Below are 49,642 nucleotides of genomic sequence, written 5' to 3'. Positions count from 1 at the left end.
TGAATATATAGAATCCTGGTACAACAGAAAAAGGCTTCATAGCAGTATCGGTTATATGACTCCTCAACAGCTTGAAGATGCTTTAAGAAAAACTGCATAAAAATTTGAGTTTTTGTGTCTACTATATTGACATAAATCCACCTTCTTTAATATCTGCAACATTGAACCTTAACATAAGATGTATTTAAATTCATTTTCTCGTCACGTTTATAAAGTAAAGTCTACTATTGAACCTTAACATAAGATGTATTTAAATTCATTTGCATTGACAAGTTTAATTTCTTTATACCACCATTGAACCTTAACATAAGATGTATTTAAATTTCTTAAATATCTTCTTACGTTTCTTTCTGAATTGGATTGAACCTTAACATAAGATGTATTTAAATGGTGGTAAATAAGTTTGATATAACTCAATCTATAAAATTGAACCTTAACATAAGATGTATTTAAATCTGACACAACAGTTTAATGATGGAATCGTTGATATTTATTGAACCTTAACATAAGATGTATTTAAATTGTTAAACTCCTTTGTTGTTCACTACTATTATTCCATTGAACCTTAACATAAGATGTATTTAAATCATTGGATTGCATGGAAATAATAGAAGCTCTAGTAGATTGAACCTTAACATAAGATGTATTTAAATTTTTGAGAGATGCTAAAATGCCTGCAACTTTAATATTGAACCTTAACATAAGATGTATTTAAATCCCTTTTGAATCTCCTTACTGTTGTTAATTATATACATTGAACCTTAACATAAGATGTATTTAAATACAATTATTTTTATATTTTTATTTGTATTATGCTTAATTGAACCTTAACATAAGATGTATTTAAATTTCCTGCCAATCGTCCACATTCATTGACTCTAATTCCATTGAACCTTAACATAAGATGTATTTAAATTGTTAAATAATAATACTAAAATAAGTTCGTAACAATATTGAACCTTAACATAAGATGTATTTAAATGCAATATTGTATACTTCTTTTAATTCTTCAATGTATTGAACCTTAACATAAGATGTATTTAAATGGAAATTCCTTCTTTATCAATCTTGATGAAGCACATTGAACCTTAACATAAGATGTATTTAAATCGAATTATATGACTTTGATGACGACACCGAAATTAAATTGAACCTTAACATAAGATGTATTTAAATATTAATTGCTTATCTTGATTATATTATACCGTATATATTGAACCTTAACATAAGATGTATTTAAATTCTAAACATTTCTTACATATACTCTTACCCTTATAAATTGAACCTTAACATAAGATGTATTTAAATGGTTCTGCAAACTGCACTCTAGTAAGCCATACAGCAAATTGAACCTTAACATAAGATGTATTTAAATATTATTCCATTTGATTCTGCTTGGTTATCCTGTTTTATTGAACCTTAACATAAGATGTATTTAAATGAAGAAACTTTCTGCATTTATCCCAGTGGCTAAAGATTGAACCTTAACATAAGATGTATTTAAATAATATCTTGGGCTGGGAATATTGAAAAGATAGAAAATTGAACCTTAACATAAGATGTATTTAAATACTTTCTCTGCTACTGTTTCTTTAGGTATTGAACCATTGAACCTTAACATAAGATGTATTTAAATTCAAACCCTGCACCTGGTGTTCTATTAACTGCACCTATTGAACATTAACATAAGATGTATTTAAATTCTAATTTTATAGTTAACGAATTATCTACACTAGATTGAACATTAACATAAGATGTATTTAAATCTTTTATTACTGATTATTGTAGTTTCCGTAGTAACATTGAACATTAACATAAGATGTATTTAAATTTATTTAGTAGTGGCGGATTTTCCGACGTCGGTTTATTGAACATTAACATAAGATGTATTTAAATTACTTAATTATTGTCCTTACATTTACTCCCCATCATTGAACATTAACATAAGATGTATTTAAATGGAGCAGATGCTACAGAAAAATTATCTTCTATGGTTATTGAATATTAACATAAGATGTATTTAAATATTTGTTTTACAATATCAAGCATTTTATTACCTCCATTGAATATTAACATAAGATGTATTTAAATACGATAGCAGCTTCAAGCTCTGTTGCTAATGCTTCAATTGAATATTAACATAAGATGTATTTAAATAGAACAAGTTACAGTAAAAATTGAGTTAGTTCAAAGATTGAATATTAACATAAGATGTATTTAAATACCTCTTTACCTTTAACACCTTTCAATTTTGTTTTTATTGAATATTAACATAAGATGTATTTAAATAATACATTTTTATGCCTTCTTTTTTCTCTGTTGTGCATTGAATATTAACATAAGATGTATTTAAATAAATGAGTTATAATCCTCGTTGCACATCTTTCAAATTGAATATTAACATAAGATGTATTTAAATTTATTGTTTATGAATTCAACTCCTAAATTTTTAAGCATTGAATATTAACATAAGATGTATTTAAATTATTATACAACCTCCATATTATTTATATCAAAATTATTGAATATTAACATAAGATGTATTTAAATTTCCTCCTTTTACTGTTCTTTCCTCCAGCCTTCCATATTGAATATTAACATAAGATGTATTTAAATTGGTCCATTTAAGTCAAATCCAGCAGTTGTTATGATATTGAATATTAACATAAGATGTATTTAAATATAGTACAAGCGGAAGATTTATCTCTTGTAATATAATTGAACATTAACATAAGATGTATTTAAATCTGACACAATCCCATGTTTTAGTGCCTATCAGCTCTATGGGGAAGAGAGAATTATGATAGCACTTTTTATTTACAGTATGCCATTAATAGCTATTGTTTTTTCGTTGTTTTAAAATGATTAGAAATGTTATACGTAATGAAGATAAGTATATTACTACTACTTATGGTACTTTATCTTTAGCCTATATTGTTTTTGGATAACATTAATATATTATTAAATATCTACTAAACTAACTAATAGAATATATAAGCTTAGTTACCTGAAAATCTATTTTTATATAATAAAATTTGTAAAAGGGAGATAAAATTTTATCAAATAAAAATATTTAAACAATTTAAAGGTACTGAGGAAGAGATGGTTGCATTATCAGCAACTTGTATAGGATCACATTCTCTAGGTTATGTATATAACAGTGGAGCAAACTCATATGCAAAAGTGAATTTTACATTTTCTTGGTCTGGAGTACCATTTGTGTCAGGAACAGATGTTGTAGCAATGACCTGGGAACAAAATTATTATCTAGATCCAAATAAACCATCAAAATTAGTTAATAAATATAATGTAACAAGTGATGGTGGCTCATACGTAACAAGAACTTATTCTACAACTTATGATTCTGTACCAAACTATGCAGTTAAGTTTGAGTTTCCTGTAAGACCAATTGCATCACAATACATTAAATCTGGATCAGGAACAGTATACCTTTATAGACCCAATACAGTAAAAATATTTTAATAAATCAGGGCTAGGCACTATTTTGTGCTTTGCTCTTTTTTATTGTTGAATTTATTATTTTGTATTGAAAATCATAATAAGATTACATATTATATAGCTTTTCAACTTTTTTGTTTAGATAATGCTGGCTTACTCTTACTAATTAAGCTTTTAAGTTCGCTCAGAGTTATATTTGCACGAGCATATCTGTAATCTACCATAATAAAAACAGTTACTTTTAAACTTTTTAAGTTGATAATTAATAGAATTATATGTGAAAAAAATCATCCATTTAAATAAGTAAGTGTATTATAATGGAATAAATTGAAGCGAATTACATTGACAATATGCCTGTTTTCTGGTAAAATCCTTAGGTGTCTGCAAAATTTTATTTATAATGGGAATGGAATATTAAAATGGATATTTTACAGAATATAGTTTCATCAATCAACAATATACTTTGGTCATACGTACTTATCGCATTGCTTATTGCTCTTGGACTTTATTTTACTATAAGGTCTGGGTTTGTTCAATTTAGATTCTTTGGTGAAATGTTTAGACTTCTTGGAGAGGGAGCAAATAAATCTATCTCTTCTAATGGAAAAGAGCATAAAGGAGTTTCTTCTTTTCAAGCTTTTTGTATTAGCACGGCTTCAAGAGTAGGAACCGGTAATCTTGCAGGTGTAGCTATAGCTATATCTACAGGAGGACCTGGAGCTGTATTCTGGATGTGGCTAATAGCTCTAATAGGCGGTGCATCAAGCTTTGTTGAAAGTACCTTAGCTCAAATATATAAGGTTAAAGACGAGCATGGATACAGAGGTGGTCCTGCATATTATATGGAGAAGGCTTTAAATAAGAGGTGGCTTGGAATTTTATTCTCCATTTTGATAACTATATCTTTTGGATTAATATTTAATTCTGTACAAGCTAACACAATTTCTTTTGCTTTTGAAGAGGCTTTTGGAGTAAGTAGACTTGCTGTTGGAATAGTTATAACACTTTTTACCGCTATAATAATCTTTGGAGGAGTTAAAAGAATTGCAAAGGTTGCTGAGATGCTTGTTCCAGTTATGGCTATAGGTTATATACTAGTTGCTTTATTTGTTGTGTTTAAGAATATTAATCATGTGCCTGCAGTATTTTCACTTATTATGGAAAATGCGTTTGGGATAAAAGAGGTAGCAGGTGGAAGCATTGGAGCTACTGTTATGCTTGGAATTAAGAGAGGACTATTTTCAAATGAAGCTGGAATGGGAAGTGCTCCAAATGCAGCAGCGACAGCAGATGTAACTCATCCTGTAAAGCAAGGATTAATTCAGACATTAGGAGTATTTACTGATACTATTCTAATATGCAGTTGTACAGCATTCATAGTGCTTTTATCAGGAGCTTATACAAATTCAAAATTAGAAGGTATACAGCTTACTCAAAATGCATTAAGTTCTCAAGTTGGATCTTGGGGTAATACATTTATAGCTATATGTATTTTACTTTTTGCTTTTAGTTCTATTGTTGGAAATTATTATTATGGAGAAACTAATATAGAGTTTATAAAGGCTAACAAGTTGTGGTTGTTAGCATATAGAGTCGCAGTAGTTGGAATGGTGATATTTGGATCAATAGCTAAGATTCAAATTGTATGGGATATGGCTGATTTGTTTATGGGAATAATGGCTATTATAAACTTAATAGCAATTTCTAGACTTAGCCATATAGCTTTTGCAGTCCTTAAGGATTACGCAGCACAAAAGAAAGAAGGGAAAGATCCAGTATTTAATGCAGATAGCATAGAAAAACTTGAAAATGCTGAATGCTGGAAAAATAAGAAAAAAATAGCATAACCAAAAATAAAGGGAAGGTTTTGAGCCTTCCTTTTATTTTTGTATAATTGAACTTATAGGCCTTCCATCTTTATCTAATAGAGGTGTAAGACCACCAGCATATCCATCCCAAGCAAATAGGTAATTAACGCCTGTTTCAGTATCTACCATGATTTTACATCCAGATAAACTTCCTTCTTTATGAATCACTTCAAATCTCTTTTTGGACACTATAAACACCCCAATACATAAATATTTTATTATATGTGTTAATTGTATTATATTTTAGTATAGTATTTTATATTTAATATTACAAGTATGTTTCTTATTAGTATTATTAGTTTAGTCTTAAAGAATTAATATACTTTCCAGTACTATCATGATAAGCATATATACCAAATTTTGAGACTTGCTCTGAAAATCTTCATAAAAAGGATCTTCGTTGGTTTGATAATAAATTCACCAATCCATCAATTAGCATATGTCAACCTATAGTATATGCTTAAAGGAACTTATTTAGAACTTTTTTATGGAATAAAATTACAAATGGGTATTTACTAATTTATGGAAATGGATTATAATGGAATAAAATGGAATAAAGCTACAATATAATATAATCCATTACATTATATTATGATTTAATAAGGGAGGAAGAGCTAATGTCAAAAAATAATAGTGGTAACAACATTGTAGATTCTTTTTCTGTACAAGTAATTGATGATGGATATGCAGATACAAAATCTAGGTCAGAAGACTCAGGGATGTTTATAACTCCGTCTTATGTTACTGCATGGAGACCATCATATAATAAAGATAACGATTTAAAGGAAGATCCGAAGAATCCTCTTAATAGAATAGAAGTAGAAGTAAATGGAACTAGATATCTAGTTGGAGAGGCTGCTATAAGGCAAGATAGGAATATTCAATGGAATGGAGCATCGGACAAGCACAATGATAACTCTTTTGATATTTTGTTAAAAACTCATTTAAGTTTGATGGCAAAAAAGCCAATAAGCAGAGTAAAGTTGGTTATGGGACTTCCTGTAAAGGCAACCTTGGATAAAGAAAGAATAGACAAGATGAGAGCTAAGGTTATAAGACAGCACAACCTGGGCATAAGGCTTCAAGGACAAAAAGAGTTCGAGAATAAAATCATAAAGGTAGAAGATTTAATTATAAAAGCACAACCTCATGGAACTTTATGTGATTTAATATTAGATGGAAACGGAAACATCAGCAATAAGGATTTAGCAAGAAAGGTTAATGCTATATCAGATATAGGCGGAAAAACTCATAATCTTTATCTGGTAGATGCTCTAGAACCTCTTTCAGATTTTTGTGACACAAAAAATAGTGGTATGTATACAGCTTATATGTGGATTAAGGATTACATAGAACAGGAATTACATATGACTGTATCTGATGGACAAATCCAGTTTATAGTGGCAAGCGGACAGATAAAGGGATATGACTTAACACCAGTTATCCAGAAGGCTTATAGAAGCCTTGCAAGAAAGATTATATTAGAAATTGAGACTGTTTGGGAAAATGCTTTTCCTTTCATTGACAATATAATATTCACAGGTGGAGGAGCTGCAGTTCTTAAGCCTTTTCTTGAAGAGGAATTTAAAAATGCTATGTTTTTAAGTAGAACTCAAAATCCATCAGGTCTGTTTAAACAGGGTATTAGAAAGTGGAAAAGAAGAGCTGTATAGAAAGGAGAGCTAATTATGCAAATTTCACTTTATATAGGACAACGAAAGAAAAAAGATAGAATAGTTAATGAAGAACTTTTAAAATACGTTGAAGGAGATAGAAGCGATAGAATAAAGGATTTAATATTAAAGGGACTTATATTTGAAGGTAAAACTGACATTGAAGAAAAGCTTTTAGATATGAGATATATGTATAGTAATAATTTTGTTACAGTGACTAAGGATGAGAGTCCTGCAATTCAGACTGCTGCTACTACCTGTAATTATATTAGAAACACGGATAAGAAAGTGGAGGATATAAAACCGGATTTTAGTGATATAAAAGTTGAAAAGAAAGCAATTATTGATGATGAATTAGAAGACAGAATATGATAACCAATGAAAAGAGGAGAAGTTGAGGCACTAAAGCGCCAGTGGATAAGTTTATAGAGTTTAGATGGTTTAGGAATGTTAAGAGTTCTGAGCCATCTAATTTTTTTGTTTTCACTAAGGGCTAGTCAATATAAACTTTAAAAATTTTTATTTATAGGGTAGTTATTTTTAAGGTTGTGCATATCTACTAAGTGAAAGGGGTTGATGAATATGATAAATTCAACAAATGTAAAAAGTACATTGGCAATTAAGTATCTTGCAGGGCAAGACAAAAATGGAAAGGATGTGTTTAAAACTCAAAGGTTTCAAAATGTTAAACCTAGTGCAAGCGATTCAGATGTATTTGATGTCGCTACAGCATTAGGAAATCTCTTAGAAAATCCTGACGTTGAAGTGATAAGAGAAAATGATAACTTAATAGTTAACGAATAATAAAGGAGGTATTTAGATGAGTAAAACATTAGTTATGAATTTTTTAACTGATCAAGGGAAAAAATCATCTATAAGATTTAAAGAGATTAAAGATAATGTAGATGATTCAGTAGTTAGTGGTGTTATGGATACTATTATTGAAAAGAACATATTTATAACTTCTAGTGGAGAATTAAAGGTAAAAGATTCAGCTCAGATAATAGATACAACTATTGAAGAGTTAAATATTTAAATGATTAGAGACAATATGCAGCTTTAAACCAAGCTGTGTATTGTCTCTTCACTTTTATCTTATTAATAGAAGATTATAGATTTTTAACATGAAGTAATAAGGCAAATGCTTTGACTTGATATTCCTTGTTCTTTTCCTGTAAATCCAAGGCCTTCTTCTGTAGTAGCTTTGATATTAATTTGATTTTCATCAATGTTTAAAGTAGAAGATATGTTTCTTATCATAGCAGGAATATAAGGTGCCATCTTAGGTTTTTGGGCAATTATTGTAGCATCGATATTTACTATAGAGTAGCTATTTTGCTTCAATAAATCCCTTACATATGACAGAAGTTCAAGGCTTGATATTCCTTTATATTTAGGATCTGTATCTGGGAAATGCTTACCAATATCTCCGAGAGCAGCGGCTCCAAGTAAGCTGTCCATTATGGCATGAAGAAGTACATCAGCATCAGAATGGCCAAGCAAACCAAGATGATGAGGAATTTCAATACCGCCTATAATAAGTTTTCTTCCTTCAACTAATTTATGTACATCATATCCCATTCCAATTCTCATAGTGAAAACCTCCATAACAAGTGTAATACAACGCTACTTCTATTATATTGTAAAGAAAAATAAAATATCAATGCATAATATAAAAACTGCAACTACGATAATTGCAGTTTTTATAAAAAATATTTGTCAACGTTTACAACCAATGTTTATATTTAGGTGAGTTATTGTACTTGTACGTTCGTCTAAAGATTTTATCAAATATATGTTTAGCTTTTTCAGCAATTATTTTAATAAAGGATTTTCTTTGTTTTGGATGATGAGATTCACTATTTTTATACTTATTCTTGTGCTTAGATCTTTTGGATGCAGATTTAAAATCAACATAGATAATATTATCTTCCACAACTTTGCACTCCTTTATTTAATAACTTCTATATATTAATTATACCACAAATAGCAGTAAGTTACTGAAAATTCAGAAAATTTTTTATAAAGTTATGTGCATTAATTTATACTAAGTTAATGCACATAGGACAAAAAACAAGAAATGGGCTTTGCAAAAAGATGTATAGTATAGTGTATGAAAAAAGTTATAATACTGTTCCTTAAATATAAAAAAATAAAAAATATATATATATAATTTTGCATATGTTTACAGAAGATTAGAGTATTATGCACAAGTTGTACACAAATATGTGGATAAAGTGTACAAGTTAATAAGAATTGTGATAAATTTTTAATAAATTTGCACAAATTAAATTTGAATATATTAAAATATACTGAATATCAACATAAAATAAACAAGTTATACACAGGATATATGTGGACAATGTGGATAAATATCAAAGCTAAAAGATAATAATAATCAATACAGAAGTATATTTATATTAATTACATATTATAATTATAAATGGTAAAAATGCTTATGAAAATAAAAAATATATTAACAGGGCATTAACAGTAAACTAACAAGTTATACACAGGCAATTGTGCATAATGTGCATAACTTGTCTTATTAAATTAATGTTTATAAAAAGGTTTAAGAAAAATTCATATGAGTTAAGCTTTAAATTAAAGAATTTATAAGTTATAAGAAATATAGTAATTGAAATATATCATAAAATAGCAGGATATTTAGATGTTATGTAGAATTTATTTATTTAAAGGAAAATTTTACTTATGGCCATTTTATAAATAAGGGGTGTGAGAAAAGTGAGTTTTGTGAATGACATAGATAGTGATAATAAATGTCATAGAGACATATTACATATTATTAGTGTTAATATTTCTATTTTAGGCATTATTTCTATATTTCTAATTAATATAGGTTTTAGAAATTATCTTCTTTTTCACATCATTATAGAGATATTTATTTCTTTGATTAGCTTTGATATTTTTATCGTAGCGTTAAATACTTATAAAAATTCTAAAAATAATTTTCTTATGACCCTTGGAGCAGCTTATGCTTTTGTAGGGTTATTGTACATAATTCATACTCTATTTTATAAGGGCATGGGGATATTTGATAGTAGTCTACCTTTAATGGACATAGCTACTCAACTTTGTCTCAGTGCAAAATATATAGAGGCTATATCACTGCTTATAGCGTGCGTATTATTTCACAAATCTCATAAGATATTAGTACCGAAGGTTATTTTAGAAATATATGCTATAATTGTTTCTATTATACTTATTACTATTAGATTTGGAGTATTCCCCAAATGTTTAATAGATGGTGTAGGATTTACTAGTTTTAAAATTATAAGTGAATATGTAATTTGCTTAGTATTAATCTTTTCTATATTTTTTTTATTTAAGGCTAAAAGATGTATGAACTCATTAGTATTTACATATATGAATCTTTCTATATTAGTTGCAATAATATCTGAAATTATGTTCACATTGTATAACAATCATTATGTGGTTGCTAACATGATAGAGCATATTTTCAAAGCAATATCTTTTTATTTTATACATAATGCCATTATAGAAATTGGTTTAAAAAATCCATATAAGTTGTTATTTGATCAATTAGAAGAGGCAAGCTATAATTTGGAAAAAAAGAATTTTGAGTTGAATAAAATTATAAAACAGCTTGAGGCTGAAAATAAGCATCGCCAATATATAGAACGAGTAATTATGAATAATGAGCAATGCTACAATCTTTTGATTGAAAGTAGTAAGGAAGCTATCTTTGTTCATGTAGATGGAAGGATAATATTTGCTAATGGTGGCCTTGTAAATTTAATAAGAGCCTCAGATTTAAAGGATATTATAGGAAGAAAAGTAGTTGATTTAATTCCTGAGAATTTAAGATATGAAGTTAGTAATATGATTAAAAAACAATATAATAAATTAAGAGGTGAATTTTGTTACGAAACCAAGCTTAAAAAGTATACAGGAGAGGTTATAGATGTAGATGTAAGAAGCACGTGTTTTAACTATAATGGAGTAATATCCGCTTTGACAATAGTTAGGGATATATCAGAGAAAAAGCAAATTGAAAAGCTAAAGGTTGATTTTGAAAAAAACAGAAAAAAGTTAAATGAGTCCTTAGAATTTAACAAGAGGATAACAGAATTCTTTTCAAACATATCTCATGAACTTAAGACTCCTTTAAATGTAATTTTTGGGTCAGTACAAGTACTAGAGCTATATAATAAAAAAGGTATGTTAATGCCTAGTATGTACAACAAGTATTTAAAAATAATAAAACAAAATTGCTATAGGCTTCTTAGATTGGTCAATAACATAATAGATATATCAAAGATAGATTCAGGTTTTTTAAAACTTAATTTAAGCAATTACAATATTGTAAATGTTGTTGAAGATATCACGTTGTCTGTAGCAGATTATATAGAAAGCAGAGGGGTAAGTCTAATTTTTGATACAGATATAGAGGAAAAAGTAATTGCTTGTGATCCGGATAAAATAGAGAGAATTATGCTTAATTTGCTTTCTAATGCAATAAAATTTACTAATCCCGGAGATGAAATAACTGTCAATATGATGGATAAAGGTGAACATATACTTATATCAGTAAAGGATACCGGGGTAGGAATTCCAGGGGATAAGCTTCAAGATATATTTGAAAGATTTAAACAAGTAGATAAGACTATATGGAGAAATAGGGAAGGAAGCGGCATAGGATTATCTCTAGTTAAATCCTTAGTAGAGCTTCATGGAGGAAATATAAGTATAAAAAGCAAGCAAGGAGAAGGAACTGAATTTATTATAGATTTGCCATCTAAAACTGTAGATTATGAGGAGGTAAATAATATAAATATGTCATATGAAAGTAAGGTAGAGCGCATAGATATAGAATTTTCTGATATTTATATGTAATATTACATGATATATAAAATTGAAAATGTTTTCAAGAGAAAATCTAAAAAAATGTTAAAATTTCTCTTGAATTATTATTTAGTCTTTATTATAATTATACAAAAGCTATGAAGGGTAATAGTAAATAAGATTTCACTTTAAGAGAGTGGATGGTTGGTGTGAATCCATAGTGAAACTTATTGAATCCGACCTTGAGCTGCATAGGGGTAACAACCTATGCCGGAGTTATCCGTTATTATAAAGAGGCTATTATTAATAATAGCAAAATAAGGTGGTACCACGTGGATTATTATGTCTTCGTCCTTGGATTTTCAAGGATGGAGACTTTTTTATTTGTAAAGAAAAGAGGGGGACTTTTAATATATGGAAGGTAAATTATTAATGACACCTGGTCCAACAAATGTACCAGAGAGAGTTTTAAGAAAAATGAGTGAACCTGTTATTCATCATAGAACTAAAGAATATGGAAAATTATTTGGAGATATGAGTGAAAGACTAAAGTATGTGCTTCAGACAAAAAATCCTGTTTTGACTTTTCCATCAGCAGGAACAGGAGGATTAGAAGCCGCAATAGTCAATATGTTTTCAAAAGGGGACAAAGTTCTTATAGTTTCTATAGGTGTATTTGGAGATAGATTTATAAAAATAGCAAAGACTTATGGATTAAAGGTAGATGCAATTGAAGTCCCATGGGGTAGAGGAGTTGAAGTGGAAGAGATTAAAGAAAGACTTGAAGATGATCATAAGGCTTTAATATTAACTCATAATGAAACTTCTACTGCAGCCACAAATCCTATAAAAGAGATTGGAGAATTTATGAAGGATAAAAATCAGCTTTTTATAGTTGATGGAGTTAGCTCCGTTGGGGGCATAGAAGTAAAGATGGACGAGTGGAATATAGATGTTTTGGTAACTGCATCTCAAAAGGCATTAATGTCTCCGCCGGGACTTGCATTTATAGGGGTAAGCGATAAGGCATGGGAAGCTGCTAAAAGCTCTGACATTCCAAAGTTTTATTGGGACTTTTTCAGTGCTAGAGAGCATTTAGAAAGGCCTACTCCGGAAAATCCATATACTCCAGCGGTTTCACTTATCTCAGGAGTAAATGAGGCTCTTAAGATGATACAAGAAGAAGGGCTATACAATGTATATGAAAGACATGAGCATTTAGCTCGTAAACTTAGATGCGAATTAGAAAAAATGGGACTTAATATATATACAGATGAAAGATTCTTGTCTAATACGGTTACTGCCATAACCTTTGATGAGGAAGGAATAGCTTCTAAAATTAAAAATAGAATGGAAGAGGAGTTTGGTATTGTAATCGCAGGAGGACAAGGAAAAATGAAAGGTAAAATGATAAGAATTGGGCACATGGGATATATAAACCAAGAGATGATTGATAGAACCATAAATGCTCTTAAAAAATGTCTATAATTTATTTGCTAAAAATTGGGGGGATTTATTATGACAAAAGGAAAAGTTTTAGTAGCAGAAAGAATTGATGATGCAGGAATAGAACTTCTAAGAAAGGAGTTAGAAGTAGATCTTTGCTTTGATATACCTAGAGATGAACTTTTAGAAAAAATTCATGATTATGATGGATTAATCATAAGAAGTGACAATAAGGTTGATAAGGAATTATTAGAAAAAGCAACTAAGCTTAAAATCGTAGGTAGAGCTGGAAATGGAATTGATAATATAGATGTGGCAGAGGCAACTAGAAGAGGAGTTATAGTGGCAAATACTCCAGACAGTAATTCTATATCTGCTTGTGAACTTGCTATAACTCACATATTAGCAGGAGCAAAGAATTTTACCTATGCAGATTCTTATTTAAAATCAGGCAATTGGGATAGAGATATCTTCATGGGAAATGAATTATATAACAAGACCCTTGGTATAATCGGTCTTGGAAGAATTGGGGCATTAGTAGCTACAAGGATGAAGAGCTTTGGAATGAAGATTATAGCTTATGACCCATATATATCTGAGGAGAGATTTGAAAGATATGATGTAGAGAGAAAAGAAACTTTGGAAGAGCTTTTAAAGGAATCTGACATAATAACAATTCATACTCCAAGGACAAAAGAAACTATAGGCATTATAGGAAGGAAAGAAATAAGTTTGATGAAAGATGGAGTTAGACTTGTAAACGCAGCAAGAGGAAAGCTTATGGATGAAGAAGCTCTATATGAAGGATTAAAAAGTGGGAAAATAGCTAGTTTAGGGTTAGATGTTCATGAAAAAGAGCCAAGATATGAATCTCCTCTTTATGAATTTAAAAATGTTACTGTAACTCCACATATAGGAGCTACAACTGTAGAAGCTCAGCAGGACGTGGGTGTTACTATAGCAGAGCAGGTTATTAAAGGAATAAAAGGAGAGATTGTACCTAATGCCGTTAATCTTCCTGGAATTGCAACAGATGAGCTTAAAAAAATGAAACCTTATATTGAACTTATGGAAAAGCTAGGTAAATTATATTATCAATTAAATAGCTATCCTGTTAAAAATGTAAATATAGTATATTGGGGAGATATAGTTAAATTTGATACAGAAATGCTAGAAATTGCTTTCTTAAAAGGACTTTTGGAACAAGTAAACAATGATAGAGTAAATTATATTAATGCTAAAATGACAGCAGAGCAAAGCGGCATAAGTATAAGAAGGCAAAAGATGAAAGAGCATTATAATAATTATTCAAGCTTAATCACAATAAAGATAACCAATAACGCAGGAGAAAAGTTTACCCTATCAGGTACAGTATCTAATAAGCAGGAAGGTAAGCTTGTTGAAATAGAGGGCTATGAGGTAGATGTGAAGCCAAGTGAATATATGTTATTTGTAAAAAACAAAGATGTACCTGGAGTTATAGGTCAAGTAGGAACAATCGTTGGGCAGGAAAATATAAATGTTGCAACTATGCAGGTTGGAAGAAAAGTAAAGGGAGAAATGGCTATTATGATTCTTAACGTAGATAGTGAGATTTCAAAGGAATCTCTTGATAAGTTTAAGCAGCTAGAAAATGTAATTGAAGCAAAGACTATTATATTATAAAGCGCAAGTGGAGCACTTGGATCAGTTTAGGCGCTTTGCTTAGTTTAGAATTAGAGAAGGGATAAACGGTAGTTTAGGAAATGAAGGTGATTTTATGAAGATAGGGTATGCAGCTTCAGCAGGAGAGAAGAATATTTATGATACCATAGACTATGCATATAATAATAAATTTAGTGCTGTGGAGCTTAATATAAATATGCCTATATTTTTCCCAGAGAGATTTGATACTAATGAAAGAAAGAAAGTAAAAGAATATGCCAAGGAAAAAGGAATAGAGCTTACGTTCCATGCCCCAGAGGATATTTCTCTTCTTCAACTTCAAAAGGGTATGAGAGAAGCTGGAATAGCAAGGCTTAAAGAGGTAATGGATTTTGCATATGATTTAGGAGCTAGCAGGCTTACCATGCATATTGGCGGAGCGGTTTGCTTTACTTTAACAGATAGAAAAGTGTATATGGATGAGCTTTTTTATGATGATTTTAAAAAGGTTTTAGATGATAGCTTAAAAGAACTTATAGATTATTCTAAAGGGAAAGTGAAGCTTTGCATTGAAAACTCAGGACGTTTTCCTCAAAAGCTAGTCCAAGAAGCTTTAGATGAAATGATATCTAAAGAGAAAGACTTATTTTTAACCTGGGATATAGGACATTCCTATGAGAACAAGTATAATGAAGTTGAATTTTTCTTAAGACACTTAGATAGAATAAGAACTTGTCATCTTCATGATAATAATGGTTCAAGTGATCATCAAGTTATAGGGCAGGGAAATGTGGATTTTAAGTGGCATTTTGAAAAGATGAAGAATAGCGATATCATATATATTATAGAAGTAAGACCAAGGGAAAAAGCTGTAGAGTCCGTTGCACAATTAAATTTATAGAAATTTAACATTCCGTATGGGATTTGTATTTTAAAAGGTACTGAACAGGAAAAAAGCTTTTCTAAATGCAAATCTCATGCGGATTTTTGCTTTCCAGAGAAATGTAAAAATAAGTGGATAAAAGCAGGAATTATTTAAAGTTTTTTCATAGAAGAAATACTATATTAGTGGTAAAATGAAATAGATGTAAATTTTACTTATTATATAAAAAAATATTACTAATAATCGATAATAAAGATACAAATAAATTATTGATTTTTTATAGGGGGGGTTAAAGTGAGGCGAGTATTAAATATAGCAAAAACAGTGATGATTGCTGCTTTATTCTTATCTATGCCTATAACAGCTTTTGCCGCAGGTGAAGAGGTTGTTAATATGCCTACAAAACAAGAAGTAAGCATAACAAAACCTTGGACAGCAAAGTTTAATTTGGAATTGGATGTAAATACAATAAATGATAAAAATATACTGGTTAAGGACAGTAAAGGAAATAATATAAAGGTAACTGTAGTACCAGGGAAAGATCCAAAAACAATAACCATATATCCACCAACAGGAGGGTATATACCAGGTGAAAGCTATTCTCTTGAATTAAGCAAGGCTATAAAAAATAAGAATGGAAAAAATTTATCCAAAGTAACTAAAATGAGCTTTAAGACTTCTAATCAATATGAAGATTCAACAAATTACTCATCTTTACCAAGTATTAAAGGTATTGAAATTTTAAATCAACCAATATTACAAAATAAAGGTACAAGCTTTAGAATTACTCCAAATTCTTCAGAGGATGTACAATATAGGGTTTATTTATTTAAATACCCAGATGAGACCTATGATAATCCTAATACTTATTCTAATACCTCATATATAGAGCTTACTAATGGGTATACAAATGTTTTTGGAACATCAACTCCGTATATTTTTACGAAACAAGATGGATTTAATACAGGAAAGTATAAACTTTTAGTATATATAAAGGGTAAAGGAAGAGTTGGACAAAATAAAGACACTAACACTGATTTTGATAACTATTATTCTACATATTTTAGAGTTATAGATAAGGATATAACTAAGGACAGTTCTTCTAATGCTACTATATCATACATAAAATACGATAAAACTTTAGAGCAAGCAGCTCTTGAAGAGTATTCAGAGGGAGCACCAGTTTATAGTGAAAAAACTGGATGGATGAGACCCAGCAAAGAAATTATAAAATACTACATGAATCCATATAACTTTTTAGATGAATATTACAAGGATGCTTTTTTAAAGCTAAGTTACATGGAGATTCCTGCGAGTGACTTAAATAACGTATTAAAGGGAAAAGGTGTTTTAGAAGGAAAGGGAGCAGTATTTTTACAAGCAGCAAAGGAGAATAATATAAATCCAATTTATTTAATTGGACATGCATTATTAGAAACAGGCAATGGAACATCAAGTTTAGCTACTGGAGTAACTGTAACTTCAGTAGATGGAGTTAAGCTGCCAAAACCTCAAAAAGTGTATAATATGTTTGGAATAAAGGCTATAGATAGCGACCCTGTAAAGTATGGTTCTGAATATGCATATAAACAGGGATGGTTTACTGTGGACAAGGCAATATTAGGTGGAGCCAAGTATATAAGCAATGACTATATAAGCAATCCTAAATACAATCAAGATACTATTTATAAAATGAGATGGAATTACATTTTAAGATGGCACCAATATGCTACAGATATAGGCTGGGTGAGAAAACAAATTGCAAGAATAAACTTTTCTAAAATTATAGAACAATGCAAAAACGTAAAGCCTATATTTGAAATACCACAATTTAAATAAAAACTTCAGGGTCAGAACACAATTTGGTGTTTTGACCCTGAAACTTTTATTTAAGATGCTTAATATAGATGCTTAATATTTATGATTTAGAAGGTCCGTTCCATCGTAGTTTATTTGACAATCTACTTTTCTTTCATTAGCATACTTTACGAAAGTAGATAAGTCGATGTTTTTTTTATTTTTTCCAGAAATATAAATAGTAATAGTACCGTTATTGTCTATGTATGTTTGATTTATAATATCTTGGTTTTTAGCTTCATTAAAAATCATTTCGAGACCTTTGTCCAAAGATTTGTTTTTTAAATTTAAGGATTCAATTAAGGTTCTACCTGATGAACGAATAGGCTTGACACTAACTATCCTGTTCCAGTTACTAACTTTTAGCTGCAGAGTAGGAGGTATCCTTACTATAACAGTGGTTGAAGGAGCGAAACAATTATAAATATTTCTTCCAAATAAAATCAATAAGGCTATAACTGCTATAAAGATAGCGTGTTTAACTGAATTTGGAGTTGCTATAGGACCGGAATATATATCTCCGATATTTGGAACATAATTTTGAAGTTTTAAATTGTAAAACTCACCATGTATGGTCCTCACGCAGACATAGTTCTTATCAACTTTTACAACTACACCAGTCTTTGTTTTCATTCATAGTCACCTACTTAGATTTATACCTTACCTTAGAATTTTTTTGGTTATAAGTATTTTTCTTTTTGCTATTAGTGTTTTTTAGTTTAAAGATATTCTTTGTATTTTTAGATTTCATATTTTTGTTAAATTGAAGATTTTTAGAATTATTTTTTAATTTATATTTAGAATTTTTATCTAAATTCTTACGTATATTTTTGTTGTTAGAGATTATACTCCAAGTATTATTAGACTTACGGGAGCTGTTGTCAGGTTTACTTTTCCTAGAAGAGTTATTAGAGTTCTGATTCTTTTGCTTAACTTTGTTATTGTATAAACTATTAGAATTAGAACTTGCTTTCCAGGCATTTTTCTCTTTCTTGCCATTAGAACCATTTATTTTTTTATCACTTTTTATTATACCAGATTTAGCAGAGGTTGTACTATTGCTTTTGTTATAATTAATTTTCACATCTAATTTTTTTTTCTTAGAAGAATCCTTAAATTTAGACAAGTCTACTAGCTTATCTTCTTTAGAAGTAATATCTAGAGAAATCTCTAATCCATTTTGTTCAGATTTTTCCATAATTAGACCTAGTCCATCATTAACATCTCTGTTTTCTAAGTTCATAGAACTTAATAACTCTTTCCCGTTTTCATTTAATGGTAAGGCTTTTATTATTTTATTCCACCTATTTAATTTAAGCTCTAAATCAGTATTTAAGGTTATGGATGCAGTAGGTGTATAGTAAGCATATGCAGCTCCTCCTGTAGATATAGATATAATAAGACAAGCTGCGGCAGCTGCATACTTATAAAAAGGAATTTTTCTAATCTGAGTCCCCGTGTATACGCTCCCAATTGTAGGGATAGACCCATTAATTTTAACTTCTACAAATTCACCACTAGGAGTCAATATACGTGCTTTTTTATTTTTTATCTCCATGACTATTCCAGTTTTATCAAGCATCATTTTCACCAACCTTTATATTTAGGTAAGACTTTATATAAGGGTATTCGTTACTAGAGAGTATTAGTATTAGAGTAAGGATATATCTTCGCCATTTTTCTATGTACTTTTTTTTTGCTCCGGTAAGCAAGGCTATTTGACTTACAGGAAGAAGACGCTTCTCTTTTATGTATTTTAAAATATCTTCATTATTTGAACAGGTTAAAGCTAAATTTAAAAGATTATTTCTCGTATCTATATGAGATGGAGAAGATTTTATAAGATCATTAAAGCTTAATTTATACTTTGCAAGTTCTTTGGAAAAAAGAGCAATTTCTTCAGCCCTTTTTTGATTTTCAATATCTATCTCATATTGATTAAGAGAAACCTTATAGTCTATGTAGTTGTCCTCATCCATTTCATTATTGGCGTCATCAAATAATAAATAAGGGGTATTTTTGGATTTTCTAAAGAAATCTATAAGAGAATTTTTTATTATAACAGATGTATAGCTGAAAAAGTTACCTTTTTTTTCGTTATAGTTATTACAAGCATTATTAAATGCAATAAGAGCAATGCTGAGTTCTTCATCGTTAGCCCAGTCTAAGGTTCTTTTACAAGTTTTGTAAGCTGCATTATATATAAATTTTTTATTTTCTTCTATAAATTTATCTCTGTTCTTTTTCATTAGTTCTGCTATATTCACTGCATCACCTCTTTTTAATTTAAGCGTGATTTAATGTATAACGTGATTTAATGTATAATAACTCCTTATATATATACGTATTTTATATTATATTTGAGGGGGTGGACATACTGAAGATTTTACCAAAAAGATTTTTTAAATAAACCTAAATACATTTATAAGCAATTATAAATAGTATTTCTTTCTACATTTTCTTAAGAAAATTGTAAGAATTATATTATCTTATTTGTAAAATCTCCTTTATATAATTGTACATATATGAAATATCTGTATGAGAGTAAAAAATTTGAAGGAGAGGAATATTAGATGAAAAAGGTAAAATCCATAATAAAGATTGTTATTTTAGCTTTAATAGCCTTTAATATGTTTAGTGGTATACATAAAAAAATAAATAGCCTATTCCTTAGAGAAAGTATTTATGATTTTCTTATGATTGAGAAAAATCAGAAAGAAGTGTTTCGGGATGCAATGGCTTTAAATCATGGAAGCTCTAAAAATTGCTGTGTTTATTTTGTATCAGAAGTTTTAAGAAGAAATAATTATTTTGTACCAGAAGAAACCGCAAATACTACTCTGCTTATTTCATTTTTAGAAAAGAAAGGTTGGAAGAAAAATTATAATTTGAAAAAATTGAAGCCTGGCCACATAGTTTTTACCACAGATAATAATGGAACTAAAAAAGGCAAGCCAACTCATACGTATATATTTATGGGGTGGGTTGAGGAAGGCAGCTATGATTACGCCTATATTTGTGATAATCAAGCAAAGGATTATGGAAATCAAATATATCATATAAGAAATGTAAAGAATAGAGAAAAGGTAAACGGTCTTACAAAGGATGCTTTTAGCTTTTTCATGACAATAGAATAATAATATAAATCTATAACTTTCCGTTCTAACTAAAAATTTCACAATTTTTTTATTATCCCCCCCTAAAATAGAAAATCTACCCGTATATATACACAGGAAAATATGATAGGGAGACAGGGAGGAAGAAACTATGAAGAAGTTAAAGATATTCTTAATAACAATAACCATGCTTGCTAATATTGGAGGAACTGCTTTAGCAGATGGAATGGAATCCTTAAAAAGTACTGCAGGGATTACTCCAGATAGTATTTTATACGGTGTAGATAAAACTTTAGAAAATATAAAGTTAGCTATAACTTTTAGCGGGAAAGCAAAGGTAGAAGTACTGTCAAGTATAGCTGAAGAAAGAATTGCAGAATCACAAGTTATGGCTGAATCAGGAAGAGAAGATTTAGCCCAAGGAGCTATTAATGCGTACAGCAGTAATATGACAACAGCTAACGAAATACTTCAACAAATAATAGCGCAAACTGAAGGAGAAGGGATAGTAGGAAGTTCAAAAGAAGAAACAACTACAGAAGAAGAAACAACTACAAGTGATGTACAACCTATAGATACAACAGAAGAAGTTAAGGATACTGCAGCAGAAAATTCAACTGTAGAGGAAGCTGCAAATAGCGCTGAAACTAATGTTTCGCAAGAGACTAATACAGAAGAAACAACTGCGCCTAATAATACAGCAGAAGAAGTTTCAACTAATGAAAACCCAGGGATTGAAGAAAATAAATCTTCAGAAAATTCAACAGCAGATGAGAGTGCGTCAACTGAAACAACTACAGAACAAAATTCAACTAGTGAAGAAAAGACTTCAGAAGAGGTTAGTAAAGAAGAAATAAAGGTAGATGAAGAAAAAAATCAAGAGCTCAAGGAATTAGAAGCAAAGGTAGTTGCAAAACAAGAGAAGGCTATAGAGATATTGAAGGCTGTACAAGAAAAAGTTTCTGATAAAACTAAAGAGACAATTGCATCTGTAATTGAACTGCAAACAGCTAAAAAAGAAGCTATAATTCAAATGATGGAAAAAAGGCATGAATTCAATATAGTTAAAAAAGAAGTAATTGAAGGTATTGCTAAAGTTGAAGAGTTAAAGAAAACAGGCAATGAAGAATCTATTAAGAATGCAGAGGATGCCCTAAAAGTCAGCTCTGAAAAGCTTGCTGATTCTAAAAAAGCTTTTAAAGAAGCTTTTGTAAGCACTAAAGCAATTAATAAAGAAGTAAAACAATTAAATAAGGAATTAAAAAAAGACTTACATAGAGAAGTTAAAGAAGGAAATATTACAAAAGAAGAAGCTAAGAAAGCTTTAAAGGCAGTTGAAACAAATAATGGAGATGGACAACTAAAGAAGATTATAAAAAAGTAGATAAAATAGATAAAAAAATAACATTAGAACAAAAACAACAAAAGCAGTAAAAAAGAAAACATTAAAAAATGCTAAAAAAGAGATAAGTGGGAAAAAGGTAGCCAACAGTTTAAAAGAAAAGAAAAAAGAAGTAAAAAAAGAATGTAAAAAAGAAAAATTAAATAAGGTTAAACAAAAGAAAAACAAATAATTTTTTAAATTGCCATCATCGCACAAAATAACATATAAAAACTAAGAGAACCAACCACCCATGGTTCTCTTAGCTTTTTTTATGCATGTTTTAAAAGGGAATAAGCATATGGATTTTTTCCAATGACTACAGGAAATTGGGCATCTCCCTTAAGTTCTTTGCTCTTCTCAATCACTACGTTCTTGTCAATTATTACCCCACGAAGTTTAGCATTTTCCTTGATTTCGCAATTAGGAAGTATTATACATCCATCTAACTGAGCCCCTTTGTGAATTCTCACTCTTCTTGAAATTACACTATTTTTTACCAAACCTTCTATGATACATCCGTTAGCTATTAAACAATTTGAGACCTTAGAACCTTCTTCGTACTTAGTAGGAGGTGCATCTGTAACTTTAGTATAAATAGCACCGGTACTGAAGAATAATTCTTTATTAATCTTTGGATTTAGCATATCCATATTAACCTTATAGTATGAATTTATAGAATTTATACACTCTAAATATCCATTAAACTCATAGCCTTTTATATTTAAAGAAGTAGTACTAGAATAAACGCAATCTTTTATGGAATTATAGTATCCTGTAGATATGCATTCATTAAGAAGATTTATTAAGGTTGATTTGCTCATTATAAACATATCTGTAGATATGTCACATTTAGGTTTGATACCAACATTTTTGCCAACACTTATAACATTACTATTAGAGTCAAGATTTAGAGTATTACAATTTATGAAACTGCTATTTGCATTATTTACAGTCTTGTATATTATAGTTATATCTGCATTTTGAGATTCATGAAATTGTATGGCTTTAGTGTAATCTAGGTTGCATATCATATTAGAAGAAGAAAAGATTACATTATTCTGTTTACTTCTATAGAGATAATCTATATTATCTTTTAAAAGGTATATATCATTAGTTTTAGGATATGATGTGAAATTAAAGTTAAATAAAAAAAGCCCATTAATTCTTCTGTTCAAGTCCCAAGGCTTACCGGATTCCAAATGATCAAGCAATGATCTAGAATTTTCTTGAGTGAAAATTCCTATATTTGTAATGCCAGCATTCACCATGTTTGAAAGGACAAAATCTATTAACCTATATCTTCCACCAATAGGCACTGCAGCTAAAGGCCTATTACTAGTCAAACTTTTTATGTTATCATCTTCTTCGTTTAGGCTTATAATACCCATATAATCTTTAATCATTTACTCACCCCCGAGATTTATAACTATTGAATTTGATTTTATTTCTGACTCATCACCGATAAGAGTTATATCTTCAGAATTTCCTAGTATACTGTTCTTTCTTATAACAGATCCACTGCCAATTATACACTTGCGTATTATAACATTTTCGCCTATTTTTGTATTAGGCATAACCACAGATCCTTCTATAACGCTGTTTTTACCTACATAAACTCCAGTGAATAATATAGAATTTTTTACTGTACCAAATACGGTACATCCTTCAACTATAAGAGAATTATGTATTTTAGCATCAGTACCTATATATTGAGGAGGTCTAGTAGGAGTGACAGAATATATTTTCCAATCCTTGTCAAAAATATTTAATTCATTTTTTGGATTTAATAAATCCATGTTAGCTTCCCACAAGCTTTCTACTGTACCCACATCTTTCCAGTAGCCATTAAATGAGTATGCGTAAAGATTGTATCCTGAGTTCAAAAGTTTAGGAATAATATTTTTACCAAAATCATGACTTGAAGAATTGTCTTCAGCGTCTTCTATAAGAGCCTTTCTGAGAATTTGCCAATTAAAAATATATATTCCCATAGAGGCCTTGTTATTCTTTGGGAATTCTGGTTTTTCTTCAAACTCAAATATTTTGTCATCATTATCTGTATTCATTATTCCAAATCTACTTGCTTCCTCTATAGGTACATCTATAACTGCAATTGTAACATCAGCATTTTTTTCTTTGTGGAATTTAAGCATTTTAGAGTAGTCCATTTTATAAATATGATCTCCGGAAAGCACCAATAAATATTCTGGTTCGTATTTATCAACAAAAGGCAGATTTTGATATATAGCATCTGCAGTGCCGCTGTACCAATTACCTCCATAGTTCCCTATATGAGGAGGAAGTATAGTTACTCCACCACTATTCCTGTCTAAATCCCATGGACTTCCAATGCCAATGTGTGAATTTAAGGTATGAGGTTGATATTGAGTTAGAACACCAATAGTATCTATTCCGGAGTTAGAGCAGTTACTTAAGGTAAAGTCTATTATTCTGTATTTACCTCCAAAAGGTACTGCAGGTTTAGCATTATTTTTAGTTAATGCTTTAAGTCTAGTACCTTGTCCGCCAGCTAGAATCATAGCCAACATTTCTTTTTTTATCATTGATTTCACCACCATTTGATTAGTAATAAACTTGAGCATAATAATTAGTTCGCTGCGGAACTATAAGTGATCTAGATTGTTAGTGTGTAGTCAATTCTATAAAGAAGTATAAAGAAATAGAGTAAAAAATCACCCCACATTTTAGGAAAAAAATTACAATATTATTATTATAATATTACAATAATATGGAAATTAATTCAAGATGAAAATTTCTTATATAGAAAATATATAAATTTATTACCAAAAAATTCTCAATTATTTATGATTTGTTTAGTACTTAATATAATATTTACTATACTATAGTAGTAAGATGTAATGATCATGTAGAAAACTACCATTTAAATATGGTTAATATAGATATATAATAAGTATGTATATTTTATTTAACTCCCTTTTGAAAGGAGATATGAATTATGAAAAAAATTGATAAAATAATAATTATAGTTTTTGTCTTATTAGCAGTAGCTTCTGGAGCCATCATAAAGTTCAATTCCAGCAGAAAATATGATAAAAAGTATGCTGAAATTAAAGTAAAAGGAGAACTTTATAAAACGGTTACATTAGACAAGTCTAAGCCGAAGGAGATAATAAACATAAAAACGGATTTAGGAGAAAATATTATAGAAATAGATAAAGGAGGAGTAAGAATTATAGATGCAGATTGTCCAGATAAGGTATGTATTAAAGATGGATTTAAGGAAAATCCAGGAGATGTATTAGTATGCCTTCCTCACAAGGTAGTTATAGAAATAAAAGGGCAGGGCGGCAATTCTAATAATATAGATATAATATCTCAATAAGGAGTAGTATGATGAGGAAAACACAAAAGTTAACAGCAATAGCGCTACTAGTGGCTCAAGGTTTAGTTTTGCATATTTTTGAAAGAATGCTTCCTGTGCCATTTATAACACCAGGAGCAAAGCTTGGATTAACTAATATTATTACATTGATAGCATTATATATGTTTAGATTTAAAGAAGTATTTCTTATAATAGTTTTAAGGATAATACTAGCAACTATTTTTGGAGGAACATTGTCTAACTTTTTATACAGTATAGCAGGTGGAATTTTAAGTTTTTTAGCTATGTATATTATGAAAAAGTTAGGCAAGGATAACATAAGCATTATAGGTATAAGCATGGTTGGAGCTGTATTTCATAATATAGGTCAGGTTATAGTAGCAGGGCTTGTAATTGAAAATGTTATGATAGTTACCTATTTGCCTATTCTTTTAGTAGCAGCTATAGGAACAGGATTTTTTGTGGGACTTACAGCAAAATATCTTTTGCCTTTCATAAAAAGAATAACTTTATAAAAATAAGGATTATTGAAGCATGTTATAAGAAAGTATGATTTTCTTACAATATGCTTTTTTTATTTTTTGAAGATTTTATTAGAAAATTTCCAAAATATTGCATAGATTTTTAAAAATATATATTTGAATTTGATTTAATTATTTTAGTATAAGGTTTATTAAAATTTAAAATACATGGAACACTATATATAAGCCTATATGTAAGGAGGTAATTTTTATGAAAAAAAGGATGAAAATGTTGTGTATTTTTTTTCTAAGTTTAAGCATCATATTTTCAGGTTGTATGCAAAAAACTGTAAGTCTGCGGCTGCATCTAAAAAAAGGAGATTCATATAAATTAGAAACAGATAGAACTGAAAAAGTAGTTTACAATGTGGCAGGAGAAAAGACAGAAACGGAGGCAAAAGTAAAAATATCTTATTTATGCCATGTAACTAATATTGATGATAATAAAAATGCTGAAATTAAGGTTACTTTTGACTCTATAAACATAAAAAATACTATGGATAATGGACAAACATTTACAAGCAATTCACCAACTATGGCTAAAGATACTGATAAGTTATCAAAGATATACTCTACACTCATAGGGAAAAGTTTTAAAGTGAAGATAGGTGAGTATGGAAAGGTAAAGCAAATAGTAGGTATAGATGAATTAGTAAAGACAATTTTAGATGAATTAAATATAAAAGACGAAAATGAGATAAAAGAAATAAAAGAAGATATGAAACAAAACTTTGGAGATGAAGAGTTAAATAAGAGAATAGAAAGAATAAGTTCGTTATATCCTGAGAAGGAAGTAAAAATAGATGATACATGGAAGCAAAAGATAGAAATATCGGATAGGTTTCCGGTTGAAGCTGAAAGTGAGTATAAATTAAAAGATACCGCCGATGGAACTTCAGAAATTACAGTAGAGGGAAAAATTAAAAGTAAAGAAAACGCAGAGCCTATAATCATTAATGAGATAAAGGTAACTTATGAAGAAATAAAGGGAGAACAAAAGGGAACCATAAGTGTTAATGAGGAGACAGGGTTAATAAAAAGAGCTGAAATGGAAAATAAATACTCTGGAAAAGTGAAGTATTCATCAGATGATCCTAATATGGGTGCTCAAATATATCCTATTAGTGTTGAAGAGAAGATAACAATTAATGTATTAAGGCAGTAAAATGGTTTAAAAGAAAGCTTACTAGGTTAATAGCCTAGATAAAAGGTGGTTTTTATACGTCATAATGGACAGTTGTAAATAGGACAGTATAAATTTATAATTATAGTAGAACTTGCTAAAGCATGGCTTAATTTTATATGGTTTTGACTAGAAGTATTGGATTAAAGGAGAGAGATATTTATGGAAACCGTAGTAGAAAGATTTTTAAGATATGTAAAGTTTGATACTAAGTCTGATGAAGAATCAAACACTGTTCCTAGTACTAAAGGGCAGATGGTTTTTGCAAAGGAATTAGTGAAAGAATTAAAAGAAATCGGTTTAAGTGATGCATCTGTGGATGATAAGGGTTATATAATGGCAACACTTCCATCAAATATAGAAAAACAGATTCCTACTATTGGATTTATTGCTCATATGGATACATCACCTGATATGAGCGGGGAAAATGTAAATCCTCAATTTGTAGAAAACTATGATGGTGGAGATATTCTACTTAATAAAGAGAATAATGTTGTATTAAGGACTATAGATTTTCCAGAAATAAAAGAGTATAAAGGAAAGACTTTGATTACTACAGATGGAACTACACTATTGGGTGCAGATGATAAAGCTGGAATTGCAGAAATAATTACAGCTGTTGAATTTTTAATAAATCACCCTGAAATAAAGCATGGAACTATAAAATTGGGATTTACTCCAGATGAAGAGATTGGTCGAGGAGCAGATTATTTTGATGTTAAAAAGTTCAATGCAGATTTTGCTTATACTGTGGATGGAGGAGCATTAGGAGAACTAGAATATGAAAACTTTAATGCTGCTTCAGCTAAAATAATAGTTAAAGGAAGAAATGTTCACCCTGGCTATGCAAAAGGAAAGATGATAAATTCTATGCTTATTGCAAATGAACTTGTGGGAATGCTTCCAAAACAAGAAGTCCCAGAGCTTACAGAAGGTTATGAAGGGTTTTATCATCTTATAGGATTTAATGGAGAGGTTGAAGAAACAAAACTCCAATATATAATAAGAGATTTTGATATGACTAAATTTAAAGAAAGAAAAAATACTATGGCGAGTGTAGTATCTGAGTTAAACAAAAAGTATGGTGAGGGCACAGTTATACTAGAAATGAAGGACCAATATTATAACATGAAAGAAAAGGTAGAACCTGTTAAACATATAGTAGAGACTGCATTTAAAGCTATGGAGGAAGTTGGTGTTACTCCAAAAGTTACACCTATAAGAGGAGGAACAGATGGAGCTAGGCTTTCATTTATGGGACTTCCAACACCAAACCTATTTACTGGTGGACATAATTTCCATGGAAAATATGAATTTATACCGACTTTTGCCATGGAAAAGGCTGTAGAGGTAATATTGAAAATTATAGATATATATGCTAATAATTAAGCAAAATAAGTTGCTGGAGAGAAAAAAGACTTTCACTTAGATTATAAGTGAAAGTCCTTTTTTAATTAATATTAATTTATGGTTTTCTTAAATGTTTTAGATAAATCATCATTTATAAATGGAGCGCGGAATGAAAAAGCCTTTTCATGACCGCATTCTGGACAAAAACATATGCAAACATCATAAGGCATATTATCTATAATATGAATTTCTAAGTCTTTGGCTATATAAGAACTACCACAAATTTCACAAGGAGTAGAATTAATAATTCTGTACTCACTTTCAATATACTTCATAATATCACGTATTACCATTTCTGTCCTCCAAACTATTGAATAACTAGATATACTTATGGTATCACTTAAAAAATATAAAAACAAGATATAAATTTTATTGTTGACAGAGAGATAGAATAGTGATAATTTTATATTGTAAACAATTTAACAATGTATATCTAATCCTTCAGGGCAGGGTGAAATTCCCGACCGGCGGTATAGTCCGCGAGCTGTAGTGAGTAATCACTGTGGCAGACCTGGTGAGACTCCAGGACCGACAGTAAAGTCTGGATGGAAGAATCGGATAGATATTCTATTTTTATATGTATTATCATTGACAGTTATTTGTCTTGATAGTTTTTGTATATGTATTATTTATAGTGTTTTAAATAGCCCTGAAAATTATTTTTAATTTTCAGGGCTTTATTTATTAAGATAAAAATAGAAGTCAGTATATTCATTTATATTTAATCATATCTATCAATTCTCGAATTTCTTCCAAATAAATCCCTTTAGGAATGTACAACTTTACTTTGCTAAACCATATGGTTATTTAATCGGAGGTGGTTAGGTGGATTGTCATTATATGAAAAGGGCCATTGAACTATCAAAAAAGGGCATTGGTTACACTTATCCTAATCCTTTAGTAGGCGCTGTTATTGTTAAAGATGACAGAATTATAGGAGAAGGATATCATGCGGAATATGGAGGGCCCCATGCAGAAATTAATGCACTAAAAAATGCTAAGGAAGATGTTACAGGGGCAACAATGTATGTAACTTTAGAACCTTGCTCACACTATGGAAAAACTCCTCCTTGTGCAAATGCTATTGTAAAAAGCGGGATAAAAAAAGTAGTAATTGGAATGAAAGACCCTAATGAATTAGTTTCTGGTAGGGGAATTGAAATACTTATAAAAAATGGCATTGAGGTAGAAGTAGGGATCCTTGAAGAGGTTGTAAAAAAGCTTAATGAAATTTTTATCAAATATATAACAACAAAGCAGCCATTTTGTATTATGAAAACCGCTATGACTCTAGATGGCAAAATAGCAACTGTAACAGGAGATTCAAAATGGATAAGCAATGAATTATCTAGAGAATATGTTCATGAGATAAGACACAGAGTGTCTGGGATTATGGTTGGAATAGGGACTGTTCTTAAAGATAATCCTTTATTAACAACCAGATTAAAAAATAAAAAAGGCAGAGATGCGACTCGAATTGTGGTTGATACTAAAGGAAGAATACCTTTAGAGGCTAGAGTTTTAAATTTAAATAAAGATTCTGATGCGAAAACTATAATTGCCCTTACAGAGTTAGCTGAAAAAGAAAAGATAAAAGTTTTAAAAGATATGGGGGCAGATATAATAGTTACTCCAATAAAGGATAACAAAGTAGATTTAAAATATCTTATGAAGGCATTAGGAGATAAGGGAATAGATAGTATTTTATTAGAAGGTGGAGGCACGTTAAATTATTCGGCTTTAAATGAAGGTATTGTGGATAAAGTTATTTCTTTTATATCTCCTAAGATAATTGGAGGAGATAAAGCTAAAAGTCCAGTTGGAGGTATAGGAATAAGACACATAGATGATGCTATAAAGCTTCAAGACATAAAGGTGTTTCAGCTTAATGAGGATGTAGTGATAGAAGGCTGTATTAGGAGGTGAAGATATAGTGTTTACAGGAATAGTAGAGGAAATTGGGAAAGTCGATACGGTAGTTATTGGAAGAAAGTCTGCGAGGATAAAAATTCATGCTAAAAAGGTCTTAGAAGATGTAAAACTGGGTGACAGTATAAGTACAAATGGAGTGTGTCTTACTGTTACTGAATTTGATGATAGTAGTTTTACTGTAGATGTTATGGCTGAAACCATGAGAAGAAGCAATTTAGGAAATCTTCAAAAGGGTAGTATGGTTAATTTAGAAAGAGCTTTAAAAATAGGAGACAGGCTTGGTGGACATATAGTCAGCGGACATATAGATGGTGTTGGAGTTATTAATGAACTGAAAAGAGAGGATAATGCTATATGGGTAAGTATAGGAGCACCTTTAGAAATTTTAAGATATGTGGTTTTGAAAGGGTCTATAGCAATCGATGGAGTTAGTCTTACTGTAGCTTATGTTGATGATAATGAATTTAAAGTATCTGTTATTCCTCATACTCAAGAAGAAACTACTTTAACTCATAAAAAGGTAGGAGATAAAGTCAATTTGGAATGTGACATGATTGGAAAGTATATTGAAAAACTTTTAGTTAGCAGAGAAATAAGTTCATGCAAAAGAGGTATTGATGAAGATTTTTTAAGAGAAAATGGATTTTTATAAATGGAGGGTGAGAAAATGAATAATTATAAATTTAACACAATAGAAGAAGCTATTGAAGATATTAAATTAGGAAAAATGATTGTAGTTGTAGATGATGAAGATAGAGAAAATGAAGGAGACCTTTTAATGGCAGCAGAGAAGGTAACTCCAGAAGCTATTAACTTTATGGCTAAGTTTGGAAGAGGGCTTATCTGTATGCCTATGACAAAAGATAGACTTAAAGAATTGAAACTTGACCAAATGGTTGCCAATAGTACGGACCCTAAAGAAACAGCTTTTACAGTATCCATAGACTCAGTAGAAAGCAGCACAGGAATTTCAGCATATGAAAGAGCAGCTACAATACTAAAAGCTGTAAACCCTAAGTCTGGGCCTGAGGATTTTCAAAGTCCTGGTCATATATTTCCACTAAGAGCACAGGAGGGAGGAGTTTTAAAAAGAGCAGGACATACTGAAGCTGCTGTTGATTTAGCAAGATTAGCAGGTCTATATCCTGCAGGTGTTATATGTGAGATTATGAATGAAGATGGTACTATGGCTAGAGTGCCTGATCTTATGGAATATGTTAAAGTCCATGATTTAAAAATAATAACTATAGCCGATTTAATTGCCTATAGAAGAAAAAATGAGTCCTTAATAGAAAGACAAGGTACTGCAAAAATGCCTACAAAGTATGGGGAGTTTACAATTATAGGATATATAGACAAGCTTACTGGAAAAGAACATATAGCCTTGGTTAAAGGAGATATAGGTGGTGAAGAGCCTTTACTAGTTAGGGTTCATTCCGAATGTTTAACAGGAGATGTTCTTGGTTCTTTAAGATGCGATTGTGGAGAACAATTAGCTGCAGCCCTAAAAGCTATAAATAAAGAAGGCAGAGGAGTATTGCTTTATATGAGGCAAGAAGGACGTGGAATTGGACTTATAAATAAAATTAAAGCTTACCACCTTCAAGATAGAGGGATGGATACGGTAGAAGCTAATTTGGCTTTAGGGTTTCCAGAGGACTTAAGGGATTATGGTATAGGAGCACAAATACTTAAAGATTTAGGGGTAACGCGAATAAGGCTTATGACAAATAATCCAAAGAAAATATCAGGAATATCAGGCTATGGAATAGAGATAGTGGACAGGGTATCTATAGAGACAGGGTGCAACCCTAAAAATCAATTCTATTTAAGAACAAAGAAAGAAAAAATGGGACACATATTAAAGCTAAAAGATATAAAAAATAAAAAAGTAATGGAGGTTAAATAACATGAAAGTTTATGAAGGAAATTTAGTTGCAGAAGGATTAAAATTTGGGATAGTAGTTGGAAGATTTAATGAATTTATAGGAAGCAGATTATTATCTGGTGCATTAGATGGATTAAAGAGACATGGAGTTAAAGAAAATGAAGTGGAGATTTTCTGGGTGCCTGGGGCCTTTGAAATACCATTAACAGCAAAGAAAATGGCCAAATGCGGAAAATATGATGCGATTATATGCTTAGGAGCAGTTATAAAAGGGGCTACAGCCCATTTTGACTATGTTTGTAATGAGGTTTCTAAGGGAATCGCTAGTGTATCTCTTGATACAGAAGTTCCTGTAATATTCGGAGTATTAACAACTGACACTATAGAACAAGCTATAGAAAGAGCTGGAACTAAAGCTGGTAATAAAGGCTATGAAGCTGCTGTTACAGCTATTGAAATGTCTAACTTATTAAAACAAATTTAAAATTTAATAAGATGAATAATAAAAGGGGCTGTTGCAAGCAACAGTCCCTTTTATTTTTATTAAGTTGGAATCTGTTTTTAATATTTTATTATACATAAGTATATAGTCACATATATTTAAACTAGTAAAGTATATTTGAAAAAGAGGTGATGAAGATGATAAATATAATTTGGTTTTTTCTTTTAGGTTTTGGAATAATTTTCGGATTAGTCACTGGAAAGGGAGAAGTCCTATCAAAATCAGTAATAAGCTCTACAGAAGCATCAGTAAAATTGGTTATTGGACTAGCAGGAATGATGAGTTTATGGAGTGGAATAATGAAAATAGCTCAAAAAAGCGGTATTACAGACAAAATAGCTGTAGTTTTAAGGCCGATATTGAGATTACTATTTAAAGATGCACCGAAGAACAAAGATGCCATGGGAAGCATATTGTTAAATTTAACTTCAAATATGCTTGGGCTTTCTAATGCGGCTACTCCTTTTGGAATAAAGGCTATGGAAGAGCTTCAAAAGTCAAATCCCAAAAAGGACACTGCAACCAATGATATGGCACTCTTTTTAGTCCTTAATGCAACATGTATTCAACTTATTCCCACATCTATAATATCCATGAGAGCGGCATGCGGTTCAACCAATCCAGGAATTGTAATAATACCAGCTATGATAACCACAGGGATAGCAGCTATTATGGGAATTATATATTGTAAGGTTTTGGAGAGGTTCTTTTAGAATGAAGTACTTGCTCTATTAATTATCATGGGAATATTGATAATACATAATATAATTTTGGGGGGGAGAGCATAGTGAATTATTTTATAATCTCCATAATACCAATACTAATAGGATGTATAGTCATATATGGAATGATTAAAAAGGTAAAAGTATATGAATGCTTTATTGAGGGAGCAAAGGATGGGCTTAAATTGTGTTTTAACATATATCCATATCTGCTTGCTATGTTAATAGCTGTTGGAATCTTTAGAGAGTCAGGAGCATTAGGATACTTTATAAATGCTGTAAAGCCCATAGTAAAGTTTATAGGACTGCCTCCAGAGGTTGTACCATTAGTGATGATAAAACCCTTATCGGGAAGTGGAGCACAAGGAGTGTTCATGGACATACTAAAACAGTATGGAGCAGATACATACATAGGGCTTATAGCATCTATAATAATAGGATCTACTGAAACCATATTTTATACACTTACTGTGTATTTTGGGGCAATAAACATAAAAAAAGTCAGACATACAATATGGGCAGCTGTTATGGCAGATTTAACTGCAGTAATAGCTGCTGTAAGTATAGCAAAAGTTATGTTTAAATAAAATAAGCCCTTTAATTTTGAATTAAGGGGCCATTTTTATGAAAAAATTTATAGTTGTGTATCTTGGTCTAAGGTTTTAAATTCATAACCTTGGCTTTTTAAGTATTCTATTACTTCAGGAAGAGAATCAGCAGTAGTTTTTTTAGTAGCAGCATCATGCATTAAAATAACTACATGATTTTTATTCCCAACAGTCTCTTTTAATTTATTTATAAGTTCATCAGCTGGAACATTTAGACGTTCTGCATCTCCATTTAAAGCATTCCAATCTACATAAGTATAACCAGCATTTTTTACAGCTTCTCTATAAGCTGCTCTCTTTGAACCAAAAGAACCTCCAGGGAAACGGATTATTTTACCGTCATATTCACCTAATATAGAATTTAATACTTGTTTGCATTTCTCTAAATCTTTTAAAAAGTTATCAGTATTGCTGTATATATAGTTGTAATCATGAGAATAGGTATGGTTAGCAATAAAATGTCCCTTTGCTTTTTCTTCTTTAATTAATTCAGGATGTTTCTCTGCATTTTGACCTATAACAAAGAAGCTAGCTTTAACGTTATATTTATCTAAAGTTTCCAATATTCTAGGTGTTATATTAGCAGTTGGACCATCATCAAATGTTAAGAAAACCTCTTTTTTACTTTCAGAAGTATTACTAGGTTTTTTATCATTTGAGTCGTTTTTATTAGGTTCAACCTTATCATTAGTGCTTGTCCTATTATTAGTTGTAGTATTATCATTTTTAGAAGTTTCTTCATTTTTATTAGTGTTATCAGTATTGGTGGCAGGTGTGTTGTTCTTATTAGCGTTATCCTTGTTATTTGTGTTAGGATTTGCTTGTAAAGATTTATTTGAAGGATCTGAAGCCGGCTCATTTAGAAATTTATTTCCAGCTATAAATCCCATTGAAAATACCAATATAAATCCTAATAGTATTAAAGAAATTCTTTTAAATGTGTTTTTTTTTAATGATCTTTTCAAAGTTATCCCACCCCTTAATAAAATTTAAATAGTTTCTTTTGTAGTAAATGTGTTTACAGTATTCCGTACAATAAAGTTAAAAAATAAGAGGGTATGTAATATTATATAACCCTAGTGTAAAATGTGTGATTTCTTTTTTCCTATCCTCTTACTGTTTATTAAAAAAAGTTATAGGATTTGTCCCTCTACTTTATAAACCTTCAACTTAAATACCTTGTACAACACAATTACCATAACTATTATATCACCTTTAGACAAGTTTGCATTAATAATTTTGTCTAAAATGTAAAGTTAACATTTAACAATATCTGAAGTAAAATAATTTTGTCGATAGGGATGGTTGGAATATAGCAAGAAAGAGGAATAATTATTTTGAGAGAAGATAATAATATTGACATATTAAGTAATTTATCATAATATTTTATATAAGAAAATTATAGTTGCAAAATGCATTGAAGAGAAGAGTAGAAGATGGAAGTATCTAAAGAGAGCTAGGGAAGGTGAAAGCTAGCGATATGGAAGTCTTTGAAGATGGTCTTGGAGCATATAATCTGAATAGTTAGGGTTGTACGGATGCAGCCGTTATACTGCAAAGTGATGAAATTAACTTAGGTTAAGGAGTCACTTATTGAGGTTTTTGATGTAAATCAAAGACGAATTAGAGTGGTAACGCGTAAATTACGCCTCTAAGTGGAATAATTCTGCTTAGAGGTTTTTTGTATCTATAGTTGAAATAAAAATATGATGAAAAATTTTTATCATAAGAGGAGGAAGAAAAATGAGCAGAGGAACTTATTATATAACTACTCCAATTTATTATCCATCAGCAAACTTACATATAGGTAATACCTATACTACAGTTGCAGCAGATGCTATAGCTAGATTTAAAAGACTTACAGGATATGATACTTTTTTCTTAACAGGAACAGATGAACATGGTCAAAAGATTCAAAGGCTTGCAGAAGCTAAAGGTGTTACTCCAAAGGAGTATGTTGATGAAATTGTGGCAGGAATAAAAGATTTATGGAAGATGATGAATATAAGCTATGATAAGTTTATAAGAACTACAGATGATTATCATGTAGAGGTAGTTCAAAAAATATTTAAGAAGTTATATGATCAAGGAGACATATATAAGGGAGAGTATGAAGGTTTGTACTGTACTCCTTGTGAATCTTTCTGGACAGAAACTCAACTTGTAGATGGAAAGTGCCCAGACTGCGGTAGGCCAGTTGAGAAAACTAAGGAAGAAGCTTATTTCTTTAGAATGTCAAAATATGCTGATAAGCTTATAGAGTATATTGAAACTCACCCAGAGTTTATACAACCAGAATCACGAAAGAATGAGATGCTTAATAACTTTTTAAGACCAGGACTTCAAGATTTATGCATATCAAGAACCTCTTTTAACTGGGGAATACCAGTAACTTTTGATGACAAACATGTTATATATGTATGGATAGATGCGCTTTCAAACTATATAACTGCTCTTGGTTATGGCCAGGAAAATGATGAGTTATATAAAAAGTATTGGCCAGCAAATGTTCACCTTGTAGGTAAGGACATTTTAAGATTCCATACAATCTATTGGCCAATTATGCTTATGGCATTAGGTGAGCCTCTTCCAAAACAAGTATTTGGTCATGGATGGCTACTAGTTGACGGAGGTAAGATGTCAAAATCTAAAGGAAATGTAGTAGATCCAGTGACTTTGGTAAAACATTTTGGAACAGATGCAGTAAGATATTATCTTTTACATGAAATACCATTTGGCCAAGATGGGCTATACACAAGTGAAATCTTTATAAAGAAGACAAATTCAGACCTTGCAAATGACCTTGGAAATCTTTTAAATAGAACAATAGCAATGATCAATAAGTATTTTGATGGAGTGATTCAAGCACCAACTGCTAAAGAAAAAATTGATGATGACTTAATTAAGGTAGCTATTGAAGCTCCATCAAAGGTTGAAGAGAAAATGGATAATTTAAAGATTCCAGAAGCTTTAGATGAGATTTGGGCAGTTGTAAGAAGAAGCAATAAATATATTGATGAAACTATGCCTTGGGTACTTGCTAAGGATGAAGATAAGAAAGAAAGACTGGGAACTGTTTTATACAATTTAGTTGAAAGTCTTAGAATTATATCTGTAATGCTTTCTGCTTTCTTACCAGAAACAAGTGATAAGATAAACAGACAGCTAAATGTAAGTCTTGCAACTTGGGATAGCATAGCTTCCTTTGATGGAACTCAAGCAGGAACAAAGGTGGGAGCAGGAGAAGTTATTTTCCCAAGAATAGACGTAGAAAAGAAGCTAGAAGAACTTTCAAAACTTCAACAGCAGCAAAAAGAGAAAGCAGCAGCTTCTGAAGAACCTAAGATGGAACCTATAAAGCCTGAAATCACAATAGAAGACTTTGAGAAGATCGATTTAAGAGTGGTTAAGGTAATAGAATGTGAGCCTGTTAAAAAAGCAAATAAGCTTCTTAAGCTGAAGGTAGATTTAGGTGGAGAAGAAAGACAGGTGGTTTCAGGAATAGCAAAATATTATAAACCAGAAGAACTAGTTGGTAAGTATGTTGTGCTTGTTGCTAATTTAAAACCTGTAAAATTAAGAGGAGAATTATCACAAGGAATGATTCTTGCAGCATCTGATGAAAAAGATAAGCTATTTGTAGTAGATCCGGGTAAACTGCCAACTGGAAGCATTGTAAGATAACACTCTGAGATTAAATATATAAAATAAGCCAAAGTAAAGCCGCTTGCTCAGTTTAAAAAACTAAGCGAAGCGGCTAAATTTTTCCACTTCCTTAAGCATTTCTACTAAGAAAGTGTTTTACATTTCTTACATCTTAAATTTATCAAGTGGTATCTTAAACTCGGGAATTCCAAAGGCGTATGGTGCAAGCTCATAGACTTGAAAGAATATGACTAAGTTTTTTCCATCAATATAAAAATCTTGTTCGTTGGAGATGCCTTTAAAGGATGAAGGAAAGTACATTTCTTTATTCTTTTCTATCTGTTTATTGATCTCATCATTAATTATATCCTTATATAAAGTGCCTTCTTTGAATAAGTCCTTTAAAGTTAACTTATTGCCATTAGTTAAATCTATATTATATGCTTTTCTAAATGTAATTCCATGAGCACCGCCAGTATACTGATAATAATCTATATAAAGACTTAATAAATCACCTTTGATACAAGTTACTTTATAGGTAGTAACAGCAGTATATGGTATAGTAGGTATACCGTGCTCTTCTGCCTGCTCTGAATATTCTTTTGCCATTTCTTCTATCTCATTTTTAAAACTTAATATATCTGTTTTAAACATAGAATTAATTTTTTTCTGAAGTTTTAAATCACTTAAGCCTTGAAGTACTGGTATCTGTAAGTTAACTTCTACTAATTCATTTTTGCTTGTAAGTTTATCCTCAACAATTTTAACAGAAGAATATAAATTTGATATGAGTGCTGTTGTTTCAATTGCTGAGATTGTTCTATGCAGATTGAAACAGGGAATGCTTGTTAAGGGAATAACCGATGCTAATCCAAGGCAAAATAGTTTTTTCATTTTATGGACCTCCTAATATTAAATTAACTATTAAACTAACTTTCACAATCATAACTTACTTTAATATTAGTATTGACATTTTAGGGAGTTTACTTACTGATTATTGTGATGAAAATAATTAATTAAATAAATTACAATAAATGAAGAGTAACTTATTAAGAGAAGGGTATACTTATTATGATAATAATAGAAAGTTTAGTTAATATATTCAAATTCTTAACTAGTTATAGTAAAATTACACTTGTTGAATTTAATCTAAAATTGTAATATATTCAAGTTATAATATTTTGTAATAAGACTAGGAGGGGAAGGGATAAAGTATGCCATATACAAGAGTGTTATTTTCAGCTATAGTAGGAGCTATAATAGGTTATATAACAAATTGGTTGGCTATAAAAATGTTATTTAGACCTCATGAAGAAAAGAGGATTTTTGGTTTAAAGGTACCTTTTACACCGGGACTTATACCAAAGGAGCAGAAAAGAATTGCAAAGAGCGTAGCAGATGCAATAGGTAATCATCTTTTAACTAGTGATACTATGCTTGAAGCACTACAAAACAATGGAATAGACAAAAAGTTTGAATCATGGATAGAAGGAAAAGCCCTTGAAATATCGAGAAAAACTATATCTATAGGAGAACAAATCAAGATTATAGTAGGAGAAAAATTCCATGGAGTTATAAAAAACATAAAAGATAAAATGTCTACATTTTTTATATCATTTATAAGAAAAGATAAGGTTAAATGCGAATTGGAAAAATTAGTATTAGATGTTATAAAAAAAGAACTTTCTAAAGATCCAAACATTATATTAGAAAGTGATTATTATAAAAATATAAGAAATGAGATAATAAAAAAATCAGCACAATATAAGAATTCAGAAGAATTTAAGAAAAATATAGAGGAACTTATAAAAGACAAGATTTCAAATTTAGAAGATACAGATAAATCATTAGAGGAAGTTATACCTGTTGGGATTATAAGCACTATAAAAGTATATGTATATAGTAAAAACTATGACATAGCTATGAAGATTAAGGAAACATTAAAAGAAGAAGAAGTCCAAACTAAGCTAAAAAAATTTTTATCAGATATGATAAGTATCAATATCAATCCTATGATTGCTATGTTCCTAAACACAGATACAATTTATAGTAAATTAGTTCCAGCTATAGATAATTATCTTGATAAAGAAGAAAATCAAAGAGAAATAGCTCTATTAATTAATAGTTTAATTGATAAAGCACTAAAAACTAAGGTGGGAGATATTTTATCTAACATTTCAGAGGAAAGTAAAGAAAGAAATATAGAGGCTATTGGAGATATTATAATAGATAAGGTAATAGACGAGAAAGTTATTAGTGCTATACTATCTGCTTTAGAAGATAAGGTTAGAGATAAGGAAACTTTACAAGAGCTGTTTTCAGAGTTCAATATAAATACAGAAGAAGTTTTAACAAGGTTTATAGGAATTAAAATAGATGAGATAATTGATAGTAGTGAGTTAGAAGAAAAAATAAGAGAATACACAAATTCAACTATAGACAATATTTTAAACATTAAGATCTCAGACTTGTCAAATGGAAAAGAAGCTCAAATATCAAAAATAGCACTAAAGACTTCGGAAGGATTGTTTAATAGATTTGTAACAAGTAAAGCAGTAGAGTTTATAGAAGCTTTAGACATAAGAAAAATAGTTGAAGATAAAATTAATTCTTTTGAAGTTTCTTTTGCAGAGGAAATCATATTAGAAATCGCAAGCAGAGAATTAAATGCTATCACTTCCCTTGGAGCATTGCTTGGATTTATAATGGGACTTTTATCAGCAATCATGGCAGCAATATAGAATATTACACATGGGATTTGTATTTAGGAAAGCTTCACGTCTAGTGTTTGTTCAACGCTTTCTACAATGCAAATCCCATGCGTGATGTTGAAATATTTCGCCAATTTACTGTAACTTTTAGATGGAATAGATAAAGACAATTTAAGAAGTTGAGAAAGGCAGTTTAGGGAGTTTAAGCGCTTTGCTGAGTTTAGAGAGCTTAGAAAGTTTAGGCAGTGTAGGTTAAGATAGAGGTTTGGAGGGATAGAGTATGATATTTGATTCTCATGCACACTATGATGATGATAGCTTTGATGAAGATAGAGAAAAGGTTATAGAGGAAATACATAATAATGGGGTAATAGCAGTTTTGAACTGTGGTGCTTCTTTTCAAGGGGCTAAGGATTCTGTAAAGTTAGCTGAAAAATATGATTTTTTCTATGCAGCTGTGGGTATTCATCCAGAGAATGCTTATGAACTTACAGACGAGACTCTTAAAGAAATAAGAGAAATGACTAAAAATCCAAAGGTAAAAGCTATAGGAGAAATAGGGCTTGATTATTATTGGGAGGAGAATCCTCCAAAGGATGTTCAAAAAGAAGTATTTAGAAAACAGATGGCTCTTGCAAAGGATTTAGGCTTACCAGTGGTAATTCATGATAGAGAAGCTCATGGTGACACTTTAGAGATTATGAAGGAATTCCCAGAGGTTAAAGGAGTTGTTCATTGCTTTTCAGGAAGCGTTGAATTTGCCCGTGAATGCTTAAAGTTAGGATATTATATAGGATTTACAGGGGTTATAACCTTCAAAAATGCTAAAAAGATAATAGAAGTAGCAAAGGAAGTTCCTATGGACAGAATTTTGGTTGAAACAGATGCTCCGTATATGGCTCCAACACCACATAGAGGAAAGCGAAATCAGTCAGACTACATAAAATTTATAATTGAAAAAATTGCAGAAATAAAGGAAGTTTCTCCAGGGTTTATGGAAAATTTAACCATAAATAATGCTAAAAACTTGCTAAAAATTAAATCCTAGTGTAAAATATATTTACAGATTTTTTGCACAATATCTTATAAAAGTTGTTTCAATATAGTCTCAAAACTAATGAATAAAGAGAGATAAACTGTAAACAACCCCATATAGTAGACTAGAAAATACATAGTAATAGTATGTATTTGATTGAAACAACTCTAAATAACCATGAGATGAAAACTATGCAGATAATGCATTTTTTATTAACTTATAAATAAGGACAAAAGGTGCTTAATTTGACGGATTTTCATATGTACGGTATAATGGTTGAGTCACTTTTGTCAAGGAGGTTTATGTATGTTACAAAAATTAAAAAGCGACATAAGAACCTACTTCTCAAATGGACCTAAAATACTTTTTATAGCCGTGCTAATATTTATGTGTGGGATGATAGGATTATTTAGTGCTGAAAAGAGTATAAACATAGTAATCGATGGGCAAGAAATAAATATTAAGACATATAGAAGTAATGTAGCAGATGTTCTAAAAAAGAATAATATAGTTCTAGGTCCAAAGGATATAGTACAACCAGACCTAAATAGCAAGATAAAATCGGGAGATACAATAAGGATAAAAAAGGCCGTTAATGTAAAACTAGAGATGGATGGCAAAACTAAAACTATTCTAACTAATGCAGATAATGTGGGAGAACTATTAGAAGAAGAGGGAATAGTTTTAGGAAAAGAGGATATAGTATCACCATCCAAAGAAGAACATATTAAAGATAATCTTAAGATAGCAATCACAAGGATAAGCACAAAAATAGAAAAAAAGGTTGAGCCTATTGAATTTGCTACTGAGATAAAAAAGGATAGTTCATTAAAGGAAGGACACAGAAAAGTTGTACAAGAAGGTACAGCTGGAGAAAAGGAAATAAACATAAAAGTTGTATATAAAAACGGAAAAGAAGTATTAAGAGAAGTTGTAGAAGAGAAAGTAGTCAAAAAGCCTGTGACTAGGGTAATAGCTCTTGGAACCATGAAGGAGCTAAGACTTTCACGTGGCGACAGTGTGAATTATAAGAAAAAATATAGAATGAGAGCTACTGCATATACAGCTAGCTATAGAGATACAGGTAAGAATCCTGGGGATAAAGGCTTTGGACTTACTGCATCAGGAACTAGAGTAAAAAGAGTTCCAGATGGTTACAGTACTGTTGCTGTAGATCCACGAGTTATTCCACTTGGTACGAAGTTATATATAGAAGGATACGGCTATGCTATTGCCGAGGATACTGGCAGCGCTATTAAAGGTAATAAGATAGACTTATACTTTAACAGCGATGCACAAGTGGATAGGTGGGGAGCAAGATACGTAAATGTATATGTAATCAAATAGAGCGCTTGCGCTCTATTTTTTATATGTTTGTGCATCTTTGTTCTTTTGCTTGACATAATAATACATATAGTTAAAAATATTAAGGAAGGTATCTATGTGGAAAAATTATTAAAAGCCAAGGATATTATACATAAAGAAAAACATGAAACATAATAGTGAGTGGAGGCTTTTATTACATGATGATAAAGGAAGTTATTGTAGTTGAAGGTAGAGACGATATAACTGCTGTAAAAAGAGCTGTAGATGCAGAGATAATAGCAGTAGGCGGCTTTGGAATTAATGCTAAAGTAATAGAAAGAATAAAAGAAGCTCAAAAAAGGCAGGGTGTAATTGTATTTACAGATCCTGATTTTGCAGGTGAAAGGATAAGAAGGATTATATCAAAAAGAGTAAAAGGAATAAAACATGCTTATATAACTAAGGAAGAAGGATTTAAAGATGATGATATAGGTGTGGAAAATGCATCACCGGAAACCATAATAAAGGCTTTGCAAAATGCAAAATGTGAAGTTAAAGAGAAAAGAAATGAATTTGGATCAGAGGATTTATACTTTTTTAAGCTTACAGGAAGCAAAGAAGCAAAGAAAAGACGAGAAGCTTTAGGAAAAGAATTAGGAATAGGTTATTGTAATTCTGCACAATTTATAACTAGGCTTAATAATTATGGAATAAGTAAAGAAGAATTTATAAAAGCGTTAGAGAAGGTTAATAAGGAGATAAACGATGGAGAAGTTAACAACTAGAGATGTTGTAAAAAAGTATAATTTTAAATTTACTAAAAGTTTAGGTCAAAATTTTTTAATAGATGACTCTGTTTTAGAAGATATAGTAAAAGGTGCAGAGGTATCTCATGATGACTTTATTATAGAAATTGGTCCTGGAGTAGGTACATTAACAAGAGAGCTTTTAGCTAAGGCTAAAAAGGTATGTGCTATTGAATTAGATTCGGATTTAATTCCTATTTTAAAGGAAGAACTTAAGGACTTTGATAATTTTGAACTTATACATAAAGATGCTTTAAAAGTGGATTTTAACGAGATAATAGGAGAAGAAAAAAGCGTTAAGGTAGTAGCAAACTTGCCTTATTATGTTACAACTCCTATAATAGCAAATTTGCTTACTAAAGGATATAACTTTAAGTCATTGACTATAATGATTCAAAAAGAGGTAGCAGAAAGAATAAATGCAGAGCCAGGTAATAAGGATTACGGTTCACTATCTGTATTGGTACAATACTATTGCGATACAAAGATATTAAGAAAGGTGCCGCCAACTTCCTTTATACCTCAGCCCAAGGTAGAGTCTATAGTTATAAGATTGGATAAGCTAGATAAGCCTAGGGTGGAAGTAAAGGATAAAGATCTATTCTTTAAGGTGGTAAGACAGTCCTTTAATATGAGAAGAAAAACTTTAAGAAATGCAGTAAAAAGTTTAGGAATGTTAAGTTCCGAAGAAATGGATAAGGTTTTTGAAGATGCAGGAATAGATTCAAAGAGAAGAGGAGAAACACTAAGTCTTCAGGAGTTTGCCAATTTAGCTGATAGTATTTACAAGATTAAAATTAGTAGCAAATAAGTCTTTGTAAGGTATAGAATAAATAAAATATAATATAAGCATAATATTTGAGAAGTTTAGCATATAAAACTGCTAAGCTTTTCTTTTTTTAAACTTTTTGTCTATTTTTTGAAAATATCACATATATTATATTAATGAAAAAATGAATAAATCATTGATTAAGTTGTATAGGGGGTAAACCGGTGGCAGCTAAAAGAAGTTATAGTAGATACTTTATTATATTACAGGAAGATGAAAAAGGCTATTCAACAGATAGTAATAAATTTCCTACGGGGTATGCGAAGGTTGAAAGAAAGAATGATAAATGCAGGGTATCATACTATGTTCAAAATTTAAAAAGGACTAAAGATTCCTATTATATGATGCTAATATGTGATAGAAAAAACGATAAGAGATTAATAAAGCTTGGAAAAATAAATATTGATAATTATGGAAGGGCAGATGTATCTTATGAATATGATGCAAACAATGTAGCAAACTGCAACGTACCAATGGACACAATTAAAGGGGCAGCTATAGTTACTATGGACGGATCTACTATTCATGGAGTATTAACAGGATTTGTAAGTGGAACTAAACTAGATGATTGGAAGAGCTATGCTGTAATTGAAAACAAGGAAAGAATGGAAAATAAAAAACCTGAATCAGCTGAGAAAAAGGAAATAAAGGATAATAAGAATGATGTAAAAATATCAGAATCTCCAAAAGAGGAAGCTGATATAAAGAGAGAAAAAAATATATTTGATGAGTATGAAAAGAACATAGAAGCTGCTAAGAACATAATAATTGAGGAGAATGAGGAGAAGGATAGTAGTTATGTAGAACAGCCTAGAGAAGAAGAAAAACAAGATAAGAAAGAGAATAGTGAAGAAAAAGAGGAAAGATCTAAAGAATATGAGGTTGAAGTGAATACAATCCAAGAAGATAAAACTGAGAAAGATAGAGCTCAGGAGCCGGAGATTTATGATGCACAAATTGTAAATGTAGAAGCTGAGGATAGAGAAATTAAAAGTGTGGAAGCTGAAGGTAGAGAAATTGAAGAGGGAGAAGTTAAAGGTGAAATTAGTTTAAAAGAATCAGAAGCTCAAAGGCAGGATGAACAAGCAGAAAAGGGAGAAGTTAAGATTAAGGATAAGTTAGAAGAGCATACTGATTTAGAACGCAAAGGAGAAAATAAGGAGGATAATGAGGATTATCCAGTAGGGAAAATAGGAAAGTTCTTCAAATCTATGGCTAGTGGTCTAGAAGAATTGAAAAATATATGTCCGGAGGTTGGAAAGTGCAGATGGTATAAGATTAGCTGTAAGGAATTTATGAATGCTAACCCAGCTAAAGACTTTAATAAATATACAACCTTATATTATCCTATGAACAGCTGCTATCCATATATTAGAAGAAAAGGACATTATCTAGTAGGATATAAATGCGATAAGGATGGAAATATGAAGTATTTAGTATATGCTATACCCGGAAGTAAATCAATATATGATCAGCCTTTTGGAGGAGCTACGGGATTTGTTACATGGGTTTCAAAAAATAAGAATAATGATAGAGAAGATAGAGAAGGATATTGGGTAATGTTCTATGACTTTAAAAATTCAACAATAGTGGTTCCAGTTAAGAGGTAAGTTCTTAACTAACTGCTTAAACTTAAGCAGTTAGTTTTGGCATTTTTTGATTGAGACAGATATAAAATTATGTTTTTATGGGGGGGCTTATATGAAGAGAATAGTGAATAAGAAAAAGCTTGAAGTCTTTCTTGTGGTTATAACATTAATGACCTTATTGTTTGGTATTGGAGAAATAATTAAAGAACAGTTAAAGCCTGTAAGTTTTATGCAGAATGATATAAAGGAGTTAAGGAATTTTGAAGCTTTAGATGGTAACATATCTTATAAACTTCCTTCAAAATGGACAACTTCCACAGAAACTTTTCCAGGAGGACAAATAGTATATCATAATAATTTCAAATCTGAAGATTTGCTAATAAGTGGATTTGTACAGGTATGGAATTATGAAGATGACTTAAAGAGATTTTTAGATATGAGTAAAAAGGTATCTGAATCAGAGAATAAGATAAAAAATTATAAGATTACAAATATAAAAGTAAGTGGTAAAGAAGGATATATGATAAAATACAATATGAAGTCAAAAAAAATAGATTATACAGTCTATGAATACTTCATTAAACGTCAAAAAGGTTTTGTCAGATTTTCTTTCTTTACAAGAAATAAAAACTTTAGGGAATACATGGGAACTCTATATGATTCAATAGTAAGAACTTTAGAAATAAAAGAAGGCTAATCAATTGATTTACATATATTAAAGTATTATAATTTTATGTATATAAGGAAACCTAGCGTTTCCTTTGTTCTTTGTATGGACTTATATGATATCAAAGTAGCAATACTTATAATATAAAATGGGAAATTTACTAGGGGGAAAATAGGTGAATAAGAAGATAAAAGTTACTGCTATAATGCTTGTAATAATTTTATGTATTTTTTTTGCAGGATGTGCAAGAATAGATGATTTAAAGGTAAAACTAGGAATTAAAAATAAGGATTTTGAATATATAAACGAAGGTAGAATAAGTAAAATAACAATACAAAATAAAAGAGATAAAGGATATACATTTATAATCACAGATAAGGATGCAATAAAAGAACTATATGACATATTATCAAAGGCAAAAGAGGTGGAAAATAAAATCACCTTGGAACCTGATTATATACTGGAATTCCATGAAGGGATGAATAATGTACATAGATTTAATTATGTTGCTGGATTAGATAAGAAAGATTTAGGAAACCTATATAGCGATGATAAAATATATGTTGTATCCAAAAGACTAGATAATGATATAATGCAGAACTTCTGGAACATAAGAAAACCTAATAAGTTTAATGAGGTTTATTATACTTCCATGCTTAAAGCTATAGAAGATTATAGAAAAACAATAGGAAAAGATAAAAAAATAGGCATAGACATTAGTGATGAAGAAGTTGCTAAGTTTATTTTGACTATGGATATAGAGGAGTTTAAGGAAAAACTTGGGGATAATGAAAAGATGATAACTGATGGAGATAGAAATAAGTATGATATTACAATGGATATAGAAACCCAAGGATATAAAACAGATATTTATAAATGTATAATAACCTTTTTTAATAAAGAAACTAAAAAGGAAACAAAATATTATTTCGTTAATAAATATGATTTGAATTACTGGAAGTTTAATTTTACTAAAGATAAGAAACCAGAAAACTTTTAGAATTTAAATAATATAAGTGGTATAATGATAATGAGGCAGAAATGTTGCATTTAAAAATAAGTTTTACACATAGGAGGAATAAAAAATGGGCGACTGCAATGGATGTCCAAGTAAAGGGACATGTAATGAAAAGGATTGTTCAAAAATGATTCCTAAGTATGGAAATATAAAGAATATAATAGGGGTTATAAGTGGTAAAGGCGGAGTAGGTAAATCTACAGTTACAGGAATATTAGCAGCACAGCTTTCAAAAAAAGGATATAAAGTAGGAGTGTTGGATTCAGATATAACAGGTCCATCTATGCCAAGGATTTTAGGAATAAGCGATAAAAGAGCTCAAATGATTCAATATGAAGGTCAAGAGAATGAGCCAAGGTTTATTCCTGTAGAAACTGAGGGTGGAATAAAGGTAATGTCATTAAATCTTCTTATAGAAGATGAAGACCAGCCAGTAATTTGGAGAGGACCTTTACTTACAGGAGTTCTAAACCAAATGTATGGAGATACAGTATGGGGAGAATTAGATTATCTTCTTATAGATATGCCTCCAGGAACTGGAGATGTTGCTTTAACAATAATGCAAAATTTACCTATAACAGGAATGGTAGTGGTTTCAACTCCTCAAGATATGGTTTCTATGATAGTTAAAAAGGTAGTAGTTATGATAGAAAAAATGGATATAAAAATATTAGGTGTAGTAGAAAATATGTCCTACATAAAGTGCGGTAACTGCGGAGAAAAGGTGAGAGTATTTAGCAAGAAACCAGCAGAAGAACATGTTGGATACCTTGGAGTTCCTCTTCTTGCAGAAATGCCTATAAATTTAGATTTAGCTGAGAATCTAGAAAAAGGAACAATGGAAAGTTATATCAAAAATTCATCAGAATATGATGAATTAATAGATAATTTTATGAAAAGACTATAAAATAAAATTAGTATAATAAAAATAGGCAGTGGAAATATAAATTCACTGCCTATTTTTTATTATTTTCTAACTTTGCTTATTTTCTCACTCTGCTTTCAAAGTCCTTTTGTATAGCTTCAAGCCTTTTTTGTCCGTCAATACGTTTTTGTTTTGCTTCGTTTTCTATTTGTCTTGTTTCTTCAATCCCTTTAACTATGGTTTCCCATGTTTTTTCAAGGGTTTCTATATTTATGGAGCTGCCTGAGGCAAGCTGTGCTGTTAGTTTTGATTGAAGAGCTGTATTTTGAGCGTTTCTAATCAATAATTCATTTGTTTTTTCATCTAATGCGGCCATAGCTTTAGCCTGAACTGCTTGTCTTTTTAGAGTTATAGCTTGAGTTAAGCACTGCTTAAATATAGGAATAGTAACTATAAAAGCAGAATTTATCTTTCTTATTAAATTGTAATTTCCCTTTTGTATCAACTTTATTTGAGGCATTGTTTGAAGAGCTACATTTTTAGCAAGTTCCAAATCGTAAACTCTTTGTTCAAGCATTTCTAATACCTGCATAGCATTAGATAGATTTATTTGGTCTATTTGTTCTGTTGAATTAGCTGCTTTGTTTTGAAGGTCAGGGAGTATTCTATTTTTAAAGTCTTGAATAACTAAATTACCAGCACAGATATATTTTTCAAGGGTTTCGTAATATTCTATATTTTTATTAAACATCTGCTCTAAATCATTATTTGATGCATTAATTTCTGATTCGTACTTTTTAAGTTGAACATATACTTTATCGATTTCTCCACCCATAGTATGATACTTTTTGAAAAGAGCTTCAATAGAATCTTTAGCTTTATTA

General features: G+C 30.3%; 45 protein-coding genes, 1 CRISPR repeat array, 1 riboswitch and 2 other annotated features (1 of these 49 running past the window's edge). Of the genes, 34 read left to right on the top strand and 11 right to left on the bottom strand.

Features of this window, described 5'->3' with window-relative positions:
• The 3 genes from CPAL_RS14090 to CPAL_RS08010 form a co-directional block, all read left to right on the top strand.
• Positions 1–100, top strand: a 100-nt coding sequence (locus tag CPAL_RS14090) for an IS3 family transposase (protein WP_341458845.1), incomplete at its 5' end; no start/stop codon positions are given.
• A 60-nt stretch (positions 101–160) separates the two neighbouring features.
• Positions 161–2,747: direct repeats of the CRISPR family, unit length 30 nt; unit sequence ATTGAACCTTAACATAAGATGTATTTAAAT.
• Between the two features lie 355 nt (positions 2,748–3,102).
• Complete coding sequence (locus CPAL_RS08015) at positions 3,103–3,483, top strand: hypothetical protein (protein ID WP_106024397.1); 381 nt, start codon at positions 3,103–3,105, stop codon at positions 3,481–3,483.
• A gap of 395 nt (positions 3,484–3,878) precedes the next feature.
• A complete protein-coding gene (locus tag CPAL_RS08010) occupies positions 3,879–5,306 on the top strand; it encodes an alanine/glycine:cation symporter family protein (protein WP_106024396.1) in 1,428 nt (475 codons plus the stop codon).
• Between the two features lie 33 nt (positions 5,307–5,339).
• Here the strand turns inward: CPAL_RS08010 and CPAL_RS08005 are convergent, their stop codons facing one another.
• Positions 5,340–5,516: a DUF6440 family protein gene (locus CPAL_RS08005; protein WP_423237158.1), complete on the bottom strand. Its 177-nt coding sequence runs from the start codon at positions 5,514–5,516 to the stop codon at positions 5,340–5,342.
• Positions 5,517–5,944: 428 nt separating this feature from the next.
• On the opposite strand from CPAL_RS08005, the gene CPAL_RS08000 reads away from it, so the two are divergent.
• The 4 genes from CPAL_RS08000 (at position 5,945) to CPAL_RS07985 (ending at position 8,036) form a co-directional block, all read left to right on the top strand.
• Positions 5,945–7,000, top strand: a complete 1,056-nt coding sequence (locus tag CPAL_RS08000; RefSeq protein WP_106024394.1) for a ParM/StbA family protein — start codon at positions 5,945–5,947, stop codon at positions 6,998–7,000.
• 15 nt (positions 7,001–7,015) lie between these two features.
• Positions 7,016–7,372 (top strand): hypothetical protein, encoded by a 357-nt coding sequence (locus CPAL_RS07995; protein ID WP_106024393.1) that lies wholly within the window; start codon positions 7,016–7,018, stop codon positions 7,370–7,372.
• A gap of 210 nt (positions 7,373–7,582) precedes the next feature.
• On the top strand, positions 7,583–7,804 hold the full coding sequence (locus tag CPAL_RS07990) for a DUF1659 domain-containing protein (RefSeq protein ID WP_106024392.1): 222 nt from the start codon (positions 7,583–7,585) through the stop codon (positions 7,802–7,804).
• A 16-nt stretch (positions 7,805–7,820) separates the two neighbouring features.
• Positions 7,821–8,036 carry a DUF2922 domain-containing protein gene (locus CPAL_RS07985; protein WP_061857791.1) on the top strand — a complete coding sequence of 72 codons (216 nt, stop codon included), beginning with the start codon at positions 7,821–7,823 and terminating at the stop codon, positions 8,034–8,036.
• Positions 8,037–8,119: 83 nt separating this feature from the next.
• On the opposite strand, the gene ispF is transcribed toward CPAL_RS07985, so the two are convergent.
• Positions 8,120–8,593, bottom strand: a complete 474-nt coding sequence (gene ispF / locus CPAL_RS07980; RefSeq protein ID WP_061857790.1) for a 2-C-methyl-D-erythritol 2,4-cyclodiphosphate synthase — start codon at positions 8,591–8,593, stop codon at positions 8,120–8,122.
• Between the two features lie 1,152 nt (positions 8,594–9,745).
• On the opposite strand from ispF, the gene CPAL_RS07970 reads away from it, so the two are divergent.
• The 5 genes from CPAL_RS07970 (at position 9,746) to CPAL_RS07950 (ending at position 17,639) form a co-directional block, all read left to right on the top strand.
• Positions 9,746–11,878 (top strand): sensor histidine kinase, encoded by a 2,133-nt coding sequence (locus tag CPAL_RS07970; protein WP_133241821.1) that lies wholly within the window; start codon positions 9,746–9,748, stop codon positions 11,876–11,878.
• Between the two features lie 98 nt (positions 11,879–11,976).
• Positions 11,977–12,186: a binding site (T-box leader), on the top strand.
• 55 nt (positions 12,187–12,241) lie between these two features.
• Complete coding sequence (locus CPAL_RS07965) at positions 12,242–13,315, top strand: pyridoxal-phosphate-dependent aminotransferase family protein (RefSeq protein WP_061857787.1); 1,074 nt, start codon at positions 12,242–12,244, stop codon at positions 13,313–13,315.
• 30 nt (positions 13,316–13,345) lie between these two features.
• A complete protein-coding gene (gene serA, locus CPAL_RS07960) occupies positions 13,346–14,938 on the top strand; it encodes a phosphoglycerate dehydrogenase (RefSeq protein ID WP_106024390.1) in 1,593 nt (530 codons plus the stop codon).
• Positions 14,939–15,032: 94 nt separating this feature from the next.
• The gene (locus tag CPAL_RS07955) at positions 15,033–15,818 is read left to right on the top strand and encodes a sugar phosphate isomerase/epimerase family protein (protein ID WP_061857785.1); all 786 of its coding nucleotides are present in this window, start codon (positions 15,033–15,035) and stop codon (positions 15,816–15,818) included.
• Positions 15,819–16,094: 276 nt separating this feature from the next.
• Positions 16,095–17,639: an N-acetylglucosaminidase gene (locus CPAL_RS07950; RefSeq protein WP_242862611.1), complete on the top strand. Its 1,545-nt coding sequence runs from the start codon at positions 16,095–16,097 to the stop codon at positions 17,637–17,639.
• Positions 17,640–17,711: 72 nt separating this feature from the next.
• Here CPAL_RS07950 and CPAL_RS07945 read toward each other — a convergent pair whose 3' ends face one another.
• From CPAL_RS07945 to CPAL_RS07935, 3 genes are read right to left on the bottom strand one after another with little or no spacing between them, the layout of a single operon-like run.
• A complete protein-coding gene (locus CPAL_RS07945; RefSeq protein WP_061857784.1) occupies positions 17,712–18,290 on the bottom strand; it encodes an anti-sigma-I factor RsgI family protein in 579 nt (192 codons plus the stop codon).
• A gap of 10 nt (positions 18,291–18,300) precedes the next feature.
• The gene (locus CPAL_RS07940; protein ID WP_061857783.1) at positions 18,301–19,242 is read right to left on the bottom strand and encodes an anti-sigma factor domain-containing protein; all 942 of its coding nucleotides are present in this window, start codon (positions 19,240–19,242) and stop codon (positions 18,301–18,303) included.
• Positions 19,232–19,924: a sigma factor gene (locus tag CPAL_RS07935; protein WP_061857782.1), complete on the bottom strand. Its 693-nt coding sequence runs from the start codon at positions 19,922–19,924 to the stop codon at positions 19,232–19,234. Before CPAL_RS07935 ends, CPAL_RS07940 begins: the two co-directional genes overlap by 11 nt.
• Positions 19,925–20,230: 306 nt before the next feature.
• On the opposite strand from CPAL_RS07935, the gene CPAL_RS07930 reads away from it, so the two are divergent.
• Positions 20,231–20,794, top strand: coding sequence for a hypothetical protein (locus CPAL_RS07930; protein ID WP_106024389.1), 564 nt, complete (start codon positions 20,231–20,233; stop codon positions 20,792–20,794).
• A 130-nt stretch (positions 20,795–20,924) separates the two neighbouring features.
• Positions 20,925–22,157, top strand: coding sequence for a DUF5667 domain-containing protein (locus CPAL_RS07925; protein ID WP_106024388.1), 1,233 nt, complete (start codon positions 20,925–20,927; stop codon positions 22,155–22,157).
• A 269-nt stretch (positions 22,158–22,426) separates the two neighbouring features.
• On the opposite strand, the gene glgD is transcribed toward CPAL_RS07925, so the two are convergent.
• A complete protein-coding gene (glgD, locus tag CPAL_RS07920) occupies positions 22,427–23,560 on the bottom strand; it encodes a glucose-1-phosphate adenylyltransferase subunit GlgD (RefSeq protein WP_106024387.1) in 1,134 nt (377 codons plus the stop codon).
• Positions 23,561–24,721, bottom strand: a complete 1,161-nt coding sequence (locus CPAL_RS07915) for a glucose-1-phosphate adenylyltransferase (protein WP_061857778.1) — start codon at positions 24,719–24,721, stop codon at positions 23,561–23,563.
• Positions 24,722–25,134: 413 nt separating this feature from the next.
• On the opposite strand from CPAL_RS07915, the gene CPAL_RS07910 reads away from it, so the two are divergent.
• From CPAL_RS07910 to pepT, 4 genes are all read left to right on the top strand, one after another.
• Positions 25,135–25,521, top strand: a complete 387-nt coding sequence (locus CPAL_RS07910) for a NusG domain II-containing protein (RefSeq protein WP_061857777.1) — start codon at positions 25,135–25,137, stop codon at positions 25,519–25,521.
• 11 nt (positions 25,522–25,532) lie between these two features.
• The gene (locus tag CPAL_RS07905; protein WP_061857776.1) at positions 25,533–26,036 is read left to right on the top strand and encodes a Gx transporter family protein; all 504 of its coding nucleotides are present in this window, start codon (positions 25,533–25,535) and stop codon (positions 26,034–26,036) included.
• A gap of 217 nt (positions 26,037–26,253) precedes the next feature.
• Positions 26,254–27,207, top strand: coding sequence for a DUF6263 family protein (locus tag CPAL_RS07900; protein ID WP_106024386.1), 954 nt, complete (start codon positions 26,254–26,256; stop codon positions 27,205–27,207).
• A 180-nt stretch (positions 27,208–27,387) separates the two neighbouring features.
• On the top strand, positions 27,388–28,614 hold the full coding sequence (gene pepT / locus CPAL_RS07895; RefSeq protein WP_106024385.1) for a peptidase T: 1,227 nt from the start codon (positions 27,388–27,390) through the stop codon (positions 28,612–28,614).
• A gap of 71 nt (positions 28,615–28,685) precedes the next feature.
• Here the strand turns inward: pepT and CPAL_RS07890 are convergent, their stop codons facing one another.
• A complete protein-coding gene (locus tag CPAL_RS07890) occupies positions 28,686–28,928 on the bottom strand; it encodes a metal-binding protein (RefSeq protein WP_106024384.1) in 243 nt (80 codons plus the stop codon).
• Positions 28,929–29,070: 142 nt separating this feature from the next.
• Positions 29,071–29,196: riboswitch (FMN riboswitch) on the top strand.
• 264 nt (positions 29,197–29,460) lie between these two features.
• On the opposite strand from CPAL_RS07890, the gene ribD reads away from it, so the two are divergent.
• The 6 genes from ribD to CPAL_RS07860 all read left to right on the top strand — a co-directional run bounded on the left by ribD (position 29,461) and on the right by CPAL_RS07860 (position 34,266).
• On the top strand, positions 29,461–30,561 hold the full coding sequence (ribD, locus tag CPAL_RS07885; RefSeq protein WP_106024383.1) for a bifunctional diaminohydroxyphosphoribosylaminopyrimidine deaminase/5-amino-6-(5-phosphoribosylamino)uracil reductase RibD: 1,101 nt from the start codon (positions 29,461–29,463) through the stop codon (positions 30,559–30,561).
• A 7-nt stretch (positions 30,562–30,568) separates the two neighbouring features.
• Complete coding sequence (locus tag CPAL_RS07880) at positions 30,569–31,219, top strand: riboflavin synthase (protein ID WP_106024382.1); 651 nt, start codon at positions 30,569–30,571, stop codon at positions 31,217–31,219.
• A gap of 15 nt (positions 31,220–31,234) precedes the next feature.
• Positions 31,235–32,476, top strand: a complete 1,242-nt coding sequence (locus tag CPAL_RS07875; RefSeq protein WP_061857770.1) for a bifunctional 3,4-dihydroxy-2-butanone-4-phosphate synthase/GTP cyclohydrolase II — start codon at positions 31,235–31,237, stop codon at positions 32,474–32,476.
• Between the two features lies 1 nt (position 32,477).
• Positions 32,478–32,939 carry a 6,7-dimethyl-8-ribityllumazine synthase gene (gene ribH / locus CPAL_RS07870; protein WP_061857769.1) on the top strand — a complete coding sequence of 154 codons (462 nt, stop codon included), beginning with the start codon at positions 32,478–32,480 and terminating at the stop codon, positions 32,937–32,939.
• Between the two features lie 155 nt (positions 32,940–33,094).
• Positions 33,095–33,670, top strand: coding sequence for a nucleoside recognition domain-containing protein (locus tag CPAL_RS07865; RefSeq protein WP_061857768.1), 576 nt, complete (start codon positions 33,095–33,097; stop codon positions 33,668–33,670).
• 74 nt (positions 33,671–33,744) lie between these two features.
• Positions 33,745–34,266, top strand: coding sequence for a spore maturation protein (locus CPAL_RS07860; protein WP_061857767.1), 522 nt, complete (start codon positions 33,745–33,747; stop codon positions 34,264–34,266).
• A 47-nt stretch (positions 34,267–34,313) separates the two neighbouring features.
• Here CPAL_RS07860 and CPAL_RS07855 read toward each other — a convergent pair whose 3' ends face one another.
• Positions 34,314–35,252, bottom strand: coding sequence for a polysaccharide deacetylase family protein (locus CPAL_RS07855; RefSeq protein ID WP_106024381.1), 939 nt, complete (start codon positions 35,250–35,252; stop codon positions 34,314–34,316).
• A gap of 443 nt (positions 35,253–35,695) precedes the next feature.
• Positions 35,696–35,943 (top strand) — a binding site (T-box leader).
• A gap of 87 nt (positions 35,944–36,030) precedes the next feature.
• On the opposite strand from CPAL_RS07855, the gene metG reads away from it, so the two are divergent.
• Positions 36,031–37,971 (top strand): methionine--tRNA ligase, encoded by a 1,941-nt coding sequence (gene metG / locus CPAL_RS07850; RefSeq protein WP_061857766.1) that lies wholly within the window; start codon positions 36,031–36,033, stop codon positions 37,969–37,971.
• 126 nt (positions 37,972–38,097) lie between these two features.
• Here metG and CPAL_RS07845 read toward each other — a convergent pair whose 3' ends face one another.
• Positions 38,098–38,826 carry a DUF3298 and DUF4163 domain-containing protein gene (locus CPAL_RS07845; RefSeq protein ID WP_061857765.1) on the bottom strand — a complete coding sequence of 243 codons (729 nt, stop codon included), beginning with the start codon at positions 38,824–38,826 and terminating at the stop codon, positions 38,098–38,100.
• Between the two features lie 320 nt (positions 38,827–39,146).
• On the opposite strand from CPAL_RS07845, the gene CPAL_RS07840 reads away from it, so the two are divergent.
• From CPAL_RS07840 to CPAL_RS07800, 9 genes are all read left to right on the top strand, one after another.
• Positions 39,147–40,673, top strand: a complete 1,527-nt coding sequence (locus CPAL_RS07840; protein ID WP_106024380.1) for a DUF445 family protein — start codon at positions 39,147–39,149, stop codon at positions 40,671–40,673.
• A 250-nt stretch (positions 40,674–40,923) separates the two neighbouring features.
• Complete coding sequence (locus tag CPAL_RS07835) at positions 40,924–41,691, top strand: TatD family hydrolase (RefSeq protein WP_106024379.1); 768 nt, start codon at positions 40,924–40,926, stop codon at positions 41,689–41,691.
• A 294-nt stretch (positions 41,692–41,985) separates the two neighbouring features.
• Positions 41,986–43,026: a ubiquitin-like domain-containing protein gene (locus CPAL_RS07830; protein WP_061857762.1), complete on the top strand. Its 1,041-nt coding sequence runs from the start codon at positions 41,986–41,988 to the stop codon at positions 43,024–43,026.
• A gap of 179 nt (positions 43,027–43,205) precedes the next feature.
• Positions 43,206–43,769, top strand: coding sequence for a ribonuclease M5 (rnmV, locus tag CPAL_RS07825; protein WP_061857836.1), 564 nt, complete (start codon positions 43,206–43,208; stop codon positions 43,767–43,769).
• Positions 43,750–44,601 (top strand): 16S rRNA (adenine(1518)-N(6)/adenine(1519)-N(6))-dimethyltransferase RsmA, encoded by an 852-nt coding sequence (rsmA, locus tag CPAL_RS07820; RefSeq protein ID WP_106024378.1) that lies wholly within the window; start codon positions 43,750–43,752, stop codon positions 44,599–44,601. The genes rnmV and rsmA overlap by 20 nt, the downstream gene beginning before the upstream one ends.
• A 182-nt stretch (positions 44,602–44,783) precedes the next feature.
• Positions 44,784–46,229, top strand: a complete 1,446-nt coding sequence (locus CPAL_RS07815) for a DUF7922 domain-containing protein (protein WP_106024377.1) — start codon at positions 44,784–44,786, stop codon at positions 46,227–46,229.
• 91 nt (positions 46,230–46,320) lie between these two features.
• A complete protein-coding gene (locus tag CPAL_RS07810; protein ID WP_061857759.1) occupies positions 46,321–46,905 on the top strand; it encodes a hypothetical protein in 585 nt (194 codons plus the stop codon).
• 175 nt (positions 46,906–47,080) lie between these two features.
• Positions 47,081–47,875 (top strand): YhfM domain-containing protein, encoded by a 795-nt coding sequence (locus CPAL_RS07805; RefSeq protein ID WP_420535950.1) that lies wholly within the window; start codon positions 47,081–47,083, stop codon positions 47,873–47,875.
• Positions 47,876–47,960: 85 nt separating this feature from the next.
• Positions 47,961–48,800, top strand: coding sequence for an Mrp/NBP35 family ATP-binding protein (locus CPAL_RS07800; protein WP_061857757.1), 840 nt, complete (start codon positions 47,961–47,963; stop codon positions 48,798–48,800).
• A 76-nt stretch (positions 48,801–48,876) separates the two neighbouring features.
• Here the strand turns inward: CPAL_RS07800 and CPAL_RS07795 are convergent, their stop codons facing one another.
• On the bottom strand, positions 48,877–49,642 hold the 3' portion of the coding sequence (locus CPAL_RS07795; protein WP_061857756.1) for a toxic anion resistance protein. 332 nt of this gene lie beyond the right edge of the window; only the last 766 of its 1,098 coding nucleotides appear in the window; its start codon lies off the right edge, out of view; its stop codon occupies positions 48,877–48,879.

Source organism: Clostridium thermopalmarium DSM 5974 (assembly GCF_002995795.1).
GTDB lineage: Bacteria > Bacillota > Clostridia > Clostridiales > Clostridiaceae > Clostridium_H > Clostridium_H thermopalmarium.
This window is presented reverse-complemented; position numbering and strand designations above follow the sequence as displayed.

Bases quoted from the DNA above. Each gene is read 5' to 3' on its own strand.
- CPAL_RS07835 (WP_106024379.1), top strand. From the start codon at position 40,924: ATGATATTTGATTCTCATGCACACTATGATGATGATAGCTTTGATGAA.
- pepT (WP_106024385.1), top strand. From the start codon at position 27,388: ATGGAAACCGTAGTAGAAAGATTTTTAAGATATGTAAAGTTTGATACT.
- serA (WP_106024390.1), top strand. From the start codon at position 13,346: ATGACAAAAGGAAAAGTTTTAGTAGCAGAAAGAATTGATGATGCAGGA.
- CPAL_RS07900 (WP_106024386.1), top strand. From the start codon at position 26,254: ATGAAAAAAAGGATGAAAATGTTGTGTATTTTTTTTCTAAGTTTAAGC.
- CPAL_RS08000 (WP_106024394.1), top strand. From the start codon at position 5,945: ATGTCAAAAAATAATAGTGGTAACAACATTGTAGATTCTTTTTCTGTA.
- CPAL_RS07995 (WP_106024393.1), top strand. From the start codon at position 7,016: ATGCAAATTTCACTTTATATAGGACAACGAAAGAAAAAAGATAGAATA.
- glgD (WP_106024387.1), bottom strand. From the start codon at position 23,560: ATGATTAAAGATTATATGGGTATTATAAGCCTAAACGAAGAAGATGAT.
- CPAL_RS07925 (WP_106024388.1), top strand. From the start codon at position 20,925: ATGAAGAAGTTAAAGATATTCTTAATAACAATAACCATGCTTGCTAAT.
- CPAL_RS07800 (WP_061857757.1), top strand. From the start codon at position 47,961: ATGGGCGACTGCAATGGATGTCCAAGTAAAGGGACATGTAATGAAAAG.
- CPAL_RS07830 (WP_061857762.1), top strand. From the start codon at position 41,986: ATGTTACAAAAATTAAAAAGCGACATAAGAACCTACTTCTCAAATGGA.
- rsmA (WP_106024378.1), top strand. From the start codon at position 43,750: ATGGAGAAGTTAACAACTAGAGATGTTGTAAAAAAGTATAATTTTAAA.
- rnmV (WP_061857836.1), top strand. From the start codon at position 43,206: ATGATAAAGGAAGTTATTGTAGTTGAAGGTAGAGACGATATAACTGCT.
- CPAL_RS08015 (WP_106024397.1), top strand. From the start codon at position 3,103: ATGGTTGCATTATCAGCAACTTGTATAGGATCACATTCTCTAGGTTAT.
- CPAL_RS07875 (WP_061857770.1), top strand. From the start codon at position 31,235: ATGAATAATTATAAATTTAACACAATAGAAGAAGCTATTGAAGATATT.
- ribH (WP_061857769.1), top strand. From the start codon at position 32,478: ATGAAAGTTTATGAAGGAAATTTAGTTGCAGAAGGATTAAAATTTGGG.
- CPAL_RS07965 (WP_061857787.1), top strand. From the start codon at position 12,242: ATGGAAGGTAAATTATTAATGACACCTGGTCCAACAAATGTACCAGAG.
- CPAL_RS07990 (WP_106024392.1), top strand. From the start codon at position 7,583: ATGATAAATTCAACAAATGTAAAAAGTACATTGGCAATTAAGTATCTT.
- CPAL_RS08010 (WP_106024396.1), top strand. From the start codon at position 3,879: ATGGATATTTTACAGAATATAGTTTCATCAATCAACAATATACTTTGG.
- ispF (WP_061857790.1), bottom strand. From the start codon at position 8,593: ATGAGAATTGGAATGGGATATGATGTACATAAATTAGTTGAAGGAAGA.
- CPAL_RS07985 (WP_061857791.1), top strand. From the start codon at position 7,821: ATGAGTAAAACATTAGTTATGAATTTTTTAACTGATCAAGGGAAAAAA.
- CPAL_RS07890 (WP_106024384.1), bottom strand. From the start codon at position 28,928: ATGGTAATACGTGATATTATGAAGTATATTGAAAGTGAGTACAGAATT.
- CPAL_RS07915 (WP_061857778.1), bottom strand. From the start codon at position 24,721: ATGATAAAAAAAGAAATGTTGGCTATGATTCTAGCTGGCGGACAAGGT.
- CPAL_RS07905 (WP_061857776.1), top strand. From the start codon at position 25,533: ATGAGGAAAACACAAAAGTTAACAGCAATAGCGCTACTAGTGGCTCAA.
- CPAL_RS07910 (WP_061857777.1), top strand. From the start codon at position 25,135: ATGAAAAAAATTGATAAAATAATAATTATAGTTTTTGTCTTATTAGCA.
- CPAL_RS07955 (WP_061857785.1), top strand. From the start codon at position 15,033: ATGAAGATAGGGTATGCAGCTTCAGCAGGAGAGAAGAATATTTATGAT.
- CPAL_RS07930 (WP_106024389.1), top strand. From the start codon at position 20,231: ATGAAAAAGGTAAAATCCATAATAAAGATTGTTATTTTAGCTTTAATA.
- CPAL_RS07845 (WP_061857765.1), bottom strand. From the start codon at position 38,826: ATGAAAAAACTATTTTGCCTTGGATTAGCATCGGTTATTCCCTTAACA.
- CPAL_RS07940 (WP_061857783.1), bottom strand. From the start codon at position 19,242: ATGATGCTTGATAAAACTGGAATAGTCATGGAGATAAAAAATAAAAAA.
- CPAL_RS07945 (WP_061857784.1), bottom strand. From the start codon at position 18,290: ATGAAAACAAAGACTGGTGTAGTTGTAAAAGTTGATAAGAACTATGTC.
- CPAL_RS07810 (WP_061857759.1), top strand. From the start codon at position 46,321: ATGAAGAGAATAGTGAATAAGAAAAAGCTTGAAGTCTTTCTTGTGGTT.
- CPAL_RS07840 (WP_106024380.1), top strand. From the start codon at position 39,147: ATGCCATATACAAGAGTGTTATTTTCAGCTATAGTAGGAGCTATAATA.
- CPAL_RS07865 (WP_061857768.1), top strand. From the start codon at position 33,095: ATGATAAATATAATTTGGTTTTTTCTTTTAGGTTTTGGAATAATTTTC.
- CPAL_RS07805 (WP_420535950.1), top strand. From the start codon at position 47,081: ATGCTTGTAATAATTTTATGTATTTTTTTTGCAGGATGTGCAAGAATA.
- metG (WP_061857766.1), top strand. From the start codon at position 36,031: ATGAGCAGAGGAACTTATTATATAACTACTCCAATTTATTATCCATCA.